The organism is Mucilaginibacter flavidus (genome assembly GCF_024055575.1).
Lineage (GTDB): Bacteria > Bacteroidota > Bacteroidia > Sphingobacteriales > Sphingobacteriaceae > Mucilaginibacter > Mucilaginibacter flavidus.
Genome location: NZ_JAMXOE010000002.1, coordinates 230,687 through 288,357, shown reverse-complemented (window position 1 = coordinate 288,357; position 57,671 = coordinate 230,687). Strand labels below are relative to the sequence as shown.

Annotated in this window: 52 protein-coding genes (1 of these 52 cut by a window edge); 29 read left to right on the top strand and 23 right to left on the bottom strand. The window is 43.4% G+C overall.

Annotated elements, in window-relative coordinates:
- The 3 genes in view from NAF19_RS05620 to NAF19_RS05610 are tightly spaced (at most 14 nt apart) and all read right to left on the bottom strand, a layout consistent with a single transcriptional unit that may run on beyond the window.
- Positions 1 to 1,491: the beginning of an efflux RND transporter permease subunit gene (locus NAF19_RS05620; RefSeq protein ID WP_252788837.1), read on the bottom strand. The gene continues 1,641 nt to the left of window position 1, outside the view; 1,491 of the gene's 3,132 nt are visible here — the first part of the coding sequence; its start codon is at positions 1,489 to 1,491; the stop codon falls past the left edge of the window.
- Between the two features lie 9 nt (positions 1,492 to 1,500).
- On the bottom strand, positions 1,501 to 2,577 hold the full coding sequence (locus tag NAF19_RS05615) for an efflux RND transporter periplasmic adaptor subunit (RefSeq protein ID WP_252788836.1): 1,077 nt from the start codon (positions 2,575 to 2,577) through the stop codon (positions 1,501 to 1,503).
- A gap of 14 nt (positions 2,578 to 2,591) precedes the next feature.
- Positions 2,592 to 3,044 carry a MarR family winged helix-turn-helix transcriptional regulator gene (locus NAF19_RS05610; RefSeq protein ID WP_252788835.1) on the bottom strand — a complete coding sequence of 151 codons (453 nt, stop codon included), beginning with the start codon at positions 3,042 to 3,044 and terminating at the stop codon, positions 2,592 to 2,594.
- A 184-nt stretch (positions 3,045 to 3,228) separates the two neighbouring features.
- Between NAF19_RS05610 and NAF19_RS05605 the strand changes: the two genes are divergently transcribed.
- Together NAF19_RS05605 and NAF19_RS05600 are read left to right on the top strand one after the other, a co-directional pair.
- Positions 3,229 to 5,037 (top strand): M61 family metallopeptidase, encoded by a 1,809-nt coding sequence (locus tag NAF19_RS05605; RefSeq protein WP_252788834.1) that lies wholly within the window; start codon positions 3,229 to 3,231, stop codon positions 5,035 to 5,037.
- 181 nt (positions 5,038 to 5,218) lie between these two features.
- The gene (locus NAF19_RS05600; RefSeq protein WP_252788833.1) at positions 5,219 to 5,374 is read left to right on the top strand and encodes a lmo0937 family membrane protein; all 156 of its coding nucleotides are present in this window, start codon (positions 5,219 to 5,221) and stop codon (positions 5,372 to 5,374) included.
- Positions 5,375 to 5,618: 244 nt separating this feature from the next.
- On the opposite strand, the gene ku is transcribed toward NAF19_RS05600, so the two are convergent.
- Positions 5,619 to 6,389, bottom strand: a complete 771-nt coding sequence (gene ku / locus NAF19_RS05595) for a non-homologous end joining protein Ku (RefSeq protein ID WP_252788832.1) — start codon at positions 6,387 to 6,389, stop codon at positions 5,619 to 5,621.
- Between the two features lie 166 nt (positions 6,390 to 6,555).
- Between ku and NAF19_RS05590 the strand changes: the two genes are divergently transcribed.
- A complete protein-coding gene (locus tag NAF19_RS05590; protein WP_252788831.1) occupies positions 6,556 to 8,325 on the top strand; it encodes a glycoside hydrolase family 9 protein in 1,770 nt (589 codons plus the stop codon).
- 155 nt (positions 8,326 to 8,480) lie between these two features.
- Here NAF19_RS05590 and NAF19_RS05585 read toward each other — a convergent pair whose 3' ends face one another.
- The 6 genes from NAF19_RS05585 to NAF19_RS05560 form a co-directional block, all read right to left on the bottom strand.
- The gene (locus NAF19_RS05585) at positions 8,481 to 9,812 is read right to left on the bottom strand and encodes a Gfo/Idh/MocA family oxidoreductase (RefSeq protein ID WP_252788830.1); all 1,332 of its coding nucleotides are present in this window, start codon (positions 9,810 to 9,812) and stop codon (positions 8,481 to 8,483) included.
- 188 nt (positions 9,813 to 10,000) lie between these two features.
- The gene (locus tag NAF19_RS05580; protein ID WP_252788829.1) at positions 10,001 to 10,363 is read right to left on the bottom strand and encodes a DHCW motif cupin fold protein; all 363 of its coding nucleotides are present in this window, start codon (positions 10,361 to 10,363) and stop codon (positions 10,001 to 10,003) included.
- A gap of 142 nt (positions 10,364 to 10,505) precedes the next feature.
- Positions 10,506 to 11,807, bottom strand: a complete 1,302-nt coding sequence (locus NAF19_RS05575; RefSeq protein ID WP_252788828.1) for a sensor histidine kinase — start codon at positions 11,805 to 11,807, stop codon at positions 10,506 to 10,508.
- A 115-nt stretch (positions 11,808 to 11,922) separates the two neighbouring features.
- Positions 11,923 to 12,123, bottom strand: coding sequence for a YqaE/Pmp3 family membrane protein (locus NAF19_RS05570; RefSeq protein WP_252788827.1), 201 nt, complete (start codon positions 12,121 to 12,123; stop codon positions 11,923 to 11,925).
- Positions 12,124 to 12,216: 93 nt separating this feature from the next.
- The gene (locus tag NAF19_RS05565) at positions 12,217 to 14,154 is read right to left on the bottom strand and encodes a tetratricopeptide repeat-containing sensor histidine kinase (protein ID WP_252788826.1); all 1,938 of its coding nucleotides are present in this window, start codon (positions 14,152 to 14,154) and stop codon (positions 12,217 to 12,219) included.
- Between the two features lie 155 nt (positions 14,155 to 14,309).
- Positions 14,310 to 16,268 (bottom strand): tetratricopeptide repeat-containing sensor histidine kinase, encoded by a 1,959-nt coding sequence (locus NAF19_RS05560; RefSeq protein WP_252788825.1) that lies wholly within the window; start codon positions 16,266 to 16,268, stop codon positions 14,310 to 14,312.
- Positions 16,269 to 16,634: 366 nt separating this feature from the next.
- Here NAF19_RS05560 and NAF19_RS05555 point away from each other — a divergent pair, with 366 nt between their 5' ends.
- The 3 genes from NAF19_RS05555 to purU all read left to right on the top strand — a co-directional run bounded on the left by NAF19_RS05555 (position 16,635) and on the right by purU (position 19,035).
- On the top strand, positions 16,635 to 17,159 hold the full coding sequence (locus tag NAF19_RS05555) for a hypothetical protein (protein ID WP_252788824.1): 525 nt from the start codon (positions 16,635 to 16,637) through the stop codon (positions 17,157 to 17,159).
- Between the two features lie 260 nt (positions 17,160 to 17,419).
- Entirely contained in the window at positions 17,420 to 18,094 is a 675-nt protein-coding gene (locus NAF19_RS05550; RefSeq protein WP_252788823.1) for a response regulator transcription factor, read from the top strand.
- Between the two features lie 113 nt (positions 18,095 to 18,207).
- Complete coding sequence (gene purU, locus NAF19_RS05545) at positions 18,208 to 19,035, top strand: formyltetrahydrofolate deformylase (protein WP_252788822.1); 828 nt, start codon at positions 18,208 to 18,210, stop codon at positions 19,033 to 19,035.
- Positions 19,036 to 19,051: 16 nt separating this feature from the next.
- Here purU and NAF19_RS05540 read toward each other — a convergent pair whose 3' ends face one another.
- Positions 19,052 to 19,603, bottom strand: coding sequence for a pyridoxamine 5'-phosphate oxidase family protein (locus tag NAF19_RS05540; RefSeq protein WP_252788821.1), 552 nt, complete (start codon positions 19,601 to 19,603; stop codon positions 19,052 to 19,054).
- A 145-nt stretch (positions 19,604 to 19,748) separates the two neighbouring features.
- Here NAF19_RS05540 and NAF19_RS05535 point away from each other — a divergent pair, with 145 nt between their 5' ends.
- From NAF19_RS05535 to NAF19_RS05520, 4 genes are all read left to right on the top strand, one after another.
- Complete coding sequence (locus tag NAF19_RS05535; protein WP_252788820.1) at positions 19,749 to 20,510, top strand: PIG-L deacetylase family protein; 762 nt, start codon at positions 19,749 to 19,751, stop codon at positions 20,508 to 20,510.
- 276 nt (positions 20,511 to 20,786) lie between these two features.
- On the top strand, positions 20,787 to 22,052 hold the full coding sequence (locus tag NAF19_RS05530; protein WP_252788819.1) for a carboxypeptidase-like regulatory domain-containing protein: 1,266 nt from the start codon (positions 20,787 to 20,789) through the stop codon (positions 22,050 to 22,052).
- Positions 22,053 to 22,058: 6 nt separating this feature from the next.
- Positions 22,059 to 23,456: an outer membrane beta-barrel protein gene (locus NAF19_RS05525; RefSeq protein ID WP_370362852.1), complete on the top strand. Its 1,398-nt coding sequence runs from the start codon at positions 22,059 to 22,061 to the stop codon at positions 23,454 to 23,456.
- A gap of 112 nt (positions 23,457 to 23,568) precedes the next feature.
- Complete coding sequence (locus NAF19_RS05520; protein WP_252788818.1) at positions 23,569 to 24,999, top strand: glycosyl hydrolase 53 family protein; 1,431 nt, start codon at positions 23,569 to 23,571, stop codon at positions 24,997 to 24,999.
- 62 nt (positions 25,000 to 25,061) lie between these two features.
- Here the strand turns inward: NAF19_RS05520 and NAF19_RS05515 are convergent, their stop codons facing one another.
- Positions 25,062 to 25,652 carry a cupin domain-containing protein gene (locus tag NAF19_RS05515; RefSeq protein WP_252788817.1) on the bottom strand — a complete coding sequence of 197 codons (591 nt, stop codon included), beginning with the start codon at positions 25,650 to 25,652 and terminating at the stop codon, positions 25,062 to 25,064.
- Positions 25,652 to 26,125 (bottom strand): RNA polymerase sigma factor, encoded by a 474-nt coding sequence (locus NAF19_RS05510; RefSeq protein WP_252788816.1) that lies wholly within the window; start codon positions 26,123 to 26,125, stop codon positions 25,652 to 25,654. Before NAF19_RS05510 ends, NAF19_RS05515 begins: the two co-directional genes overlap by 1 nt.
- A 324-nt stretch (positions 26,126 to 26,449) precedes the next feature.
- Between NAF19_RS05510 and NAF19_RS05505 the strand changes: the two genes are divergently transcribed.
- From NAF19_RS05505 to NAF19_RS05485, 5 genes are all read left to right on the top strand, one after another.
- Positions 26,450 to 26,854, top strand: coding sequence for a VOC family protein (locus NAF19_RS05505; RefSeq protein ID WP_252788815.1), 405 nt, complete (start codon positions 26,450 to 26,452; stop codon positions 26,852 to 26,854).
- Between the two features lie 79 nt (positions 26,855 to 26,933).
- Positions 26,934 to 27,149 carry a hypothetical protein gene (locus NAF19_RS05500; RefSeq protein ID WP_252788814.1) on the top strand — a complete coding sequence of 72 codons (216 nt, stop codon included), beginning with the start codon at positions 26,934 to 26,936 and terminating at the stop codon, positions 27,147 to 27,149.
- A 95-nt stretch (positions 27,150 to 27,244) separates the two neighbouring features.
- Positions 27,245 to 28,147 (top strand): LysR substrate-binding domain-containing protein, encoded by a 903-nt coding sequence (locus NAF19_RS05495; RefSeq protein WP_252788813.1) that lies wholly within the window; start codon positions 27,245 to 27,247, stop codon positions 28,145 to 28,147.
- 260 nt (positions 28,148 to 28,407) lie between these two features.
- Positions 28,408 to 29,418 carry an NAD(P)/FAD-dependent oxidoreductase gene (locus NAF19_RS05490; protein WP_252789284.1) on the top strand — a complete coding sequence of 337 codons (1,011 nt, stop codon included), beginning with the start codon at positions 28,408 to 28,410 and terminating at the stop codon, positions 29,416 to 29,418.
- A gap of 110 nt (positions 29,419 to 29,528) precedes the next feature.
- Entirely contained in the window at positions 29,529 to 29,846 is a 318-nt protein-coding gene (locus NAF19_RS05485) for a 2Fe-2S iron-sulfur cluster-binding protein (protein ID WP_252788812.1), read from the top strand.
- Positions 29,847 to 29,897: 51 nt separating this feature from the next.
- Here the strand turns inward: NAF19_RS05485 and NAF19_RS05480 are convergent, their stop codons facing one another.
- Positions 29,898 to 30,491, bottom strand: coding sequence for a hypothetical protein (locus NAF19_RS05480; RefSeq protein WP_252788811.1), 594 nt, complete (start codon positions 30,489 to 30,491; stop codon positions 29,898 to 29,900).
- 144 nt (positions 30,492 to 30,635) lie between these two features.
- Between NAF19_RS05480 and NAF19_RS05475 the strand changes: the two genes are divergently transcribed.
- The 8 genes from NAF19_RS05475 (at position 30,636) to ftcD (ending at position 38,869) form a co-directional block, all read left to right on the top strand.
- A complete protein-coding gene (locus NAF19_RS05475; RefSeq protein WP_252788810.1) occupies positions 30,636 to 30,971 on the top strand; it encodes a winged helix-turn-helix transcriptional regulator in 336 nt (111 codons plus the stop codon).
- Positions 30,972 to 30,999: 28 nt separating this feature from the next.
- Positions 31,000 to 31,554 carry a DinB family protein gene (locus tag NAF19_RS05470; RefSeq protein WP_252788809.1) on the top strand — a complete coding sequence of 185 codons (555 nt, stop codon included), beginning with the start codon at positions 31,000 to 31,002 and terminating at the stop codon, positions 31,552 to 31,554.
- Between the two features lie 120 nt (positions 31,555 to 31,674).
- Entirely contained in the window at positions 31,675 to 32,178 is a 504-nt protein-coding gene (locus tag NAF19_RS05465) for a MarR family winged helix-turn-helix transcriptional regulator (protein WP_252788808.1), read from the top strand.
- Entirely contained in the window at positions 32,171 to 33,730 is a 1,560-nt protein-coding gene (hutH, locus tag NAF19_RS05460; RefSeq protein ID WP_252788807.1) for a histidine ammonia-lyase, read from the top strand. Before NAF19_RS05465 ends, hutH begins: the two co-directional genes overlap by 8 nt.
- On the top strand, positions 33,708 to 35,381 hold the full coding sequence (gene hutU, locus NAF19_RS05455) for a urocanate hydratase (RefSeq protein ID WP_252788806.1): 1,674 nt from the start codon (positions 33,708 to 33,710) through the stop codon (positions 35,379 to 35,381). Before hutH ends, hutU begins: the two co-directional genes overlap by 23 nt.
- Before the next feature lie 211 nt (positions 35,382 to 35,592).
- Complete coding sequence (gene hutI / locus NAF19_RS05450) at positions 35,593 to 36,807, top strand: imidazolonepropionase (protein WP_252788805.1); 1,215 nt, start codon at positions 35,593 to 35,595, stop codon at positions 36,805 to 36,807.
- A gap of 109 nt (positions 36,808 to 36,916) precedes the next feature.
- Positions 36,917 to 37,144 carry a hypothetical protein gene (locus NAF19_RS05445; RefSeq protein WP_252788804.1) on the top strand — a complete coding sequence of 76 codons (228 nt, stop codon included), beginning with the start codon at positions 36,917 to 36,919 and terminating at the stop codon, positions 37,142 to 37,144.
- 39 nt (positions 37,145 to 37,183) lie between these two features.
- On the top strand, positions 37,184 to 38,869 hold the full coding sequence (ftcD, locus tag NAF19_RS05440; protein WP_252788803.1) for a glutamate formimidoyltransferase: 1,686 nt from the start codon (positions 37,184 to 37,186) through the stop codon (positions 38,867 to 38,869).
- A 58-nt stretch (positions 38,870 to 38,927) separates the two neighbouring features.
- On the opposite strand, the gene lnt is transcribed toward ftcD, so the two are convergent.
- Entirely contained in the window at positions 38,928 to 40,553 is a 1,626-nt protein-coding gene (gene lnt / locus NAF19_RS05435) for an apolipoprotein N-acyltransferase (protein ID WP_252788802.1), read from the bottom strand.
- 195 nt (positions 40,554 to 40,748) lie between these two features.
- On the bottom strand, positions 40,749 to 41,444 hold the full coding sequence (gene rsmI, locus NAF19_RS05430; RefSeq protein WP_252788801.1) for a 16S rRNA (cytidine(1402)-2'-O)-methyltransferase: 696 nt from the start codon (positions 41,442 to 41,444) through the stop codon (positions 40,749 to 40,751).
- 125 nt (positions 41,445 to 41,569) lie between these two features.
- Between rsmI and serS the strand changes: the two genes are divergently transcribed.
- Entirely contained in the window at positions 41,570 to 42,841 is a 1,272-nt protein-coding gene (gene serS / locus NAF19_RS05425) for a serine--tRNA ligase (protein WP_252788800.1), read from the top strand.
- Between the two features lie 151 nt (positions 42,842 to 42,992).
- Here serS and NAF19_RS05420 read toward each other — a convergent pair whose 3' ends face one another.
- The 3 genes from NAF19_RS05420 to NAF19_RS05410 form a co-directional block, all read right to left on the bottom strand.
- Entirely contained in the window at positions 42,993 to 43,406 is a 414-nt protein-coding gene (locus tag NAF19_RS05420) for a hypothetical protein (RefSeq protein ID WP_252788799.1), read from the bottom strand.
- A 363-nt stretch (positions 43,407 to 43,769) separates the two neighbouring features.
- Positions 43,770 to 44,465: an SIMPL domain-containing protein gene (locus NAF19_RS05415; protein WP_252788798.1), complete on the bottom strand. Its 696-nt coding sequence runs from the start codon at positions 44,463 to 44,465 to the stop codon at positions 43,770 to 43,772.
- 143 nt (positions 44,466 to 44,608) lie between these two features.
- On the bottom strand, positions 44,609 to 44,932 hold the full coding sequence (locus tag NAF19_RS05410; protein WP_252788797.1) for a hypothetical protein: 324 nt from the start codon (positions 44,930 to 44,932) through the stop codon (positions 44,609 to 44,611).
- Positions 44,933 to 45,247: 315 nt separating this feature from the next.
- Between NAF19_RS05410 and NAF19_RS05405 the strand changes: the two genes are divergently transcribed.
- On the top strand, positions 45,248 to 46,894 hold the full coding sequence (locus NAF19_RS05405; protein WP_252788796.1) for a M28 family metallopeptidase: 1,647 nt from the start codon (positions 45,248 to 45,250) through the stop codon (positions 46,892 to 46,894).
- A 228-nt stretch (positions 46,895 to 47,122) separates the two neighbouring features.
- Here NAF19_RS05405 and NAF19_RS05400 read toward each other — a convergent pair whose 3' ends face one another.
- Positions 47,123 to 47,509 carry a TM2 domain-containing protein gene (locus tag NAF19_RS05400; RefSeq protein WP_252788795.1) on the bottom strand — a complete coding sequence of 129 codons (387 nt, stop codon included), beginning with the start codon at positions 47,507 to 47,509 and terminating at the stop codon, positions 47,123 to 47,125.
- A 603-nt stretch (positions 47,510 to 48,112) separates the two neighbouring features.
- On the opposite strand from NAF19_RS05400, the gene NAF19_RS05395 reads away from it, so the two are divergent.
- Positions 48,113 to 48,256: a hypothetical protein gene (locus NAF19_RS05395; RefSeq protein ID WP_252788794.1), complete on the top strand. Its 144-nt coding sequence runs from the start codon at positions 48,113 to 48,115 to the stop codon at positions 48,254 to 48,256.
- 28 nt (positions 48,257 to 48,284) lie between these two features.
- Here NAF19_RS05395 and NAF19_RS05390 read toward each other — a convergent pair whose 3' ends face one another.
- Entirely contained in the window at positions 48,285 to 48,584 is a 300-nt protein-coding gene (locus NAF19_RS05390; protein WP_252788793.1) for a hypothetical protein, read from the bottom strand.
- A 188-nt stretch (positions 48,585 to 48,772) separates the two neighbouring features.
- On the bottom strand, positions 48,773 to 51,682 hold the full coding sequence (gcvP, locus tag NAF19_RS05385) for an aminomethyl-transferring glycine dehydrogenase (RefSeq protein WP_252788792.1): 2,910 nt from the start codon (positions 51,680 to 51,682) through the stop codon (positions 48,773 to 48,775).
- Between the two features lie 220 nt (positions 51,683 to 51,902).
- Between gcvP and NAF19_RS05380 the strand changes: the two genes are divergently transcribed.
- Complete coding sequence (locus tag NAF19_RS05380) at positions 51,903 to 55,214, top strand: T9SS type B sorting domain-containing protein (RefSeq protein WP_252788791.1); 3,312 nt, start codon at positions 51,903 to 51,905, stop codon at positions 55,212 to 55,214.
- A gap of 95 nt (positions 55,215 to 55,309) precedes the next feature.
- On the opposite strand, the gene NAF19_RS05375 is transcribed toward NAF19_RS05380, so the two are convergent.
- On the bottom strand, positions 55,310 to 56,023 hold the full coding sequence (locus tag NAF19_RS05375; protein WP_252788790.1) for a pyridoxine 5'-phosphate synthase: 714 nt from the start codon (positions 56,021 to 56,023) through the stop codon (positions 55,310 to 55,312).
- 86 nt (positions 56,024 to 56,109) lie between these two features.
- On the opposite strand from NAF19_RS05375, the gene NAF19_RS05370 reads away from it, so the two are divergent.
- Positions 56,110 to 56,637 carry a hypothetical protein gene (locus tag NAF19_RS05370; RefSeq protein ID WP_252788789.1) on the top strand — a complete coding sequence of 176 codons (528 nt, stop codon included), beginning with the start codon at positions 56,110 to 56,112 and terminating at the stop codon, positions 56,635 to 56,637.
- Positions 56,627 to 57,625: a polysaccharide deacetylase family protein gene (locus tag NAF19_RS05365; RefSeq protein ID WP_252788788.1), complete on the top strand. Its 999-nt coding sequence runs from the start codon at positions 56,627 to 56,629 to the stop codon at positions 57,623 to 57,625. The genes NAF19_RS05370 and NAF19_RS05365 overlap by 11 nt, the downstream gene beginning before the upstream one ends.
- Positions 57,626 to 57,671: the final 46 nt, after the last annotated feature.

Sequence of the window (57,671 nt, the reverse complement as noted above, 5' to 3'; positions counted from 1 at the left end):
TGATTTTTTTGAATTTTTGCGGATCAGTTTAACATTAAGCATCGGGGTTAACGAAAGCGAAACGAAAGCCGATATCAAAACAGAACCGGCAACTACCACCGCAAACTCACGGAATAGCCGCCCGGTAAATCCCTGCATAAATACGATAGGTAAAAATACAGCAGCTAAGGTTATCGAAGTAGAGACTACGGCGAATAATATTTCGGCAGAACCTGCAAATGCCGCCTTTCGTACCGGCATGCCGCCTTCAACTTTCTTATAGATATTTTCGGTAACTACAATTCCGTCATCAACAACCAGGCCTGTTGCCAGCACAATGCCTAGCAGGGTTAATATGTTGATGGAAAATCCGAAAACGTACATTATAAAAAAAGCACCGATTAATGATACCGGTATGTCAATCAAGGGGCGGAAAGCTATCAGCCAATCCCTAAAGAATAAATAGATAATAATAACCACCAGTATAAACGAAACCAGCAATGTTTCCTCAACTTCACTTATCGATTGTTTGATAAATTTGGTATTGTCGGTAATAACTTTTACCTGTATATCCGGCGGCAGGTCTTTCTTTATCTGTTCAAGGCGTTTATAAAAATCTTCTGCAATTTGCACATAGTTGGCGCCTGGCTGGGGTATAATGGCCAAGCCTACCATCGGTATACCCGATTCCTTTAAAGCAGTCTCCTCGTTTGCCGAACCTAATACCGCATATCCAACATCACTTAAGTGAACAACCCGGTTGCTATCGGCCCGGATAATCAAGTTGTTAAACTCCTTTTCAGTCGACAACTTTCCTATGGCCCGCACCACAACTTCTGTATTGTTACCTTCAATTTTTCCGGCAGGTAACTCAACATTTTCTGCATCGAGTGCACTCTTGATGTCGGTTGCGGTTAATCCTAATGCCGATAGCTTATTAGGGTCAATCCACAAGCGCATAGCATACTGCCTTTGTCCGAAAATATTGATCTGGCTAACGCCCGGTATGGTTTGCAACCCTTCCAGCAGCACGTTTTCGGCGTAATCGTCAACCTGGTTAATGTTACGGGTGTTGCTGCTACAGGTAACCGTGAGTATATTATCAGCGTTGGCGTCAGCTTTTGTTACTACAGGGGGAGCGTCAATATCCTGTGGTAATTGCCGCTGCGCCTGGCCAACTTTGTCGCGGACGTCATTAGCTGCAGTTTCAAGATCGGCGTCAAGGTTAAACTCAACGGTTATGCGGCTTGAACCTACGGAACTGGTTGATGAAATATTGCGGATCCCGGGCACGCCGTTAATGCTCTTCTCAAGCGGCTCTGTTATCTGCGATTCAATTACTTCGGCATTAGCGCCTGAATAACTGGTGGAAACTGTAATAATAGGCGGATCGACTGACGGGAAATCCCGAATGCCGAGGAACTTATAGCCCATGATACCGAACACCACGATAACGATGGACATCACCGTTGCCAACACGGGCCTTTTTATACTTACCGACGCTAAACTCATAAATAGGTGTTACTTAATAACTTTTAAAACTTTTAAAGGAATCTTGTTACGTATTTGTATCAGACCAGAAACAACCAGGCTATCACCTGCTTTTAACCCGCTTGTTATTTCAATCCTGGTGTCGGTGCGTAAATCGGTTTTTACAATCTTTGCTTCAGCAATGCCATTATGATAAATAAATACTTTGTTATCCTTTAGGTCGGGGATAACGCACTGTGTAGGCACCATAATTGTTTTGGCTATCTGGTCAAGCTTTAAATTAATTTTGGCGAATGCACCGGCTTTTAATAAGTTTTCGGCGTTTGGCGCCTTTGCACGCACGGTTATGGTACGTGAGCTTAAATCAATTGCAGGTTCAATGGCATAAACGGTTGCCAAAAAATTATTTCGCGAGCTTTCAATGTTGAAACTAATTTTGGTTCCTGTTTTAATCAAAGCCAGGTAACGTTCCGGTACCGAGAAGGTAACCTTCGCCGGGTCGATATTTACCAATGATGCGATTGAGGTGGAAGGTGAAAGGTACCCGCCGGGGCTTATGTTCCGTAAACCAATAGTGCCGGAAAATGGAGCCCTTATTTCGGTTTTGGCTATCTGCGCCTTCAAAACGTCACTTTGTGCTTTTAATGTATTTAACGAAGTTAAGGAGGTGTCGTATTCCTGCTGGCTGATGGCCTCTTTTTGCAGCAAAATACTGTTACGGTACTCGTTTTGTTTGGCAAGGGCTACCTGGTAGTCGTTTTGTTTTAAAGCCGCTATCAAATCCTGGTTATAAACCTTAACCAACAACTGGCCTTTTTTTACGTAGCTGCCTTCGCTAAAGTATATACCGGTTATGTTACCCGCTGTCTCGCTTACAAGGTTAACCTTTTCATTGGCGTCTATAGTCCCGGTAACATCAATTGTATTGTCAACCGCTGTGTCCTTTACAATCATTAGATTAACAGCAACAGGGCCATTTTTTCGTTTTGCCCCTTTGCTCGCGTTTTGGGCTATGGCTTCTTTGCCTTTCTCGCTAAAAAACTTATTGTAAATCAAAAAGCCTACAAGCAGTGCCAGGGCGATGTATATAATATACCTTGTTCTCATGTTATGGGGTACTGTTAAGGTTTTGTTTTGTTATTAATTTCAGTTGATGGCTTTATGTTGTGTTCCATTTTTTTTAGTACGCTGTTAAATATTCTTAGTTCTTCGTCGCTTATATCTTCCGTTATGTCCTTGTTAAGGGTTTCAAATGCGTCAACCAGTTTCGGTACGGTTTTTTTGCCTTTTGCGGTAACTTTTAACAAGTGTTCCCTGCGGTCGGCCGGGTTAACTTCGCGATACACAAAACCCTGCTCGGTTAACGTGTCAATTACGTTTACTATTAAACTTTTGTCCTTCCCTAACTCACTGGCCAGCGCCTTTTGCGTTAAGCGCCCGTCATTGTAGCATATATAAGTTAATGCATAATAATACCTGCTAATACCCAAGGGTTCAACTTGTTTGGCAAGCTGACTTAGGTATGCCCGCCCCAAATTGTTTAATTTGCGGGATATCGGTTCTATCAATTTCACATCCATAAATCGAACGCCAAAAGTATTGGTTAAAACACATAATAGTTGTATGTATCAACCATTTTACAACTGTATAAGCTATGCGTGCATTGAAAAAAATTATAACTTGCGCCCCAAATTAAAATTAGAAATTCCCCAATAAACCCCGAGCTGATAAATTATCGCTTCAAAAAATTTCCAGGTAATGAAAACTGTTAAGCTAACTGCCCTATTTTTTATATTATTGCTTTTTATGAATGCTACAATTACCCAGGCAGCAAGCGCCGTTAAAATAGCTTATACCGTAACCTTCCCCGAAGCCCAGGCGCACTATGCGGATGTGGAAATGAACATATCGGGACTGGCACAAAATTCCTTAGATCTTAAAATGCCGGTATGGACGCCCGGTTCGTACCTGGTACGCGAGTTTGCAAAAAATGTAGAATCGTTTAGTGCATCGGCCAATGGCAGGAAAATTAAGTCGCCCAAGATCAATAAAAACACCTGGCAGATCAATACTGCCGGCATATCGGAAGTAACTGTTAAATACCGTGTTTACTGCTTCGAAATATCGGTACGTACCAGCTTTATTGATGCATCGCATGGCTTTTTATCAACCACAGGTATATTTATCTACCCTGATAAAATGCTGAACACGCCATCCACTATAAAAATTGTCCCTTATAAAGGATGGACAACAGTGTCAACCAGTTTGGATTCGGTTAATGGCGATACCTTCACTCGTTATTCACCCAATTTTGATATTTTGTTCGATTCGCCTATAGAAGTAGGTACGCAGGATGTATTTGGTTTTGACGCAGCCGGTGTAAAATATGAGGTGTGCATGGTAGGCGGCGGCAACTATGATAAAGAAATGCTTAAGATTGATATGGCCAAAATTGTGGTGCAGGAAACCAAAGTTTTTGGCGAAAACCCCAATAAGCATTATGTATTTATAGTGCACAATTACCAGCGCGGTGGTGGCGGTCTGGAGCATTTGAGTTCAACCACGTTGGGCGCATCACGCGATAACTATACAAACCCCACCGGATATCGTAACTTTTTAGGCTTGGTAGCACATGAGCATTTTCACCTGTGGAACGTAAAACGCCTGCGCCCAATAGTTTTAGGCCCGTTTGATTACGATAACGAAAACTATACCACCGATCTTTGGATTGCTGAAGGCTTTACGGCGTATTATCAAAACCTTATTTTGCGCCACGCCCAAATTACCAACCCCGAAACCTATTTAAGCGCTATAACCGGGGAAATAAATACCATCGAAAATCAACCCGGTGCTAAAGTACAGCCATTGGCCGAGGCCAGTTTCGATGCCTGGATAAAATCGTACCGGCCAAACGAGAATTCGGCAAATACCGGTATATCATATTATGATAAGGGCGCCATGGTGGGGATGTTACTTGACCTGGAGATCATTAACGACAGCAAAGGCAAATATGCGCTTGATGACGTGATGAAGTATATGTACGATACGTATTATAAGCAAAAAAAGCGTGGGTACACCGATGAGGAATTTAAACAGGCTTTCGAAAAATTTGCCGGGAAAAACCTGGATGAATTCTACAAAAACTATGTTTATGGCTTAACTCCGCTCGATTATAACAAATACCTGGCTTATGCTGGTTACAAAGCTACCGATGAAGCTGAGGGCACCAATGACCCCAGCCTGGGTATAATAGCCGCCGAAAATAACGGCAAAAAATATGTCATCGGCGTGCAGCGTGACGGTGCCGGCTGGGTTGACGGGATAAATGTAAACGACGAACTTACTGCAATTGACGGAACCCCGGTAACCGATATGGCCAGTATATTAAACGGTAAAAAAGTAGGAGATAAGGTATCGATAACTGTTATCCGCGATGGCCTCCCGCTAACCCTGCCGGTTACATTGTTGAGGAACAACCGCTTTAAATACAGAATTGATTCGCTGCCTGAAATTACCCCGCAGCAAATGGTGGTTAGGAAAAAGTGGATGGGGTTGGTAGGGGAATAGTTGATTGGGTTAGATTGAGTTATGTTAAGTTGATTAGGTTATTTTTTGTTAATTAACTTAATCAACCACTCTCTTAATCAACTTAATCAACCAAAAAAAAACATGTTCCCCAAAACATTTCATGCGTTTCTGCATTTTATAGTTGTTTACCAATGAAATTATAAATTAAAGCAGAACAACCATGAATTCATTACTATACATTATCGCAGTCATATTGATAATAGGCTGGGCAATAGGTTTCTTTTTTACCGCAATAGGCAGCCTGATACACATATTATTGGTAATAGCAATTATTGCCTTCCTGTTGGGGCTAATCCGCAGGCCGACGGCAGTTTAAAATATTAATTGAAATACAAAGTTTAAATAAGGCTTGGTGGTGTACCGGGCATTTGCTGTTACGCCCGCCCCCCCCTTCGTCATTGCGAGGAACGAAGCAATCTCTACGCTTGCTAATCAAGAAGTAAAAATCTTGTGGTGACCTATCAGCCGCATTTTGGTCAATACAAACATTTCGGTTCATGAATATCCTTCGTAGAGGTTGCTTCGTTCCTCGCAATGACGAGACGGTGATTGTGGTTGTTTTACGCCCCCTTCTTACTGCTCAAACTCTGCATCAATTGGTCGTACAGGTCATCGCCGGTTGTCTTTTTAGGCGTAAGCTTTTTAACGGTGGCGCGTTTGCCTTTTGCCTTAGCGTGGATGATTTTTAAAAGCTCATCGGTATACTCATCCTTAAATTTCGATACATCAAATTTTTCAGCATACTGGTTAATAAGGGCCAAGCCCATATCCAGTTCCTTTTTGCTTACGGTAACGTCATCTGCAACTTTTAAATCTTCGGTGCTGCGTATTTGCTGGCCGAAACGGATACGGGTCACCACCAATGCATTGTCAACAGGGTGCACAATGCAAAGCGACTCAGTACTGCGCAAAACAAACCGCGCCAGCCCGGCTTTCTTTGATTTTTTTAGGGCCTGGATTAAAAGCGCATAAGCTTTATTGTTTTTAGTCTCAGGTTCGGCATAGTACGATGTTTCATAAAACATAGGATTTACGTCGTCAATATCAACAAAGCTTTCAATTTCAATAACCTTGCTTTTTTCGGGAGCAGCATCTTCAAAATCCTGGTCCTCCACTATAACATAGTCGTCATTAATTTTGTAGCCTTTTGCAATTTTATCGTAAGGCACTTCTTTATGCGTATGCTCGTTTACGCGCTGATAGCGTATGCGCGAATGGTCGCGGCTGTCCAGCATGTCCAAGTCCAGCGAGCTGGTTTGCACAGCCGAATATAACTTAACAGGGATGCTTACTAGCCCAAAACCAAGCGAACCTTTCCAGATTGATCTCATAACCAATTGATTTATTGAATAAGTATAACTGTAAAAGGGAGGAAAGGGTTTTATATAAATAAGCAGTTTTATTGATACAGTCGTCCCCTACAATTCCACTACCAGAACCATAACGTTCAGCTTTTTGCTCAATAGCCCTTATCTTTCCTGATAAATTCATAAAACAATGAAACTTCCTGTAGCGTTTTTATTTGCTGTTCTTTCAAATTTATGGTTAACCGCCATGGCCCAGCCAACAATCTACGCCAATCAAATTGGTTTTGATAGTAAAGGACCCAAAATAGCGGTGATTAGTACTGACAAACCGCTCGCGCGCAAGACCATTTTCAACTTGATAAACACAACTACCGGCAAAGCAGTGTTTACCGGCGTGCTTAGTGGCCCTGCAAGTATTGACGAATGGACACCAGGAAAAAGTTATTACCAGGCAGATTTTTCAGCATTTCAAAAAACAGGTAAGTACAGGATAACAGCAACTGTCGAAGGGAAAACTTCTGCGTCTTTCCCTTTTACAATCGAAGAGAATGCTTTGGCCCATCTCACCATCTCATCCATTATCCATTATTACAATAAGCAACGCGCTAATACCCCACAGGAACTGGAAGCCGACAGCCATATGAAACTACAAGGCGGTGGCGACAAAACTGTTGACATGCACGGCGGCTGGTGCGATGCCTCGGGCGATGTAAGCAAGTATTTTTCGCACCTGGCGTATGCAAACTTTATGTCGCCACAGCAAACGCCGCTGGTGGTATGGTCGATGGAAAGTGCTTCGGAGGCGATACCCGGTTTGCTGGAAAAATGGAACATCAAAGATTCACTGGATAACGAAGCTTTGTACGGCGCGGATTATATGATGCGGGCGCTGTCAAAAGACGATTATTTTTACATGATCATCTTCAGTTATTTTAACAAGGATCCTAATGCGCGCCGTATTGTGGGCCTGCGGGCAAACAGCATAACAACCGACGAATACCAGGCGGCATTTCGCGAGGGTGGGGGTATGGCCATAGCGGCTCTTGCGCGTATATCGCAATGGAAAAAACATGGTGAATACACCTCGCAGCAATATCTTGATGCCGCCAAACGCGCCTTTGCACATTTGCTTGTTAACAATATTAAATATGATGACGATGGTAGAGAAAATGTCATTGACGACTACAGCGCCCTAATGGCTGCAACCGAACTGTGGATTGCAACAAATGACAATCTATATCGCGACGAGGCTCGCAAACGCGCACAGAACCTCAGCAAACGCATGAGCCCGGACGGATATTTTATAGCGAATGACGCTAATCGCCCTTACTGGCATGCAAGTGATGCCGGTTTGCCGGTGGTTGCCTTATCGCGCTATCTAACTAAAGAAAAAGACGAGGCAATGCGCACCACTGCTTTAAACACTATCAAAAAAGCGCTTGATTATAACCTGGCAGTAACCAATAAAGTAAGCAACCCATTTGGCTATGCGAGGCAGTCGTTTTTGTATAAAGGTGCGGTTAAAGCTGGCTTCTTTATTCCACATGATAACGAAACCGGTTGGTGGTGGCAAGGCGAGAATGCGCGCCTGGGCTCATTAGCAACAGCGGCACTGGTTGGCGGTAAGCTGGTTTACAATAACAATAAACCTGCAAAGGACTCGCTGGCGGTTTTCGCGTCGCAGCAGGTATCGTGGGTGTTGGGGTGTAATCCTTATTCCATGTGTTTCATGTACGGCTTTGGAAAAAACAATGTGCCGTACATGCATTCCAATTTCGGCCACGGCTCCGAGCGCGGCGGTATATCAAATGGCATAACCGGAAAAAAGGAAAACGGCGACGGTAGTGGTATTGACTATAAAACCGAGGACAATGGCAACGAATGGCGCTGGACGGAACAATGGATACCCCACGCAGCCTGGTTTTTGCAGGCGATAACTGCTATGGCGGAGGGGAAGTGATGCTCGGATTATTTTAATCCAAGCTTATCGGCAAACACAAAAGTTTACACTTTATACAACGCAGGGTCTTCTGCGAGAGACCCTGCGGGGACAGAAGTTCGGCATGACGAGGGGTATAAATCCGAAATCGAACATCCGAATTCCGAAATACCAACTTACACCTTTGGCAACTTATACCCGTTGTGATATTCCTTCATCAAATATTCTTTATTGATGGCTTTGTCTGTAAACTCATGGGTATCATTGTTCCACTCCAGTTTTTTGCCGCTGCGATAGGCTATGTTACCCATTTGGGCAACCGTGGCCACATGAGCGCCTGCCTGTATAGGGCAATGCAAATCATCCAGTTTGCGCGATTTTACCACGCTCACAAAGTTTTCCCAATGCTTGTCCAGCCCATCGTCTGATTTTTCAACAAGCGGCTTGCTCACTTTATGCCCGCTCTGGCGCTCTTCAATTACTTCCCAGCCGTTACGGTTTAAAATAAGCGTACCGTTATTACCGATATAAGCGATACCATGGTCGCGATTGTACGAGCCATTGTCAATCCCCATTGCCGAATCCCACACCATATTAAAGCCCTCAAACTCGTAAAGCGTCGTAAGTGTATCTGGCGTTTCTTCTGACAGTTCGGGATAAGCAAACCTGCCACCTAATGCCGAAACTGATTTTGGTATGGGGGATTTCATTCCCAGTAAACCATAATCAAGCAAATGCACACCCCAGTCGGTCATTAAACCGCCGGCATAATCCCAAAACCAGCGGAAGTTAAAGTGAAAACGACTTGCATTAAACGGCACCGTTTTAGCGGGGCCAAGCCAGCCGGCGTAGTTAACACCTGCGGGTGGTGCGCTATCCGGAACTATTGCACCGGGTTTCATCCAGCCCTGGTAGCACCAAACTTTTACTGTTCGTATATTACCGAGTTGCCCTCCCTGCACAAAATCAACCGCATCCTTAAAGTGCTGCTGGCTGCGCTGCCACTGACCGGCCTGCACCACTTTGTTGTATCGTTGTTGTGCGGCCACCATGGCCTGGCACTCGCCTATTGAGTTACCAACCGGTTTTTCTACATAAACATCTTTGCCGGCCTCAACGGCATGCATCATAATCAGTGCATGCCAGTGGTCGGGCGTACCTATAACAACGGCATCAATATCTTTTTGGTCGAGTAGTTGCCGGTAATCATCAAACTTCCTTATTTTCGAAATGTCACGCCCTGTTTTTGCCAAATCTGCCAGGCGTTTATCCATCACATTTTTATCCACATCGCAAACGGCAACGAGGTTCACGCCAGGGATTTTCAAGGCGGCAGTAACGTCGGCCCAGCCCATGCCATTAATGCCAATGGCACCGATATTTAGCTGGTCGCTTGGGGCAAGCCCTGGTTTAAAAATTGCAAAAGCCCGATTGTTTAAGGCGGATGCTAATAGGCTGCCACCGGCTACGATGGCAGATTTTTGTAGGAAATCTCTGCGGGAGGTCATAAGTATTATTAATTGGTTGTATAAATTTAGCATTATTTAAAGATATACAAGTGTTAAAATAACAATTAATGATAATTATACATTCTATACTCAAAACACGATTTAAAAATGCAATGGATTTACAGGATTCTTAATAGTAAACTCCTGAGTTTCTCGAAAAAAACGATCCTTTAAATCGTGCCAAATTCCTAAATCGTGTTTAAATCGTGTTTAAGGAATTCCCCATCAACAATTAATAGCTTCACCCCATTTTCTGTTACAGAGCGGTGCGAGCTTAAATTGTCGGAAACGATATAGCTCATGCCTGCGTTAAGTTTATAAGTTTCGCCGGTTTCAAGTTCAACTGTGGAATCGCCTTCAAGGCAGTATACTATATGTCCTTTTTGGCACCAGTGGTCGGCCAGGTAGCCCGGGCTATATTCAACCACGCGAATCCGTAAACCATCAAACTGCAGCGTTTGCCACCATGCAGTGCCGGTGGTGCCGGGATGGATTGTCTTGTCAATTTCGTCCCATTTTACGGTTTGGAAAAGGATATTTGACTGTTGCATAAATATCAGTGTATTTTATTTATCAGCTATTTTTACATTCCCAATCGGCAATCCGAATTCCGCATTCAAAAAATCCGAAACGGCATTAGCCCTCTTGAGCCAGCTAAAAACAAACAGCGAAAAATCGAACATCCGAAATTTCTCAACCAGCTTTTTCCAGGTAAACAATAAATTCCGACCCTTCACCCGGCTGGCTTTTTACCTCTATCCGTCCATTATTGGCATCAACAAATTGCTTTATCAGCCCAAGGCCTATTCCGGCACCCGCTTCATTGTTAGTACCGTAGCCCGATATGTCTTTACCAGTAACTTTAAAAAGTTTCTCCATTTTTTGAGGCAAAATACCGATACCATTATCTTTTACATGAATGGCCTGGTAGTCGGCGTCATCGGTATACGATATCTCAATAGTGCCACCATGAGGCGTGAATTTTATCGCATTACCGATGAGGTTATTGAAGATAATTTTTAAATGGTTAGAATCGGCTAGGACCGGTTTTTCCGTACTATGGTTATGGTTGAGGCTGATGCGTTTATTTTTGGCTAAAAAGTTTGAGATGGAAATTATTTCATCAATAATATCGGCGGCATCGATGGTTGCAAGCTGGGTTTTATTGCCTGTTTGCTGGCTGCCAGCCCATACCAAAAGGTTATTTACCATCATGGTTACCAGGCTTAATTGCTGGTAAAATGCGTTCATTACTTCTTTTTGTTCTTCGGCGGATAAGGTGCCGGTTTTCATATCATCCATTGCCTGTGCAATGGCGGCAAAAGGGCTGCGCAGGTCGTGGCTAATGATCGAAAAAAGCTGGTCCTTTGTATGGTTTAACTGGTGCAGCGTTTCTTTTTGTTTGGTTATTTCAGCTTTTTGCGCTGCAATGTCGGCATTCTGCTTTTGCAGCACTTTGTTTAACCCGGTTTTTTGCCGGTTACTGCGGATGATTACCACAACAAAAATTACGACAATAGTTGCCAGTACATTCCTAATCCAAAACAGTTTTTTACTAAACGAGATTGACTGCTCCTTGATTTTTATTTCATTTACCAGCCGTGCATTATCTTCCTGCTGCTGTTTTAAACGAAGACTGTTTACCTCGTTGTTTTTAGCATTATTAAAAACGCTGTCGCTGGCGTTTTTAAACTGTACCTGGTAGTAATAAGCCTGCTTAAAATTATTTTTGGCAGCATAGCTCTTTGCAAGAATCGCCAGGGCTTGTATTTTATCGAGCTGTGAGTTGTTTTTCTGCGCCTGGCTTAAGCTTTTTTTGGCATCAATAATTGCTTTGTCGTATGGAGAAGGCTGATCGGCCGGTTTTTCAACGGCCGCAGGTAAACCGTAGTTTTTAATAAAGCTTTTTTTAACCGGCTTGGTAGACCCGGCAAAACATAATACGTTTAGCAACAGGATGCAAATACATCGGGTTAAAAGCTTTTTAAATAGCATATCAAACTATTGGATTAGGCAATGTTTAAATCAGGGGTGAAATTAGGCATTTATAGGTGAATATGCCAACACATCACCTAATTTGTTACCGATAATAAACGTTTTGGAATTTATTTTAATAATATCCTCTACGTACCTGCCGCATTAACTGGCGGTGACGCTTATCATCATAATATTTACTGGTAACCAGTACCGCGTGTATTATCCCCGGCACCCAAAAAAACAAGGTGAGCAAGATATTTAATATGAAAGCGCCTATTTTACCTGTAGTTAGTATAGCTAACGGCGGGCATAAAAAACATAAAAAGTACCGCATAATCATAAGCTAAAAATGTGAATGCAAAAAGCTTAATCTAATATAATCAATCGCTTTTATTATTTGACGTGCGTAATCGAATTTTGTTACAGGTTATAGCACGGGTACTTCTATCAAAACGGTTGTTCCGGCTCCCGGGTCGGATACGTATTTAATAGTGCCTTTCAGGTACTCAATCCGGGTTGCAATGTTTTTTAGCCCAATACCATCGAAGTTTTCCCTTTCATTAACATTAAAGCCGATACCATTGTCGGTGATTTTTGCGGTAATCCCTTTTGCATCCCTGGTTAGTACAAGGTCGAGCCGGGTTGCTTTTGCATGCTTAATTACATTGTTAATGCTTTCCTGTATAATGCGATAAAGCATCGTCTCCACATTGCTTTCCAGTTTGTTTTTAAACCCCGTTGCCTCAAGGGTTACCTTTAAGGTGTCGGAGTCAATTTTTTCGATAAAGCTTTTTAAATCGGATGCAATGCCCGACCGCAACAGCATATTGGGCATCATCTGGTGCGATATGGTGCGCACTTCTTTACAGCTTTCATCAACCAGTGCAAGCGTGTTTTCTGCTAAAAACCTGTCTTCTTCCCTTGCTATGGTGATCCTGTCGAATAAACCGCTCAGGTTCATTTTAACTGCCGAAAATAATTGCCCAACGCCATCGTGCAAATCGCTCGCGATGCGTTTACGTTCGTTTTCTTCAGCGTCAACAATGGCTTTGGTTAACGTATCCTGTTGTTTCAGCATCATGGCTTGTTGCTCGGCTTTTTGTTTTAGTTTATGACGGTTGAAAAACAACGCAGTAACAATTCCCGATAGCAGGAACAGACCTGCTATTATGCCAATAGTTTTATTCCGGCTGCCAATGGACAACTTCTGGATAGTATTTTCCTTATTAAGTATGTTTATCTTCTGTTCTTTTTTTACGGTTTCGTAACGGGTTTGCATTTGGGCAATCTGCTTATCATTACCCTCGTTTATTAATTGCTGTGTTAGCAACAGATACTTTTTATCGGCTGCCAAAGCTTCTTTGTAATTGCCATTTTTTTCGTACACCTGGCTTAACAGCATCCAAGCATTTTTCTCACCCTGTTTATATTTTGTCTCAACAGTAAGCGGAAGCGACTTTTTTAACCAGCTTATGGCTTGGGCATAGTCGCCCTTATCTTTATATAGCTCGCCCAGGTTTGCGTAAGTGTCGCTCACCTGCTTTTTATCACCAAAGAAATTATCAAGCGTTAATACTTCATATTGATATTTTAGCGCCTTATCATATTGTTGCAAGGCCTCGTAACAATGTGCCATGCTTGAATATATTTGCGATAGCCCCCTTTTATTATCCTCTTTTATACAAACGGGCAGTGCCTCCTCATCATACTTCAACGCCTTTTCATATTCCTTTTTGCCGCTGAATAAATTGGCAAGGTTATGCAAGCAGTTAATTACAACCGTAGTATTATTTAATTTTTTGCCAAGCGCTAGCGCGCGCAACGAATAGCTTTCGGCTTCCTTTAACTTTTCGTTATCTAAATAAACCAATCCCAAATTTCCCAGCGATTTGGCAATCCCTTCTTCATCCTTCAGTTTTTCGCGTATTTCAAGGGCTGCTAAATGGTTTTTTATAGCTTCGGCATAATTGCCGGTTTGCCAATAATAAATGCCAAGGCCATTGTAGGCTGATGCAAGGTTTACCGGGAAGTTGTATTTTTTCGATATGGCCAGGCATTTTTCGGCATTATCTTTCATGGCGTCAAAATCACCGATGTATGAGCTTTGTGCCACTTTAAAATAATAGATATCAGCAAGGCCTTTGTAATAGTTTGCCTTTTGCGATATGGCAAGCGCCTGGTCAATCATTTTTTGCGATGCCGACGGGTCCATGCCTTGCAGCTCCATAGCCAGCTGGTAATATATTATAGCTTTTGAAGTATCTGTTTTTGCAACTGCTAATGCTTTTTTAAGGCTGTCGGCTGTGTGGTTTTGACCAAAAGTTAGAAATGGAGTAAAAAATAGAATAAGTAAATATTTCTTCATTTATTAATCGATATAGTATTAAACAATTAGCGGGATAATACAATAGCGGGGTTACTACTGTTTATAATAGGTTATAATTAACATGATAAGTATACTAAAAAAATCATCACGACTAACAAATCTTTTCCCGGGATTAATAATTGTTTAAAGTTTACTTATGATACAGGTACTTCAATTATAACTACAGTTCCTTCGCCGGGTGCGGTAATGTACCTTATTGTGCCTTTTAAATACTCAACACGTGTGGCAATGTTCTTAAGGCCGATTCCCGTAGAACTTCCCGCTTCGCCGGTATCGAACCCTATCCCATTATCGGTAATTTTTGTTGTAATACCTTTGCTGTCCCTGTTTAATACAAGGTCGAGGCGGGTTGCTTTTGCGTGTTTAATTACGTTGTTGATGCTTTCCTGTATAATACGGTACAACATGGTCTCCACATTGCTTTCCAGTTTGTTTTTAAAGCCGGTTGCCTCCAGCGTTACTTTCAGGCTATCCGAATCAATTTTCTCAATAAAGCTTTTCAAATCAGATGCTATGCCCGAGCGCAACAGCATGTTGGGCATCATCTGGTGCGATATGGTACGCACTTCTTTGCAGCTTTCGTCAACCAATGCAAGGGTGTTTTCTGCTAAAAACCGGTCTTCTTCTCGTGCTATGGTAATTCGCTCAAATAAACCACTCAGGTTCATCTTAACAGCGGAAAATAGCTGCCCAACACCATCGTGTAAATCACTTGCTATGCGTTTGCGCTCGTTTTCTTCAGCATCAACTATCGCTTTTGTAAGTATGTCCTGCTGCTTTAGCATTAGGGCCTGCTGGTTGGCCCGTTGCTTAAGTTTTTGACGATTATAAAACAAGGCCGCCACGATACACGAAAGCAGGAAAAGACCTGCTATGATGCCAATTGTTTTATTACGGCTGGTGATAGACAGCTTTTGAATTGTGTTTTCTTTATTTAGCAGTTTTATTTGCTGCTCCTTTTTTTCGGTTTCGTATTTTGCGGTTACCTCCGTTATTTTTTCAAAATTGGCTTTTTGGGTTAAAGTATCTTTTGCATCCATCCACTTTTCGTGGTATTTCAAACTTGCCTTATCGTCGCCAGTTTGCTTGTAATAGTTGTACAAACCTTCGTACGATTCCATGATATGCTGCTGGTATTTCTCGGCCAGCGCGGCATCCAAACCTTTTTCAAGGTATATTTTAGCCTGCCGATATTGTTTTAGCTTCAAGTATGCGTTGCCGATACCTTTGTACAGTGAACCCATTTCGCGCTTTGTATCCAGTTTCTTAAACCAATCTTCGGCCTCTAAAAAATAAACCAGGGCTTGTTTGCTCTCATTTTGCTGTAGGTACGTTATTCCAATCTCTTTATCGATAAAGGCGATATACAGTTTATGGTCGGCTTTGATAAAGGCGGTGCGGGCTTTAAGCATGTATTGAACAGCCTGTTCAAAGTTTTTAGTCCCTGGCTCATAAATTTGTTTGTTACGGTAAGTTAGCCCTATGCCGGCTAATGATTGTGCTGCGGCAAGCTTATCGTTTATTTTGAGCCTGAGCTGGTATGTTTTTTGATACATTGCCAGTGCCTTATTAAACAAATGCAACTGGTTATAATTGTTTGCCAGCAAAACCAGTGTTTCAGCACTTCCGCCAAGATTATCTACTTTTTCATATAAATCGGCCGATTGTTGAAAATAAACTATTGCATCGCTTCCCCTGCCTTGCACGCGTAGCAATATGCCATAATCAGAGTAAATTTCTGCGAGGCCCTCGCGGTCGTTAATCTTTTTATAGATAGCTATAGCTTTTTCATAGTCAACCTTAGCCGAATCGGACTTTAATATGTTTACCAGTATTTGGCCGCGGTTATAGTAGGCATCAGCCTCGCCTTTTAAATATTTTACTTTTTGGCTCAGGTTAAGCGCCTGGTTGGCATAAGTAAGCCCCCTATCCGTATGGCTATTCATAAACCGCTCCGATAGCTTGTTATAGATATTAACCCGTTGGGTATCTGTTTTGGCAGCAGGGAGTAGTTTTAAAAGGCTGTCGGTAATTTTGTTTTGTGCCGGCGCAATTGATGGCAATAGCCATAGCAGCATGATAAGCTTTTTCATCAGTTAATAGTTTAAACCGGGATTCTGAAACAGTACGGCACACCGAGGGGGGAATAGCGCGATAAAACAAAGTATTAATTTGGTTTGAACTCAATTAATACTACTCCACTGCGCTAACAATGCACCCATAATTTATTACTAAAGATATACAAAAGATATTTAAAATGATACGTGCTGCACGGTATTTTAAAATACGTAATAACCACATATTTGGCTATAATACAGTAAGTTATGCTGTGTTTTTTTTACATGATCCCCAATATACTACATATGTATTATTGATAGCCTTTGCTATTAGTTGTTGCTTAGCACTATCAAATAATAACAAATAATAACAATCATTAACAAATCACAAAAACAAAAAAAATGAAAAAAGTATTTACATTGGTTATCGTAATGCTGGTGGCATTAACCTCCTCAAAAGTTTTCGCTCAATCAAGCGACTACAAAAAATTCAGCTTAGGTATCGGCCTTGAAGGTGCATTGCCTGTTAGCGGTTTCAGCAGTGTTTATTCGGTAGGTGGTGGCGCAACCTTACGTGCAGCTATCGGCCTTGATAAATCAAGCGCGGTAACTTTAACTTCGGGCGTTATTGTATTTGCGCCAAAAAGTGGCATTGGCGCCGGTTTAAAGGCCCAAGTTAACATCCCGGTTAAAGCAGGTTACCGTTATATGTTCAGCGACAATTTCTACGGTATAGGTGAGGCCGGTATCACTTTTGCGAAAATCTACGCGTCAAACGGACAGGGTGGTTCAATTTCGGCAACCGGCTCCGAATTTACCTATGCTCCGGGTGTTGGTTTATTGCTGGGTGGCTTCGACGTAAGCTTACGGTACGAAGGTTACAGCAGCTCGGGCTTTTTAGGAGCACGTGTAGGTTTCAACTTTTAATCAATCAGGCGGAATAGAAACGCAAAATATTGCTGCTCTGCATTTAAAGCCCGCCAAAAAGAGCTTATTGCGATGAATACCATTGTTTTATTAATAATAACATTTTTCGTGATGGGCCTAGGGTCTTTCAAAAAAGATCCGGGCCGTTAAAAGTTCAAATAGTAAATAAGCTGCTTCGTAATTACGGGGCGGCTTATTTATACTATTAAATAAGTAAGTTTATATCATTAATGCCGTCAGGCCATTAAAACAACCTGGTTATGAGCGTAAGAATAGCCCTTGTAGATGATAAGCGTATAATTCGGAACACGTTGGCCGAACAAATCAGCTATTATAAAGAAATTACTGTTGTCTTCCAGGCGAATGATGGCAGCGAATTTTTAGAAAACATGAAGGCACTTGCTGCGGATATGCGCCCGCAGGTAGTTTTAATGGATATTGAAATGCCGGTAATGGATGGCATTGAAGCGGTAACAATAGCTAAGGAAGTTTACCCCGATACCCATTTTTTGATGCTTACTGTTTTTGATGACGACGAGAAGCTATTCGAAGCCATTAAGGCCGGGGCCACAGGTTATTTATTGAAGGACGAAAAGGTGTCGAGCATTGTGAAAGCCATTACCGAAATAGTTTTTGAAGGCGGTGTGCCCATGTCGCCACGTATTGCTCGCAAAGTGCTTGGCTTACTGCGTAATTCGCCAGATGATGCTGCCCCCGCAGCTGAAAATGAAGAAGAAGCCCATACGCTATCCACCCGCGAACTTGAAATTTTAAACCGCATAGTAGATGGGCTAAACTATCAGCAAATTGGCGAGCGGCTGTTTATAAGCCCACATACTGTGCGTAAGCATATTGCCAATATTTACGAAAAGCTTCACGTGTCAAACAAAGCTTCTGCTATTAAGATTGCGATAAGAAAGAAATGGTTTAGTTAGAGGTTGTAAAAGTTGTAGTGGTTGTATAGGTCGAAGAAGTGCAACTATTTTAACATCAGGCTATTTTTTAACATTTACAACACTTACAACCTTTACAACTATATTTACCTATCATGATTATCGTAATTCAATGTACCGACCGAGCCGGGCTGGTAGCATCTGTATCGGCTATTTTGGCCAAAAACCTTTTTAACATTGTTTCGCTGCGCGAATATGTGGACCAGGCCGAAAACCTGTTTTTTATGCGGCTGGAAGTTTCTGTCGGTGGCGACGAATCGACGCTGGAAAAGCAGTTGCGGAAGGTATTGCCCGATGATGCCAATATTTTAATTAACCCGCTGCCCGAGAAAAAAGTAGTGGTAATGGTAACCAAAGAATACCATTGCCTGGCAGATATTTTGATCCGGAATTATTTTGGGACGCTCGGTGCTACTGTACAATGCGTTATCGGCAACCACAATGTGCTGCAGGATATATGCAGGCGCTTTGATATGCCTTTTTACTTTATATCGCACGAACAGGTGAGTAAGGATGAGTTTGAAGGAAAAATAGCTGACACTGTAGAAAAATATAACCCCGATTATATTGTACTTGCCAAGTTTATGCGCATACTATCGCCAAAACTGGTGGCTAAGTTCCCTATGCGGATTATTAATATCCACCACTCGTTTTTACCGGCATTTATTGGCGCCAGCCCATACCGGCAGGCGTTTGAACGCGGCGTGAAGCTGATAGGGGCCACCGCCCATTTTGTATCAAATGAGTTGGACGAAGGGCCGATTATCGCGCAGCAAACAATCCCCGTAAACCACTCATTTACCGCTGCGGATATGGTAAAGGCCGGTAAAGAAATTGAAACATCGGTACTGGCCAGGGCATTAAAGCTGGTATTTGAGGACAGGGTGTTTGTTTATAAAAATAAAACAGTAGTGTTTGAATAATCTTAGCCCAACGCTTTTACCTGTTATATAATGCGGTCGGCAAGCCATCGAGGCTTAGCATATTTTTTTCTTTTTTGTAAGCATCCAAACCTTCCTCACCTTTATTTAGTGCCCATTTCTGCATTTGGTCGCGCTCGCCTTCATAGTTGTAAAACGGAACGCCAAAACCACATGATGTTTGCACCTTATCAATATCGGCTACTATAATTTGCCTTGTGCCCAATACTAGTTTAAAATGGGCCGTTAACAATTCCCATTCTGCATCGCCCGGCAATACAGTATAGCCTTTTCCATATAGGCGTAAAATGTTAGGGGGGCCGTCAAAAGCACAAAACATAAAAGTAATGCGGCCATTCTCCAACAAGTGCGCCGATGTTTCGTTCCCGCTGCCTATCACATCCATATAGGCGACCCTGTTGGGCGAGAAAACATGAAAGCTATCCATTCCCTTTGGCGACAGGTTAACATGTCCATCAGAATCAAGTGGTGCAGTGGCCACGAAAAACATCCTTTGGTTCTCTATAAAAACCTTATGCTGGTTTAAAATATCATCAAAAAATTTGCCCATAAAATAATTTGAATTGGTAAATAATAAATAAAGTTAAGCCAATTCCGGTTTGATGTTGTCCTTCACGCTCGATTTTACAAATATTATACAATGATTAAATTTAAGTTTTGCGTTTTGGAGTTTTATATTTGAGAAACCTCATAGTATGGATCAATCGCCCAACTCCCGTCGCCAATTTGTAAAAAACACCGCCGCCGGTTTAGGACTGCTTACATTACCCTGGTTATTAAACGCTCAGGGTAATATCGCGGCAGCAAAAAAGAAGATTGTTTGTGTTGGCGGCCATCCCGACGATCCTGAAAGCGGCTGTGGCGGCACATTGGCCAGGTTGGCTGCACAAGGGCATGATGTTACTATAATTTATTTGACTACAGGCGAGGCTGGTATCCCCGGCACCGCGAACGATGAGGCTGCCAGGATACGCAAACAGGAAGCTATCAATGCCTGCAAAATTTTGAATACCAAACCCATTTTTGCCGGGCAGATTGATGGTGCAACCATTGCCGATAACGCTGCTTTAAAACACTTGCATACATTAATAGCCGATGAAAAACCCGATGTGGTATTTACTCACTGGCCAGTCGACAGCCACAAAGACCACCAGGTTGCCAGCCTGCTGACCATGCAAACGTGGGTGCGCTCGTCCAATAAATTTACGCTCTATTTTTTCGAGGTATGCACCGGTGAGCAAACTATGATTTTTATGCCTACCGACTATGTTGATATAAGCGATACCCAGGAACAGAAAAAGAAAGCCGTATACTGCCACACCAGCCAGGACCCTCCGGGGATATATGCCTGCGGCCATGCTTCGATGGAGGATTTTCGCGGTCGCGAAGCGGGAGTTCGGGCAGCTGAAGGCTTTGTGCGGATGACTGGCAAGGGGATGGGAATGATAGTCCTTTAGAGGAAGTCGAAAGTCTTGAGTCAAAAGTCTTGAATCGAATGCCCGTTTTTTATATTGGATTTTAGGCACCGACATAGTTCCCTAATTTCTACATTCGATATAAGCCATCATACCCCCGCAGGATTCGGCAACAACTACAATAATCCCAGTAATGAGTACTATGTAACTTTTTTATTGCAATAACTAAAAAAATAGTTATAACTAGAAATATAGTTATATTAGCGTTCGAAATAATTAACTATTTATTGTTTTACGGACGTAACCTTGCCTGCCTAAATGCGAAAATTATCTTTACTGCTCCTGCTTGCTATCATTACTATTGCCACTAAAGCGCAAAACCACGGTGTTGTAAAAGCCATTATTCTTGATTCAGTAACACACGAACCGGTTCAACTTGCCACTGTGTCGATCCTGAAACTACAGGACACCTCGCTTATTTCGTATACAGTTACTGATAAAAACGGTGTATTCGCATTGCACAACCTGCGTCAGCAAACATCGCGACTGCTGATATCGCACGTGGGGTATAAGGGGCTACGCATCAACGTTGATTTTAGCAAAGGCGAAACCGTTGATCTTGGCAAACTGTACCTTTCGGCTAAAATGTTGCAGGAAGTAGTGGTAAAAGGCGAACGTATACCCGTTATCATGAAAAAGGACACGATTGAATTTGATGCTGAAGCATTTAAAACCCGTCCCAACGCGCTGGTTGAAGATTTATTGAAAAAACTGCCCGGCATGCAGGTGAGTGTCGACGGGCATGTAACTGTTAACGGTAAAGAGGTATCAAAAATAAAGGTTAACGGTAAGGACTTTTTTATAAACGACCCAACTATAGCTACCCGTAACCTGGAGGCCGAAATGATATCGAAAGTGCAGGTTTACGACGACCGCGAAAACGACCCCGACCATTTGCAGCCCGATTACCAGGTTAAAAAAATCATCAACCTTAAGTTTAAAAAGGAATTTTTAAAAGCTTTTCTTAGTAATATGGGTGTTGGTGCAGGCACACAGGACAGGTATACGGCATCTGGCTTTTTCGCCAAATATAAAGACGACCTGCAAATTGGCGGCAGCGTTTACAGCAACAACCTTAGCGGAACCGACTTTTCGGGCCTGACTATCCGGATGCCGGGTCTAAGCGGGTTTAACGGTCAGGGCGGCGTTTCAAAAATTACAGTGGGTTCGGTAAGTATTAACAAAAACCTAAGCAAAAAGGTCACCCTGAACATAAACTACGAGTTTAACAACCACATTATTGATAATATTTCAGCCTCGAAGCAGCAGCAGTTTATTGGCGACACTACGTTCCTGACATATTCGAATAGTAAAAAACACGATGATAATAACGACCAGCACATGCATACGCAACTGGAATGGAAACCAGATTCCGTAACCACGTTAAAGTTTGAACCTGATTTAACGTATGGCTACAACAGCAGCAATAGCCTCAGCAGCTACTCAAATTCAAACACATTTATACCTTTAATTACCACAAATGCGAACGGTGAGCATGGCACCGGCAACACATTCCAGTATTAGCATAACATCAACTATTATCACCGGCTTAACAAAAAGGGGGCATCGTTAACACTTAGTAACGCCATAAGCATCCACCCCGAAAACAACCGGGATTATAATATCAATAACCTTATATCGTACGTAGCAGCCTTGCAATCAGACACTACCGACCGCTTTACAAAAAACACCAACAGGGCAATAAGCGAAAACATTAGCGCGGTGTACCATTACCCCATAGGCAAAAAGCTTAGTGCCGACTTTATACTGGCGGGTAACCATAACCGCAACGCCGGCGATTTATTTACTTATGATAAAGATTTGAACACCGGTTTGTACACCATATTTCTGCAAAACCAAAGCAGCAACCTGATACGCAACCAATGGCAGCAAACATTTTTGCCACAGCTAACCTATAATTTTACCGATGAAGTGTCGCTTAAGCTGGGTTTGGGTTCGCAGTTCAACCAAATCAATAATCAGTTCAATACTTACGCGGCAACAACGCTCAATCAAAATTACTTTTACCTGCTACCGGTGCTTGAATTGCGTTTGCAGAAATTCAATATCAGTTATAGCGATGATATCAGGCAACCGTCAATAAGTGATATGCAACCGGTAACCATTGTTTACAGCCCTATCTATAGTTTTATCGGCAACCCCAACCTTAAGCCTTCCCGGTCGCACAACCTGGGGTTTAATTACAACAATTACCATTCTGACAGCCAGGTTGCAATAGGTATAAACTCCCGTATTACTGTTGAAACCAACACCGTTATCCGCGAAAACTTTGTAACTGCCGATGGCGCTAAAACGGTACGCCCTGTAAACCTGAATGGCAGCTTTAACAGTTATTTGAGCGGGTATTTCAGCAAAAACTTTAAAAAGCAAGGTAACTGGCAATTTGGTACAAGTACCAGTTTGTCAGGTGCAATTGGGCACTATTTTTTCCAGGTTAACCAGCAAAACGGCTATCAAAATACTAAAACCGTTACTCTAAGCCAGGATTTTGAAGCCACTTACGTGGACGTATTTGCGTTTAGGCCGCAATACAGTATTAACCCTGCCGTTACAACCTATCAAAATGTTAATTATAAAAGCACATCCTATACTATGCAACACGCTTCGTTTAGCTTGTACATTTTTGTGCCGCAAAAATATACCTGGCTCGTTGATTACGCCTATAGTTATAACCCGCTGGTTGCACCCGGCTTCAGGCGTAATTCAAACCTGTTGAGCCTTGCTTTAACCCGCCGTATCCAGAAAAAAGAACGCGGCGAACTAAAGCTAACCTGCTACGACCTTTTAAACCAGAGCGTAAATTCCGTACACTTTGCATCCGGTAATACCATAAATGATACGCAAAGCTTACTGTTGCGGCGATATTTTATGTTTAGTTACACTTATCATTTTAAGGATTTTAGGTAATGTGAATGTGTAGTCACCGATGTAAAAAATCAACTACTCATCCATCAATCTAAAAAAACACTTGTCGACTTAGCATTTTACCTTCTATCTTTAACCGACCAATTGTACCATCATGTTAAAGCATATCCAAATAAAATTCTTTTTGCTTGCAGCGTTGTCGCTAATGTTGATTTCAAATATAACAGCCGCCCAAAATCGAAGGTTTAAACCAAAACCTCCGGGCGTTCCGTCCGAAATACAGTTGACACCTTACAAAACCACCATGATTGCCGATGGAAAGGACGAAACCATCATCACCATAAAAATTATAGACAGTAAAGGCGATGTGATTAAGGATGTGGCGCTACCGGGAACATATAAAGTAATTGGGGATGCAAAAATTGTACACATAAGCGATGGTACAATACCAAACAGTTTCACCGGCCTTGATAAAACTAACGATACCACCTGGAAATCTACCCTAAAAAGCGGCACCGAAGTAAGGTTACGCACCGGCCGTACCCGTGGACGTGTAAAATTTGTGGCCCAGGCCGACAGCCTTTTCCCGGGCTCGACCGAAATACATACCGTGCAACCGGGAACCCCGCATGTGGTAACTACAGATAAATACCAACCAAAAACAACAAATGATAAAATTATTGGCGCCGATATTTCCTTTTTGCCGGAACTGGAAAGCCGGGGAATGAAATTTAGTGAAAATGGAAAACCCGGCGATGCTATCGAAATTATGAAGCAGCATGGGTTTAACTATATCCGCCTGCGCATATTTAACCAACCGGCAAACCCGAAAGGCTACTCGCCCAAAAAAGGTTTCTGCGATTTGGAACACACCAAAGCTATGGCCAAACGGATAAAAGCTGCGGGTATGAAATTTCTGCTCGATTTTCATTACAGCGATTATTGGGCCGATCCTCAGCAGCAAAACAAACCTGCAGTATGGGCTGGCCAGGATTTTGAAACGCTTAAAAAATCGTTGTTTGATTACACCGCCCACGTGATGCAGCAACTAAAAGACCAGGGCACCGCGCCAGATATGGTGCAGGTGGGCAACGAAATTAATCACGGTATTGTATGGCCGGAAGGAGCAATTAATAACCTCGACAGTCTTTCGCAATTGCTGTACCAGGGTGTAAAGGCGGTAAAAGCAGTTAATCCATCAACCATTATTATGTTGCATATTGCTTTAGGTGGACAAAGCGCCGAGTCGCAGTTCTTTTTAGATAATATGGCCAAACGCAATGTGCCGTTTGATGTTATCGGCCTGTCGTATTACCCAAAATGGCATGGTACACTGGACGATTTGCAAAAAAACATGGCCGACCTTGCCAAGCGGTATAACAAACAGGTAATGGTTGCCGAATACTCACAGCTAAAACAACAGGTTAATGATATTGCGTTCACAGCGCCCGGCAGCAAAGCAGTGGGCAGCTTTATATGGGAGCCGTTGAGCACCTGGGAAGCTATCTTCGACCGCGATGGCAAAGCAAATGCGTACATGAATGTATATCCTGGGATTGCAAAGAAATACGTTGGAGGAAAATAGCTAAAAGCTGATGGCTAAAAACAAATGGCTTTTCGATTTGGTCTTTCAGCTTTCAGCATAATTTACACAAACCTGTATTGCAAAACAGCCGTAACAAAAGGGGTTAGCAGCTTAATATCGTGTTTGATATTTAGGGGAATTTCAATAAAATCGCCGGCGCCTAGCGTGAAAAGTTCATCGCCCACCGTACATTCGCAACGGCCTTTTAGTACAAACAGGCTTTCATGAAATTCGCCGTGTTCTTCTTCGGGCACATCGGTATTGCCGGTCATCAGCATTTGTCGTACAATGGCATCGTCGCGGATAACATTTACTGTAAGGTCCTCTGCGGGCGCATCAGGGATTAAATGTGCAAAGGCGGCTAACCAGGGCCCCGGGTTAGTTGAGTGCCTTAAAACAGGAAGGTCATTTACATTTAACGCAACATTATTAAACCCAATGGCCGCGAGTATATTTTGCTTTAAATTATTGGTGGGTTCTACAGCAGTTATGGCAGAAAGTTCTTCGAAAGCCAGTTCAACGGCAGTTAGTTCGGTTTTAATTTCAGGATAAAGCATAGTCATTTGGATTAAATATGCCTGCTCCCCCTCATCAAGGAGGCCAAGGCAGTATTGTTCCAAAACACCGCTTTCAATATACTTTTGAACATCCATTAATTAAAACTCCTTTTCTGTTTCATCGCATTGCGAATGCTGGTTTTTACTTTATCCACAGGCCTGCCCAACATTTCGGCTACTTCATAAACCTTGTAACCCTGATGTATCATATTTAGTATGGCCATATCGTCTGCTGCAGCCGCACCTTCTGTTGCTGTATTATCCCGGTTATTTGCCGGCGTAGCTTTATTTTTTGTAATGCAAAGGTATTCAACGCTTTCTGATCGTGCAAGTTGCAGCGCCCATGTCAGGAACGTAAGGTTGCTTTGTTTAAACTGATGTATATTTTTACAAATTCGTTTAAAGGTTTTGTCCAGCAGATGTTCAGCTGCTTCAGCGTCGTTCACTATCCGGATGATGTACCCATACAACCTGGCCGAGTAGCTCTCGCATAAATGCTCGCAACCTCTTGGGTCACGTCGTAAAAGCAATTCGACTAAAACGGGCTGTGTACTGTAATTATTATCCAAAATATGGTATGCTGTAAATAACTAACCTGTAATGCAGGCATTAAGAATAATACTGCGATGAAGATATGAAAACTAACTGCATTTTTTAAAACTTAACGTTTTTAAAGCATTCCGCGGGGGAATAGAAAGGTGAAGAATCGAGAGCCAGGAATCAAGGGCCGGCAATCAAGATAAAAATTGTAGGGCGTGAATAGCGTATCAATATTTTAGCCTTCAATTAGACGTTATTATAAAGATATGTTTAGTTTTGATAATTGAGCAATGAAACCTGGGTTACAGTAGCTTTTTTAAACTCTTGGTTCTTGACTCTTGAATCTTTAACCTATGAAGTTTAGAACTGCCAGGCATACTAAAAACTTGAACCGTATTATCGATTTTTACGGCCGGGTTTTGGGCTTAAAAGTTTTAGGCGAGTTCAGAGACCACGAAAATTATGACGGGGTATTTTTAGGCCCGGAAGGAGCCGACTGGCACCTTGAGTTTACCACCTCCAACGTTGCGCCGGCGCACTACCCGGATAATGACGACCTGCTTGTTTTTTATGCCGAATCGGTTGAGGAATTTAACCGGATAAAAGAGCGGTTTATTGCAAACCATGTACGCGCCGTTGCTCCCAAAAACCCATACTGGAAAAATAACGGAATTACTTTTATCGATCCCGATGGCTTCCGGATCGTGATTTCGGTATTGCGGATAGTGCCGAAGAACTTGTTAAATAAGAAGTCTTAAGTCGAAAGTCTTGAGTCAAAAGTTTGGGAGCTAAAACAATTCTGCCAAATTCCTATTGTGCTATTAAACACACCTCACCATGAACAGGACTATCGGAATTGTATTAATTATCATCGGCGCCGCTATGCTGATATGGACGGGCTTTAGCTATACCAAAAAAGAAAAGGTTGTTGACGCCGGCCCGCTGCAAATATCTGTTAATAAACAAAAAACCGTTAACTGGCCGCCATATTTGGGCGGCATATTGTTAATTGGGGGGATTGTGGCTGTGGCAACGGCTAAGAAAACGTCGTAAAAATCCTAGAGACACAATACTTGTGTCTCCCACTGACAGGTAACGAACTTTATTTATCTTCGCAGGAGACACAAAGTATTGTGTCTCTACAAAAAATGGCATTTGATTTTCGCCTAAAGGTATTTTACACAGTTGCAACCAGGCTAAGCTTTACCAAAGCTGCGGCCGAACTGTTTATTACCCAGCCCGCTGTTACCAAACATATTAAGGAGCTTGAACAACAATTGAATGTGCAACTGTTCCTGCGCAATGGAAGCAGCATAGTTTTAACCACCGCCGGTAAAATATTGCTGCAGTACGCTGAGAAAATATTCCAAACCTATACCGAACTGGAAACGGAGCTGGCCCAGTTAAACAAAATGGAAGCCGGTACGCTGCATATTGGCGCCAGCACCACCGTAGCCCAAACGATATTACCTAAAATACTGGCGTTGTTTAAAAAGACCTACCCTGAGGTAAATTTTACATTTATTCAGGGTAATACCGATGTAATAACCCAGCTGGTTTTAGCCGAAAAGATTGACATTGCCATAGTAGAAGGCGCGGCCCACTATCCGCAAATTGCCTATGCCCCTTTTGCCAAAGACGAGATTGTTTTGGTGACACGCGCCAACAACCAGCTATCAAAAAAAGCCGAAATAAGTCCCAAACAATTATTAAACATTCCATTGATACTTCGCGAGGCAGGCTCAGGTACGTTGGATATTATCTTCAATGCCTTAAACGATGCCGGTATCAACCCAAAAGACTTACAGGTTGAGATACGGCTGGAGAGCAGCATCGCCATAAAACAATACCTGTTGTATTCTGAAACGGCTACGTTTTTGTCGATACAATCCGTTATCAGTGAGTTGAAATATAATGAGTTGACAGTTATCGATATTAAAGGCCTCGAAATTTTCCGCACGTTCCAGTTTATACAATTGCATGGCAAAAATTCAAAGCTGATTGATTTGTTTAAACGATTTTGCTTGACGACGTATAACTTGAAGGCATAGCCCCTTGTTATTCTGAACAAAGTGAAGAATCTTATATAGCTGTCAGATATACGCCAGATTGGTCGTTGCCTACCTGGAACACGTGAACATCGCATGTACAAGATTTTTCACTTCGTTCAAGAAATAGTTCTTCGCTCTCGCTCACAATGATAAAACCTGATACTGCGCCACATAACTTAAAGTAATCGCCAATTACTATTAATCATTGGTCTGTGGTTATAATAACCGCGACCTTTAGCCATTATTTCAATGGTACTTTTATGGAACTTATAACTACTGATATTTGCATTATAGGCGCAGGCCCGGTTGGTTTATTCGCTGTTTTTGAAACCGGTTTGTTAAAAATGCGCTGCCATTTAATTGATGTGCTACCACAGGTGGGAGGCCAGCTTTCTGAAATATATCCGCAAAAACCTATTTACGATATACCCGGCTTCCCAACCATTAACGCCCAGCAACTGGTTGATGGCCTGATGGAACAAATTGAACCGTTTAAACCCACCTTCTCATTAGGCGAACGCGTTAACGAATTACAACAACTGGAAGACGGCACTTTCGTAACCACCACCAGCGACGGCACTATAGTGTACAGTAAAGTAGTGGTAATAGCCGGCGGCCTTGGTTGTTTTGAGCCCCGCAAGCCAGCTATCGACCATTTGGAAGAATTTGAAGGCAGGGGCGTTGCCTATATGGTAAAAAATCCTGAGGCCTACCGTGGCCGCAAAGTGGTGCTGGCCGGTGGCGGTGATTCCGCTTTAGACTGGACAATCTTTTTGGCTGATATTGCCGAAGAAGTTACGCTTATCCACCGCGGCGATACATTCCGTGGCGCGCCTGACAGTGCCGAAAAGGTTTTTGAATTGGCCAAACAGGGTCGTATTAACCTGGTATTGCAAGCCCATATAAAAGCAATTAACGGCAATGGGCATTTGCAGGAGGTGGAGATAGTCGACCGTGAAAACCAAATATCAACAATTGCCGCTGACCATTTGATACCACTCTTTGGTCTTACTCCAAAACTTGGCCCAATTGCAGAATGGGGGCTGAATGTAGATAAATCAGCGATAATGGTTGATACGTTGGATTACAGTACCAATGTAAAAGGCGTTTATGCAATTGGCGATATTAATATTTATCCCGGTAAATTAAAGCTGATTCTATGTGGTTTCCATGAAGCCGCACTGATGGCCCAAAGCGCCTTCAAACTGGTTTATCCCGACCAAAAATTGAGCTTTAAATATACAACAGTATACGGGGTAACTGCCTTTTAAATGTAGAGACGCAATATTTTGCGTCTAGGACCAAAAATTTTTAACGGTGCGGTCTAAACTATATAATTTCCTTCAGAGACGCAAATATTGCGCCTCTACAAAAATTGAACATGATTAATTTAACAATTGAAGACAGGGACGGCACGCGTCGCCCCGTCGAAATACCCGAAGATATAAGCCTGAGCCTGATGGAGGTGCTAAAAGCAACCGACCACCAGATATTAGCAACCTGCGGCGGTATGGCCCTTTGCGCCACCTGCCACGTGCAGGTTGTGGAAGGTCCGGAAAAATATTTTCATCCATCCGACCAGGAACTTGATCTGCTGGATACACTACCCGATGCATCATTTGACAGCCGCCTGGCCTGCCAGTTGCGCATTAATGAAGATATGGATGGGATGGTATTCAGGATTAGGGGGGAGGAATAAAGGAATGGAGACTTACGAAGTTTTTAAAACGTAATAAGTCTGAAGATACCGCTATCTTATATAGGTAATAATATCCTGCAGCCCCTCAGGATTATTCTTATTTGCTTCTATCCGCCCCAGTCTTCCATAAACAAACGATTTAAACAGGTCGTTTGCTTCCGGCAAATCGTTTTGGGCTTTTTGCCTGGCATTAAACATTAAAGCCGCCGGAGTGCGGATCAATCCGAATGGTATACCCCACCAGCCCAATAAGGCTGTTTTCATTATCGCATTATTGTTCTGTTTGTTAAGGCAACGCGGACAGGCAATTTTTACTTCCTTGCTTTGATGCGTAAAAACGATAAAGCTCATCACATTCGAAACAATGGTGGCATTCAGCTTTTCACCGGTGCCCCCGCAAATCGGGCAAGGCAGGTTACGCATAGTTTCTACATAGTCGGCAAGCTCTTCTGCGCTTACTTCTTTGGTCAATACATCGGCGGCTTTTACTACATCTGTTGTGAGGCCGCGCCGGATTATTTCCTGTTTCAGCAATTCTAAAGCCTCTGGCCGTAATCTTGCGGCTTCTTCGCTGGCTATGCGCAATAATTTTTTATCGTCGAACTGCTCGTAGTTTTTGCGTAGTTGCTCAAGATTGGGTATCATTTGGCTGTATATATTGATTTGTTTCGTGGCCAAAAGTAGATAAATACTTATAAACTAAAGGGTGCCAAAAACTTATCCTCCTAATAATTTGCAATTCCGATAAATTGATATACTTTTAATATCAATTAAATAAAGTATATCATTATGGCAAAGGAAGTAAGCAAAATTGCCGACAAAATAAGACAGGTGCAAACCACGCTTGCCGTAATCAACGGCAAATGGAAGCTACCTATTTTATTGTCGATGTATTCCGGCGTTTCCCGTTTTCGGGATTTGCAGCGTAATATTCCCAATATTACCACCCGCGTACTTTCAAAAGAGCTAAAAGATTTGGAGGCAAGTAAGCTTGTCCTACGCATTGTATATGACACCCATCCAGTATCTATCGAATATAAACTCACCACCTACAGTTTTACGCTTACCCCCGTGGTAGACGAAATGATAAAATGGGGCAAACAGCATAGTAAAGGAAATTTGTAATTTTGGTTTACATTTTTCTATTCTGATTATGTTTCAAAAATTACGCCAGATACCCAAGCCGCTGGATGGCGAATTTCCGCCGTACGCCATAATGTATATGAAGCTAATCCCGAATGACGGACTGGTTTTACAACATTTATGGGATAATTTCGTCGCGGCAAAAGAGTTAATATACAGCCTGCCGGAGAAAATGCTTTACCATCGTTATGCTGAGGGCAAATGGAGTATTAAGGAAACGCTGGTACATATTGTTGACGATGAGCGGATATTTGCTTACCGCGCCCTGCGCTTTGCCCGTAACGAGCAAAATAACCTTATCGGTTTCGACCAGGACAGCTACGCCATTTACTCAAAAGCCGATGAGCGCGATCTGGATAATATTTTTGAAGAATATGAATTGGTGCGCAAATCAACCATTGTACTTTTCAACGGCTTGCCCGAAGATTCGTTTATGCGGATTGGCAAAGGCACAGGCACTGCCAATAATGCCAGCGTACGAGCCCTTGCCTATCACATAGCCGGGCACGAACAGCACCACATTAACCTGATAAAGGAGCGATACATTCCAACGTTCGCCGGATAAATCCATCAATCCTATTTTTCTTTCCACCATTCAAAATCCTAAAATCCAATCAATCCAAAAAATCTTAGTTAAAATTTCAGTTTTTCTTGCATTTATATAAGCACTTATATAAATTGCACCATGAATTTATATCAAAGTCTTGGTTACCTGGTTTTGGGCAGCAGGTTACGCCGCTTAAGCGAAGGTTTCCTGGCCGAAATCAACCGGGCTTACAAAAATGAGGGGATTGATTTTGATGCCAGCTGGTTCCCGGTTTTCTATTTATTGTCGAAGAACGAATCGCTTTCGATAAAAGAATTGAGTGAACAAACTGAAGTGTCGCACCCGGCCGCAAGCCAGCTGATAACAAATTTAAAAAACAGGAAACTGGTTACCAGCGTCACCAGTGCCGACGACGGCAGGCGGCAAATGGTGCAGCTAACCGATAGTGGCCGAACTTTACTTGCGCAGATACTGCCAGTTTGGGATGCCATACTATTAACTATGGAAGATGTGATTAACAACGACCCTGCGTGTAAGCATTTATTACCAAGCATCGGCGCGCTGGAAAACGCATTTAAAAACGTAAACCTGTCCGACAGGATAAGCGATAAACTGAATATAAAAGCCAGAGCCAATGAATAATACTTTTAACTATGGCAGCAGCCATTTAACCATAGGCACTTGCCTTGATATTGCAGCCGGAAAAGTAAAAGGCGTAATTGACAGCGATACAGCTGCAAAAATACAGGCATCATGGCGCGAGGTTGAAAAGATTGTGCACGCACAGCTCCCGGTTTATGGTATCAATACCGGCTTCGGTCCCTTGTGTGATACCCGTATCTCGGAAGCGGATACCTCACTATTGCAAAGCAATTTGCTAAAAAGCCATAGCGTGGGGGTGGGTAACCCCATTCCGCAGGAAATTGCCAAACTGATGCTGATTACCAAAGTACAGGCTCTGGCGCAGGGATTTTCCGGTATCGCGTTAGCGACATTGGAGCGTATTATTTGGCATATTGATAACAATATTATACCGGTAGTGCCTGAGAAAGGCTCCGTTGGTGCGTCAGGTGATTTAGCCCCGCTTGCCCACTTGTTTTTATCCTTACTTGGCTTTGGCGAGGTTTACGAAAACGGCGAACGCATGCCGGCCGCAAAAGCACTGGCAAAACATAGTTTGCAATCACTAATTTTAGGGCCAAAAGAAGGTTTGGCATTAATAAACGGCACCCAGTTTATCCTGGCATTTGCCATAAAAGCGGTTCAGCGTTTGGACGATGCTTTAAACCGTGCCGATGTGATAGGCGCCATGTCGCTTGAAGGGATGATGGGCTCTGCAAGGCCGTTTGACGAGCGGTTGCACCAGCTTAGGCCTTATAAAGGCACGAAACTTGTTGCCAAACGACTGGAGACATTGTTGAAGGATTCCGAAATCTGTAACTCACATGCAAACTGTGATCGTGTGCAGGATCCTTACTCGTTACGCTGCATGCCGCAGGTTCATGGGGCATCGCGCAATGCCTGGCTGCATTTAAAGGAATTGACCGAAATAGAGCTAAACTCCGTAACTGATAATCCTATAGTTTTTAATGCTGACGATACCATCAGCGGGGGGAACTTTCACGGGCAGCCTTTAGCCATGGTGCTTGATTACACCACAGTTGCGGCAGCAGAGCTTGGCAACATTGCCGACCGCCGCTGTTATTTAATGAGCGAAGGTCGCTACGGATTGCCAAAATTATTAACCAATAATGCCGGCTTAAACTCCGGCCTGATGATACCGCAGTACACCACAGCGGCATTGGTTACCGAAAATAAAACGCTTTGTTTCCCGGCCAGTGCCGACAGCGTGCCGACCTCGCTTGGGCAGGAAGATCATGTTTCCATGGGATCTATCAGCAGCAGGAAGCTGCACCAGGTAATTGATAACCTGGAATACATACAGGCCATCGAGTTGCTGTATGCTGCTCAGGCTATGGATTTCAGACGATCGCTAAAATCAACGCCGGTTGTGGAAGCATGCCACGCGCTGGTACGTGAAAACGTACCGCATATTGGCGATGACCGTATTTTTGCCGACGATATAAATGTTTTACACCAACTGGTGACCAACGGAGCATTCCTAACCACAATTAACAATACAGCTACGGCTAATAATATAAACTGGAACGATGACGAATTCGGAATTTATTAAAACCTACGCCAGCCATCCGGTGTACAAAGCACCGCGCGGCATGCAGTTGCATGCTAAAAGCTGGCAAACCGAAGCGCCTTTGCGCATGCTGCTCAACAACCTTGACGGACAGGTTGCGGAAAACCCCGATGAATTGGTGGTTTACGGTGGCATAGGCCAGGCAGCCCGCAACCCGGAAGCATTGCGTAAAATTATCGAGCTATTGCTTGAACTGGACGAACATCATTCGTTACTTGTACAATCGGGCAAACCGGTGGGGATAATCCGCAGTCACCCGGAAGCGCCGCGTGTGCTGATTGCCAACAGCAATTTGGTGCCTGCCTGGGCCAACTGGGAGCATTTTAACGAATTACGCTCAAAAGGATTGATGATGTATGGTCAAATGACTGCCGGCAGCTGGATTTATATTGGTACACAAGGTATTTTGCAGGGTACTTACGAAACATTTGTTGAAGCGGGCCGGCAGCATTTTAATAATGATTTAACAGGCAAGCTGATAGTTAGCGCCGGCCTTGGCGGGATGGGTGGCGCTCAGCCATTGGCAGCAACCATGGCAGGTGCTGTATTTTTAGGTGCGGATGTAGACGAAACCCGCATACAAAAACGCCTGGACAGCCAGTACATCGATAGGATGACGCATAGCTACGAGGAAGCTATTACCTGGGTAAAGGATGCGATGAAAAAGGGCGAAACCCTGTCTGTCGGCCTGGTTAGCGATGCCGGCGATATGCTGGAGCATTTGTTGAAGGATAATTTTGTCCCCGATATGCTCACCGACCAAACCTCGGCACATGACCCTTTGAATGGTTATATCCCTAACGGACTTTCACTAACGCTGGCTTCAGTTTTACGCAAAACAGACCCGGTGGAATATAAACGACTATCGTTAGCCAGCATGGCACGCCATGTTGGCCTGATGTTGCAGTTGCAAAAACGCGGCGCTATCACCTTTGATTACGGCAACAACCTGCGCGAGTTTGCACGCCAGGGCGGCGAAGGCGATGCCTTTAATTTCCCCGGCTTTACGCCGGCTTATATTCGTCCGCTTTTTTGTGAAGGTAAAGGACCGTTCAGGTGGGTGGCCCTTTCCGGTGACCCCGAAGATATTTTTACTACCGACCGTGCGCTGATGGAGCTTTTCCCGGATGATAAACCGCTGGCAAAATGGTTGACCAATGCAAAAGAAAAAATCTCCTTCCAGGGCTTACCTGCACGCATTTGCTGGCTGGGCATGGGCGACAGGGAAAAAGCAGGCCTTTTATTTAACCAGCTGGTAAAAACCGGCAAAGTAAAAGGCCCGATAGTAATTGGCCGCGACCATTTGGATTGCGGCTCAGTTTCCTCACCAAACCGCGAAACAGAATCGATGAAGGATGGCTCAGATGCTGTGTCGGACTGGCCTTTGTTAAACCTGATGGCCAATACAGCCGGCGGCGCAACCTGGGTGTCGTTTCATCATGGTGGTGGCGTAGGCATGGGTTACTCGCAGCACGCGGGCATGGTTGTACTGGCCGATGGAACGGACAGGGCAGCAACGTGCTTGAGCCGGGTATTGTATAATGACCCTGCCATTGGTGTTTTTCGTCATGCCGACGCAGGTTACGATAAGGCGAAGGAATGGGCGGAAAGGTTTGATTTGAAGGTGTGGTAGGAGGAAGTCCGAAAAGTCGCTTCCCCACGCGTCATTGCGAGGAACGAATCAACCTCTACGCAGGACATTCACGGAACCTGAATATTATAGTGACCTTGAAGCCGCTTTTTGGTCACCACAAAGTTTTTTGTACTTTGATTAGCATGTGCAGTCCGCCAGTTGGCGGATCGTTCCTCGCAATGACGATATGTAGAAATTTAGTATAAAATAAATGAAAACACTCCACGGTCCATTCACCCAAATACTGCCTTTAACGGGGATGTCGCTAAAAGGCGCGTTAACGGATGACCAACTACAGGTTATAACAGGAGGCGGGATATTGATTGAAGATGGGGTGATATTATCCGTTGGAGATTTTGAAACTTTACGCAAAAACAACCCATCGGCACAAATAAATGAGATCGAAACCCAGGCAGTGCTGTTACCCGGCTTCGTGGATTGCCACACGCATATTTGTTTTGCAGGCAGCAGGGCAAAGGACTACGCCATGCGCATACAGGGCAAAACCTATTTGGAGATTGCCAAAGCAGGCGGCGGCATTTGGGATTCGGTAACACAAACCCGCGCAGCGGATGAGGCAACGTTAACCGAATCATTATTAAAAAGGATTGAGCGCCACCTAGCCGAGGGTGTTACCACCATCGAAGTAAAAAGCGGGTATGGATTATCTGTTGAACAAGAGTTGAAACAACTGCGTGCTATTAAAGCGGCATCAACCCAAACAAAAGCAAGCATTGTGGCCACCTGCCTGGCTGCACATATGGTACCTAAAGATTTTTCCGGCAGCCAAACCGAATATTTGCAGCATGTATTAAACGATTTGCTGCCCATTATCAAAAAAGAAAACCTGGGAAAACGTGTTGATATTTTTATTGAGGAAAGCGCTTTCAATGATGATAATGCAACCATCTACCTAAACAAAGCTAAACGAATGGGCTTTGACATAACCGTACACGCCGACCAGTTTACCATTAGCGGCAGCAAGGTTGCGGTAAATGTTGGCGCAGTATCTGCCGACCACCTGGAAGCCAGCGGGGATAACGAAATAAAACTGCTGGCAGCATCGAATACTGTTGCAGTAACTTTACCCGGTGCATCGCTGGGTTTGGGAATGCAATATGCACCCGCACGTAAATTCTTGGATGCCGGCGCCTGCCTTGCCATTGCCAGCGACTGGAACCCCGGCTCGGCCCCAATGGGCGATTTGCTGATGCAAGCGGCCGTGATGAGCGCTGCCGAAAAACTGAACACTGCCGAAGTATTTGCAGGTTTGACTTATCGCGCGGCAAAAGCTTTAAATTTAACCAACCGCGGAACGTTAGCCACCGGCATGCGGGCTGATATACAGGCTTACCCGGTTAATGATTACCGGGAAATATTGTATCAACAAGGCAAACTTAAACCGCTGATGAATTTGATTAAATGATTATGTTATGAACAATTTTGCGGTGTGGATTCAAAATGTCGGAGGAGTAATATCAATTATTCTTCTGTTTACAGTTGGCTATTTTGCAACGTTTCGGACAAATGCATTTATGAGGTCTTATTTAAAATACGCCCAAAAGGACTATTTAAAGTCCCTGAAGAAAACATTCATCCTCGATAAATATTACCAGGCGTACACCAAGTATAATTATGAGCGGATTAAAAGACTATATCAAAGTAAAAGGCAATATTATGTGACAAAAGTGGTTGGTGTTTCTGCCATATTAATGGCTTTACTTATCTCGCTCGCCATTATTATGAATGCCCTACAACAATAAATTGATTTAACCATTTCAATGACTAATGACAATTGACCAATGACAAAATTAATCGAATGCGTTCCAAATTTCTCCGAAGGTGTAAACCTTGATATTATCAAACAGATTACTGACGAAGTTGAATCTGTCGAGGGTGTACGGCTGTTGAATGTCGACCCGGGTAAAGCTACCAATCGTACCGTAGTTACTTTTGTTGGTGAGCCCGGTCGGGTTATCGACGCTGCTTTTTTGGCGATAAAAAAAGCCGGTGAGTTGATTGATATGAGCAAACACAAAGGCGAACACCCCCGTATGGGCGCTACTGATGTTTGTCCGCTGATACCAATTGCCAATATCAGCATGGAAGAAACTGCGGAATATGCAAAGCAATTGGCTAAACGTGTTGGTGAGGAGTTAGGAATCCCCGCCTACTTGTATGAATATGCGCAGGCTGATAAAAAGCGGAATAACCTTTCGGTGATCCGGGCAGGCGAGTATGAGGGATTTTTTAAAAAGATAAAGCTGCCCGAATGGAAACCGGATTTCGGTCCGCAGGAATTGGATGCCAAACGCGGGGCAACGGTTATCGGCGCACGCGATTTTTTGATTGCCTACAATGTAAATTTGAATACTACAAGCACCCGCAGGGCAAACTCCATCGCCTTTGACGTGCGCGAGGCTGGCCGTGTAATGCGTGAAGGCGACCCGATAAATGGCAAAATAATCAACGACGAAAACGGCAAGCCGAAATCAATTCCCGGTTCATTAAAGTCGGTCAAGGCTATTGGCTGGTACATCGAGGAGTATGGCATCGCCCAAATTTCCATGAACCTTACCAACATCGAGGTTACCCCGTTGCACAAAGCATTCGACGAAGTGTGTACCAAAGCTGCTGAACGCGGTATGCGGGTAACCGGCAGTGAATTAGTAGGACTGGTTCCATTAAAGGCAATGCTCGATGCCGGGAAATATTTCCTGCTTAAGCAGCAGCGTTCGGTTGGGGTGAGTGAGAAAGAGCTGGTGAAAATTGCAATTAAGTCGATGGGGCTGTCGGAACTGTCACCTTTCATCCCGGAGGAAAGAATTATTGAATATTTACTTAAAGATAAGACATCATCCAAACTGGCATCGATGACATTGATCGATTTTGCCGACGAAACGGCGAGCGAAAGTCCGGCTCCGGGTGGTGGGTCAATATCTGCTTACATGGGTGCATTGGGAGCAGCCCTCGCGACCATGGTGGCTAACCTGTCATCGCATAAAAAAGGCTGGGACGACCGTTGGGAAGAATTCAGCAACTGGGCCGAAAAAGGGCAGCAATACAAAGATGAGCTGGTGCGCCTGGTTGATGAAGATACAGCCGCTTTCAATAAAATAATGGAGGCCTTCGGTTTACCAAAAGGGAACGACGAAGAAAAAGCTGCACGCGATAAAGCCATACAGGATGCCACCCGTTACGCCATTGAGATACCGTTTAAAGTAATGCAGGCGGCATACGGTAGCTTATCAGTAATCAAAGCCATGGCCGAAACAGGCAATCCAAATTCGGTTACCGATGCAGGGGTAGCCGCCCTTTGCGCCCGTAGCGCAGTTATCGGTGCATTTATGAATGTGAAGATAAATGCCTCGGGATATAAGGACAAAGCGTTTGTAAACGAGGTTATCACTAATGGTAACGAGGTTGAACAGAAAGCGATGAAACTGGAGGGAGAGATTATTGCAATAGTTAATAGTAAAATAGTTTAATAAATACGCTGTCCCTATTTTATCGTAATAAAGCAGGGACAGCCTAATTAACCCGTCGTTAGGCGTTGGTTGGATGTTTCCGGGTAAACCTTTTTACCACAATAAATACAATTCCCAATCCAGCCAAAATACTTCCCAGTTCCGCTAAATAATCGCCGTACAGTACATAGAAAGTAAGATCGGAATTTAGGTTGATGTTTTGTTTGATGGCGGTCCTGGTCCACCATTGGGTGTGTTGCACCAGATCGCCGCGCTGGTTAATGAAAGCGGAGATACCTGTATTGGCCGAGCGGCATACCCAACGGCGCGTTTCAATGGCCCGAAGCTTGGCGTAATCAAGGTGTTGATCCTTACCGGTGGTGTTTTCCCACCAGCCGTCGTTGGTGATGATGGCAATAAACTGGGCGCCTTTGTGTACTGAGGTGCCAATCCATTCTCCCCAAATTGAATCAAAACAAACAGCGGGAGCCACGCCTATGCCGCTTTGCGAATAAAATACAGAGGGTTCATCCTGCCGTCCGTAGCTACCTGTTGCACCGCCCAGTTGCGCAAATACTGGCTTCATGAAGGATAATGCATCGCCAAATGGCATCGCCTCGACTCCGGGAACCAGCTTTGATTTGTGATAAAACTGCACCTTTGCCGAGTTTTCGATATTTACTGCCGAGTTAAAGTTTTGATAATACTGGTGCGATTGCTCGTCATAATTTTCATTCCCGGTAATTGGTTTATTATACAGTTTAAAGGTTTCGGCGCCGGTAATAAGGTTGCCGTTTTTGAATTTATTTAAAAAACGCTGTGCACTTAAAAAGTAACCATTGCTGCGTATGGCGTCCTCATTAAACGGGTCGACTATGGCGGTTTCGGGCCATATGAAAAACTCGGTGTTGGGCTGGCCTATGGAATCGGACAGGTGAGTTAATATGCCTAATTGTTGCATAGCCGGCATAGTGCTTTCTTTAGCATACGGATCGATATTCGGCTGCACCACCACAACGTTCGAAGGATTTACCTGTTCATGGTAGCTGTAATAGCGGTAAAGCGAGACGCTTACCGGAACAACAAGCAATACAACAAAAGCCGAAATCAATCGCAGCTTTAACTTTTTATCCGCCGCCTCTTTCAATCCTATGTAAATTAAAAACAGCAGTACGTTTAATGCCAATATCCAAATGGTGCCACCATATACCCCTGTGTATTCATACCATTGCACCATTTGATGCGATACTGCAAAGCCATTTCCCAGTGTCATCCACGGGAAGGCCAGGGCCCAGGTTTGGTTGAGATATTCGTAAGCAACCCAAAAGCAAACCAACGCTGTAAGCGCAATGCCCCGGCTGCTCACCACCCGTAACCGGTAATAAAGCCATACGGCAAATGCCATTAACAACGGCCCCAAAGAGTAGGGGATAAACGACACCGGCAACGCAGCAAACCCGGCATCCTTTTTAATTGCATTGTAAACCCAGTATACCGATGCCGTGTTCCAAACAAAAAAACCCAGGAATGCAGTGCCGAAGATCTTCTTGCCTTTCTTTTTATAGTCGGAATTAATGATGTTTTCAATGGCAATAAGCATCGGCACAAAACCAACAAACAGCAGGAAAGTGGTGTAAGGCATTGGCGGCCACGCCAGCCAAAGCAATAAACCTGATGAAATTGTGAGAAGGATGTTTTTTTTCATTTAGTGTTACAAATATTAATTATCAACCCGTCATTGCGAGGAACGAAGCAATCTTTACGTAGGACAATCATGAACCTTATGCATGGCGGAACCGGTAAGCCGGCTAACAGGTTTCCACAAAGCTTATTACTCCCTGGTTAGCATGTGCAGAGATTGCTTCGTTCCTCGCAATGACGTACTCTGTTATTTTTATTTTTAAGCCTTCCCTGCCACACATATCACAAACTCCCCTTTAACCGGGTGCGTTTCAAAATAAGTTTTTACTTCGGCAACGGTACCCCTAACTGTTTCTTCGAACATTTTCGTGAGTTCGCGCGATACGGAGAGTTGCCTGTCGGCACCAAAATAAGTGGCCATCTCGTCGAGCGTTTTTAACAAACGGTGCGGCGATTCGTATAGTATAATGGTACGGTCTTCAGTGGCTAAGGTTTTATACCTGGTTTGTCGCCCCTTTTTCAACGGTAAAAAGCCTTCGAAACAAAAGCGGTCGGTAGGGAAGCCGGAATTTACCAGCGCGGGCACAAACGCCGTTGCACCGGGCAGGCATTCAACAGCAATATCGTTTTTTAAAGCCTCGCGTACCAGGTAAAAACCCGGGTCGGATATGGCGGGAGTGCCTGCATCAGATATCAGTGCAATGTTTTTCCCCTCCTTTAAAAATTTTACGATCTCGTTGGATGACTGGTGCTCGTTATGCTGATGGTGCGAAAATACCTTTTGGTGAATATCAAAATGCTTTAGCAGCGGCGCCGATGTGCGCGTGTCTTCCGCCAAAATCAAATCAACTTCCTTCAAAATACGGATAGCCCTGAAGGTAATATCCTCGAGGTTGCCGATAGGGGTAGGGACTAAGTATAGTTTTCCAGTGGAGTTCATGTTTTTTTGGTCCATAGACCATGGACAATAGACTATAGCCATTAGTTTTCTCAGAGGTTGCTGTCCGCAATCTCAAATTACTATGGACTATCGACTATTGACTATGGACTTATTTATATCTTTGCCTAAAAAATAAAATAATGCTGCAAGTTAGTTATATCCGCGATAACAGGGAACAGGTTTTGGAACGTTTGGCTGTAAAAAATTTTAAACAGCCAGAATTGGTTGACGAGGTGATTGCATTAGACAATGAAAGACGGTCGACTCAAACTACCCTGGATAATACTTCCGCCGAAGCCAATACTGCAGCAAAGCAAATTGGCGAGTTGATGCGCACAGGTAAAAAGGATGAAGCAGAAGGACTGAAAGCAAAAACAGGCGCCTGGAAAGAAGACATAAAAAAGCTTGGGGAACAACTATCAGCTATAGAAGAAGACCTTTACCAAAAGCTGGTACTGCTGCCCAACCTGCCGCACAGTTCGGTACCTAAGGGCCTAACGCCGGAGGAAAACGAAGTTGTATTGCAAAACGGAGCAAAGCCTGAATTACCCGAAAATGCCCTGCCGCATTGGGAGCTGGCTGCAAAATATAACCTGATTGACTTTGAACTGGGTGTTAAAATAACCGGTGCCGGTTTCCCGGTATACAAAAACAAGGGTGCCAAATTGCAGCGTGCTTTAATTAATTACTTTATTGACGAGGCTGAAAAAGCAGGTTACAGCGAAGTAAGCGTACCGTTAATGGTGAACGAAGCATCAGGGTTTGGTACCGGGCAGTTGCCGGATAAGGAAGGGCAAATGTATTATGTAACCGAGGATAAGCTATTCCTGATACCTACTGCGGAGGTGCCTATCACCAATATGTACCGGGATGTGATTTTAAAGGGAGAGGATTTGCCGATGAAAAACTGCGGACATACTCCATGTTTCCGCCGCGAGGCCGGTTCTTATGGTGCCCATGTGCGGGGCTTAAACCGTTTGCACCAATTTGATAAAATAGAAATTGTGCAGGTAGCACATCCTGATAAATCATATGAAACACTGGAACAGATGAGCCTGCATGTTCAGAGTTTGTTGCAAAATCTGGGTCTGCCTTATCGCGTGCTGCGGTTATGTGGTGGCGATATGGGTTTTGCTTCGGCTTTAACTTATGATATGGAGACCTGGAGCGCGGCGCAACAACGCTGGTTGGAGGTATCGTCTGTTTCGAACTTTGAAAGTTTCCAGAGTAACCGTTTGAAACTTCGTTTCCGTAATGCTGAAGGAAAAACGCAATTGGCACATACACTTAACGGCAGCGCATTGGCTTTACCACGTATTGTGGCAACGTTGCTAGAAAATAACCAAACTGAAAGAGGTATTAAAATACCAGAAGTGTTGGTGCCTTATACAAAATTTGAGTGGATAGATTAGGTTTAGAGAATAAAGGTTTGTGATTAGAGATTAGGAGGAACGGCCGCTTGAATGGGGGGAGATAGCAATATTTTGTAGAGACGCAATTTTTGCGTCTCTCGCTGAAAGGGAACAATGTCGTACGTAAATTGTGCCGAACCGGCTTGCGCTATTAGTGCGTAGCGCTAATTACCCATTTTACAATGGAAGCATCGATTACCGAGTTAAAGGTGCTTAACAATGATTTACTTTTTGCGTTTTCCGTAAGCTGTTCGCGATAAATCAAGTGGTCGACCCCCAACACTTTCAAAAAGCTGTCGGTTTTTTCGTTAGCCGAGTTTTTGAAACAGCAGATTTTTATCTTATTGTAAAACTTATTCGTTTTTAACCGGCGTAAGATTTTTTCAAGATCCTTACCTATAAAGTCATAATCAAATACAATTACGTCAGGACTTTGCTCATAAATTGATGGAAACACGCTGCTGGTTGCAGTAACGTGCCTTACATTGGTATAATCAGCCAGCAGCTGATTAGGGAAAATTTCAGGTGCAACCAATAGTACCTTTTTGAAGCGTGTACGGATCATGCTCGGAATAAATTAGGGTCTATAAATATAAATTGTAAAATTCACATTGTCAAGTGATTAATGGCAGCTGTCAGGCACTTGAAGTGGGGTGTATTTTCTACAATTGCACCTTAAAAACTCTAAAAATACGAGGATATTGATCGATTTTAATTAAAAGTTAACTAACTACACTATTAATGGAGTTTTCGCAAACAAAAAGATGTTGATAAAGTGCATTGTAACATGAATATTACAACTTTTAGGAATACTTTATTTCGCTGGTTTTTGATTTTTTTATCAAATGGCTTGCAATTTTATAAAAATTGCAATATGGCTTGGGTAACATTCAGGAGAATATTAATTTAATATTCTCCTGACGTTAAATTACTTATTAACAATTTCGAAGACAGCGTTGATCTGAAAACTCAGTTTTATTGTTTTAAAGTCAATATCTGATTCAGCGGGAGCCGCGTTTGCCATCAGCGCCTTGTTTGCGTACATCATTGGCCGGGGCGCCTGGTAATTGCCATTATCAACTTCAGTAATGCTGATGGCGTCGCCAACCTTGTCATTAATGCTTGCTAATAAATAACCTGCTTTTTCCTTTGCAGCTAGTAGCGCCTGTATTTTTAATTCCTTTTTCAGGTCAGTCATTTTTGAATAGTCGAAACTCTCGATATTGGTAGATTGAATGCCCTTAGGGTCAACCTTGTTTAATATCTGGTTATACTTGTTCAAATCATGAAACTTGATCAGGTATTGTTTGCTTGCCAAAAAGTCGGGTGTTTTTTTCTTGTTCCAGGTATTGTTCCATGCCGAAACACTGTTGATGGTGAAATCTTCCTTTGGCATACCTGCTTCCTTTACCGCGCTTTCCAATTGGCTCTCCAGCTGATCAATAGTAATTTTTTTCTTGCCGTCGAGGTATTCCTGTAGCGAGATGGAAACATTAATAATGTCAGGAGTAACCTCTTTTTCGGCGATGCCGCTTACTTCAATTTTCCGGCGTAAATCAACCGCCTGTGCAAATGTGCTGCCGGTAATTGCTACCAGCGCTATTAAAATGAATAATTTTTTCATGGTTGTTATTTTATAAGTAGACAATAATTGCAAAGGTAGGTTTAAAGTCGGAAGTCGGAAAGTTAGTAAAGACCGAAAAGTCCGGAAAGACGGAAAGTGGAAAAGGCTGTACCAAGATTTAGGGGGTCTGAAAGCGATGTCTGTTATACGATCAGTGCTTTGGTGTGCGCTACGGGTAAGATAAATAGCCGACCCAAAAAATCTTTTAGTCTATCAAAAAAACTGGTTTGTAGGGCTGGTTTTATTATTTCCTTTACGGGGTTAGCCTGGCCGCTATTGTCATCGTTATCTGGCATAAAGTAATTTTCAATCAGTACTATTTCGCGGATTGTAGGGTCGCGGTTTACGATGTCGTCAAGTTCAGTAAGCTCGTTAAAAGTAGCTTTGCCATCCCTTTGTCTTTTTATTAAAATTTCATAGCGTTCCTGTAAAAAGGTGCGGCGTATCAGGGGTTTACGATGGCTCATTTTAAATATTATTTCTTAAATAATATTGCTCAAACCGCGTGCCGTAGTTGTATATTATTGATTTGTAGTTAATTATAAATATATTAACTGTTCGCCTGCACTATTCTGATACAATATACTGTTCGTTTCCGGGCGGAACAAGCGGAGGAATTAATGATGATTTTCGCATACTTAGCGTAAAATATTGAAATTCATTGTGTTGAAGTGAAAATATTTATCCAGAACTGCGTATGCTGCCTTTAAACGTAACATGTATGCCGGCAAAATGTAAACGATTATGCTTTTTCATTACATTTGATTTTACTTGACCCCATTATGAAGATAAATTATTACCACTTTGCGTGCCTCGCGTTGGTTATTTTTGCTGTTGGTTGTAAGCAGGAAACAAAAGAAACAAGTGTAATCAACGGCGATGAAATAAAAAGTCACATCGCTGTGCTTGCCAACGATTCGCTGATGGGCCGCAAGCCTTTTACCGCTGGCGAAACAAAGGCTATTGCCTACATCTCATCACAATTTAAAAAGGAAGGGCTGGAGCCGGGTAACAACGGAAGTTATTTCCAGGACGTGCCAATGGTTGAGGTCACCAGCACACCATCCGCAACCATGAGCGTTAGCGGTACAAAGGGGGATTTCAGCCTTAATTATATGTCTGATTTTGTGGCCTCCACACGGCAGGAGGTTCAGGAAGTACAGCTTACCAAATCGCCATTGGTTTTTGCAGGCTATGGAGTGGTGGCGCCGGAATATAAATGGAACGATTACGCTGGTCTTGATGTAAAAGGCAAAACTGTAGTGGTACTAGTAAACGACCCGGGATTTAAATCGGGAAGCAGTACCCTGTTTAAAGGGGACACTATGACCTATTACGGACGGTGGACTTATAAATATGAAGAAGCAGCACGCCAGGGGGCGGCGGGTATTATCATTGTGCACCAAACAGAACCGGCAAGCTATGGCTGGAGCGTGGTCGCTAACAGCTTTACCGGTGCCAAGCTTTATTTGCAGGAAAAGGATAAACACATGTCGCGCTGCAAAGTAGAGGGTTGGATCACCGAGGATGCTGCCAAAAAAATGTTCGCCGCAGCAGGTATCACCGGCGATTTCAGGGCGATAGCACGTAAAAAAGATTTTAAGGCTATACCGTTAAATATGACGGCGACGGTAACTGTTAAAACTAAATTGAAATATTCTACATCGCATAACGTAATTGCTGTTTTAAAAGGTACCACAACTCCCGGAGAATGTATACTTTATACAGCTCACTGGGACCACCTGGGCATTGGTAAACCGGATGCCAAAGGCGACAGTATTTATAATGGCGCTGTTGACAATGCCAGTGGCGTAGCAGCAGTTTTAAACGTTGCCAAAGCATTTGCACAACAAAAAGAAAGGCCGAAGCGCTCCATTGTATTTTTAGCGGTAACAGCCGAGGAGCAAGGGTTACTGGGCTCGGAGTACTATGCATCGCACCCGATATTTGCGCTTAACAAAACCGTGGCTGATTTAAACATGGATGCTTTAGGCAGCTACGGCAAGACGAATGATTTTGCAATTACCGGCAAGGGTCAAAACGATCTGGATGATTATGTCGCTGAATTTGCAAAAACAGATGGAAAAAAGTTAACCGGGGATAAAAACCCCGGCGCGGGCGGTTATTACAGGTCGGACCATTTTAACTTTGCCAAGGTTGGCGTGCCTGCGCTTGATATGAATAATGGCGCCGAAAGCACCGCGCTGGGTGAAGCCTACGGCAAGCAAAAGCAAAAAGAATATGGCGATTTACATTATCACCAGCCATCAGATAGCTACACGCCGGATATGGATGCCAATGGCATGGCCCAGGTAGCAAACCTGCTATTTAAAGTAGGTAATAAGCTTGCCAATGAAACCACCTTCCCGGGTTGGAAAGCCGGTTCGGAGTTTAAGGCCGTAAGGGAAAAATCAATGGGGGGGAAGTAGACAATGAAGATTTTGTCATTGCGAGCGAGGTACGAGCGCGGCAATCGCGAACTTTACAGAGTGAACTTGCATAGTTCGCGATTGCTTCGTTCCCCGCAATGACAATGGAGTACGCCAAAATAACAAAAGCTCCATCCGCCAATCGCGGATGGAGCTTTTGCTTTTGATATATGATGGAGTCGGGGAGTTTTTCAGGTATTATGTATTGCGCTCCCCTGGTTGTGAATTTTAGTTGTTCATTTTGCCTATGTGATAGCAATCATAAGCTAACAGCCTGTTATAATCGTTAGCGATGCTTTTGTAGCTAAAGGCATCGATCAACGTACCGATACCGAGGAAACCGCCGGTTACTAAAAATAGCAAACCTAAAAGTATCTGGTTGGTCATGAAACGCTGTATGCCGGCTAAGCCCATGAAACCGAATAACGTGCCTACTAAAATGTCTGTCGGGTTTTTACGCCGGCTGGTATAAACGGCCATAAAAGTTGTCATTTGGTTTTGGGTCAACCCGGCAGATGCGTGATGAATAAAGCTGTATTCATCCATTGTGATGCCTGGAAATGCTGCGTATGAGTTTTGATAAGTATTCATTTCATTACCAGATTTAGTTTTCATTTTATTTATGATGTAAAACTATAGCCTGGCGGGCCAAATGGCAATGCGAATTAGGTTAGTGACTGTAACTTGTCGGTAAATGGTGGTTTTTTGGCGGTGAAAGTTTTGATGTGCGGATGTGTGGATGTGCGGATGGAAAGCTTAAAGGTCTTATCCTGAAATAGGTTTACCCTTTCATTGCACTACAGCGTTCCGTTTTCCCACACCGAACACCCCGAACATGTATAATATGCTGATTGTCAAACATTTTAAATTTTCGATTTTGCAACAGCCTGATCGTCAGCGATTTAATTTAGGGTTTACAGACAGGGTTTACAGTATAGCCCGGAACATTGGTAATTCGCTAATATCCAATATATTATAAAAATAAAGGGCTTTACACCTGTAAACCCGCTGGGATTTACAGAACAACTTGTATAACGATTTTGTCTGTTTTAACTGAACGATATGGTGCCAGGTGTTCCATTTTTACAACATCCGGAACTCTGTGAAACATGCTGATTATCAACAGTTCTACTTTTTATCCCATTTGCACAGCGTTCCATTGACTTTTGGAAAGTGAATCAATTTGGATATATCTTCTCATATCGTAGATTTGTTATTATGGAAAATTCATCCAGTAAAGCCAATAATCAAGAACCTTCATCAGAAGAGGTTAAACAGTCGGTTATCGACGGTCAATTAGCTTATAAAAATGGCGAAACCGACCAATTTACAGAGATTGACCGTAAAGACTTATGGAAGTAGCTTCTAAACTCATTTTACGCCAAACATTTTAAATAAAATAACCCTCAACCTCTCTGCAAAAAATTATATCCCTATCTTCTTCTAACGTAGTTTCAGCTTCATCATAAGGGTCAGTACTGAGATAAAACCCTTTTTCCGACTTGAAAAATTTATACCTCTCCACAGTATAAAATGTAAAAGTGTTATTCCAATAGAATTCATACTCAGTCACCCCGATAAAGTGCAGTTTTAAAACCTTATCGTCTTTAAACCGGTGATAGGGCAATGAGAAATATACGTCGATAAACACGACATAATCTTCGATGTAAACGTCGAATCGCGTTATCATAGAATCAAGTATGTAAAACTTTTCAGAGTAAGACCGCCGAATTAATTCTTCGTTTTTGTCAATATATTCCAAAAAAAAAGGCTCCCTTAAGGAGCCTTTAAATTACAAATACTTTTTAAACTTGTGATGCTAAAGATACGTGCTTTAGTAATTTGCACATCCGCACATCAAAAATCCGCACATCAATCTCACGTTCCGTATTCCGGCGTGGTTACTTCGCTTTCTTCAAACTCGTAATCGGTTAGCGGCGGGCAGCTGCAAATAAGCGTCCTGTCGCCATATGTATCGTTAACACGACCCACCGATGGCCAGAATTTGTAGGCCGAAACGTAAGGTAGCGGGAATGCAGCTTTTTGACGGCTGTATGGATGCTCCCATTCGTTGGCAGTTATTACTGCAGCGGTATGCGGTGCATTTTTTAGCGGGTTATCAGTTTTATCCAGCAGGCCTTTCTCTACATTGTCAATTTCGTGACGGATAGCTATCATCGCATCGCAGAAACGGTCTAACTCGTGCTTCGGCTCCGATTCGGTTGGTTCAACCATTACGGTACCGGCAACAGGGAAGGATACGGTAGGGGCGTGGAAGCCGTAATCCATCAAACGTTTGGCAATATCAGTAACCTCGATGCCGAAGTTTTTGAATGCGCGGCAATCCAATATCATTTCGTGCGCGCAGCGGCCGTTGGTGCCTGTGTATAATACTGGGTAGTGATGCTCTAAACGCGTTTTAATGTAATTGGCGTTTAATATGGCATAACGGGTAGCATTGGTTAACCCATCACCGCCCATCATAGCAATGTATGCGTGCGATATAATCAATATAGATGCCGAGCCCCAGGGAGCAGATGACACGGCGTGGATTGATTTTCCTTTATCGATATCAACCACGGCATGCCCCGGTAAGTAAGGAACCAAATGCTTGGCTACGCCGATTGGGCCCATACCAGGACCGCCACCACCATGCGGAATACAAAATGTCTTATGTAAATTCAAGTGGCAAACGTCAGCTCCGATATTGGCCGGACTTGTTAAGCCTACCTGTGCGTTCATGTTAGCGCCGTCCATATAAACCTGGCCGCCGTTTGCATGTATAATTTCGCAGATCTCGATGATAGATTCTTCGAATACACCATGGGTAGATGGGTAAGTTACCATCAGACATGAAAGCTCGTTTTTATATTGTTCAGCTTTTGCCTTTAAATCGGCAACGTCAATGTTTCCGTTGTCATCGCACCTAACTACCACAATCTTCATCCCGGCCATTGCTGCAGATGCAGGGTTGGTACCGTGTGCAGATGATGGGATAAGAGCAATGTTTCGGTGACTGTCGCCGCGGTCGTTATGGTAAGCGCGGATAACCATCAGGCCGGCATATTCGCCTTGTGCACCGGCGTTTGGCTGCAGGCTCATAGCCGCAAAGCCGGTAATTTCGCTCAGCCAGTTGTTCAGCTCATCAAATATTTCCATGTAACCACCCACCTGGTCGGTCGGTGCAAACGGGTGCATCTTACTGAATTCGGCCCAGGTAACCGGTATCATTTCGGTGGTAGCATTCAGTTTCATGGTGCACGAGCCTAACGCTATCATCGAATGACAAAGCGAAAGGTCTTTTGCTTCCAGCGATTTTATATAACGCAACATTTCGTGTTCTGAATGGTGCGAGTTAAATAAAGCATGGGTAAGATAAGCCGAAGTCCGCTGCAAATCAGCCGGGATAACTGTAGTCAAGTTTCCTTTCAGCTCATCAAAGCTTACATCGTTTAACGTTTTGCCTTTAACGCGTGCAAAAAAGCGAACGATAGTTTTGATATCTTCCGGCGATGTAGTTTCATCAATAGAAATAGTAACAACCGAACCTTTAAAGTTAAAGTTCATCTCGTTGTTAATTGCCTCTGCATGAACCGGGCCGGCAAGGCTGCCTAAATCAAACTTCAGCGTATCAAAATAGGCTTCGTTTAGTTGCCCGTAACCTAATTGTTTTAATGATTCGGCCAATAAAATAGTTAAGCCGTGTATCCTTTCGGCAATCAGCTTAACGCCTTTTGGGCCATGGTAAACGGCATACATGCCGGCCATAATTGCCAACAAAGCCTGAGCTGTACAAATATTCGAGGTTGCTTTATCCCTGCGGATATGCTGTTCGCGGGTTTGCAAAGCCATGCGCAACGCATAATTGCCTGCGCTATCGATAGTAACACCTATGATACGACCGGGGATTGAACGTTTATATTCTTCTTTTGTAGCAAAAAATGCAGCATGTGGCCCGCCAAAACCCATTGGTACGCCAAAGCGTTGGGTACAACCAACCACAATGTCGGCGCCCCACTCGCCCGGAGGGGTAAGCAGCACCAGGCTCATAATGTCGGCAACAACGGTTAGTTTAATGCCTTTTTCATGACCCTTTGTAGCAAAGTCTTTATAATTATAAACAGCGCCATTACCTGCAGGGTATTGAACAATAGCACCAAACATATTGTCGGTTAATTCAACGGTTTGGTGGTTGCCGATCAACAGCTCGATGCCGTAAGGCTGGGCACGGGTTTTTAAAATGTCAATAGTTTGAGGGAATACCTCTTCTGAAACAAAAAATATGTTTGCTGCAGCGTTTTTACGCGTGCTGTATTGCATAAACATGGCTTCGGCGGCAGCCGTGCCCTCGTCGAGCAATGAGGCGTTTGCAATTTCCATCCCAGTAAGGTCTACAACCATGGTTTGGAAGTTTAGCAGCGCCTGTAAACGGCCTTGTGCAATTTCGGCCTGGTATGGAGTATATTGGGTGTACCATCCTGGGTTTTCAAGGATGTTGCGTTGTATAACGCCGGGTACAATTACGTCATAATAGCCCTGGCCTATAAACGATTTAAACACCTTGTTTTTTGATGCAGTTTGCCTTAACGCTGCCAGGTAATCAAATTCGCTTTTTGCCGGCGGCAGGTTTAGCGGGGCTTTCAGCCTTATCTTTTCAGGGATGGTTTGGCTTATCAGTTCATCAAGCGAAGTAACGCCTGTAGCCTTTAACATTTGCGCGGTATCAGCTTCGTTAGGAGCTATATGGCGCGCCTGGAATTTCTCCTGGTAGTCAATATTCAACTTCATCAAATGGGTGGTCAGTTATTTTGGTGCAAAGGTACAATTTTATCAATTCAGTATCAATTGGTAACACTAAGTACTGATGATTTTACAGTGGGATGTAGTTCATAGCTGATCCCGCACGTGCGGGATCAGCTATGAACTAACCAACATGAATAAAAAAATAGTATTTTGCTTCATGAATACCTAAGCGATGCGCTCCTGGAGATTTTTATTATTCGTTGTAATGTGTTGCTTTAGCTTTAAGGCTTTCCCTGCTGTATTTGTAGTTACCAGCAATGCAGATTCGGGGCCGGGAACATTGCGGGAGGCTTTGACACTGGCTGCAGCGAATGGCAGCGCAACCACTGATTATATAAATTTTAATTTGCCCGGAACCACCGAGGCCGCCCGGACAATAACCCTGCTAAGTGAATTACCTTACCTTTCGTCAAACTTAGTTATCGATGGCTCCACGCAACCGGGGAATAAAATAAGCCCTGGCGATGCAAAAGTCATTATAAATAACGACCCAAACTTCTACTATGTAAATGCGAATACCGCGGGTTTAACCATACAAAATGTGCAGGACGTGGCTATTTACGGTTTGTCGATGAACCAATTTGATGGGAGGATAATTCAGACAGCAGTGTGGGTTGCATCAGCAATTAGTATAATCGAATCAAAAAATATTGTGATTGGTACGCCGGGTAAAGGAAACATGTTTGACGAGGATGAGTTTGCCATATTTGATGGCACAGTTTCCGGCACTAACTATTCACCATGTTTAAACATCAAAATTCAATCTAACGTCTTCGGCGTGGTTTACCCAACTGTTATCAATTTGTATTGCGATGGTTTACTATTTGGCGGAGATGGACCGCTTGAAGGAAATCATGTGTCGCGTGTACTAAATGTGGGCGGAAGTAACGTCCGGATTATTCACAATTACTTAGGCGTTGATGTTGCCGGAAATGTAATACCGAATGACGCGCCTGAAGTAACCTGCTCAAATGGCAGTAATATCGAAGTAAGGGACAATGTTTCGAATAACATAACAATGCGGCTTAACGTAATTACCGGTTTTATGATTATCGGCAACAACGATATCGGAATTAATAATTACATACAAGCCGGTGTACATATTTTTAACTGCAGCGATGGTACTATCGGGTCAGAAGATATTACAAGACAAAATGTGTTTCATGGCGAAGGCCAGGTTGAAATTAATGCTTCATTTTCAAAAAATATAAAATTGCTTAAAAACAGCATCAGGTGTAGTTCTGAGGCATATACTGTCGGCGAATCAATCGATGGGGTGGTGATCCCGGACATAAAAGTTTTAGTAAACAGCGATACCGAATATTCGGGTACCGCCAGCCCGGGATCAACAGTTTATATATATGAGGATAATAGCGATTGCCCAATTTGTAACCCGGTTTTATTTTATACAGAAGTAATTGCAGATGCAGGCGGTAAATGGAAGGTAACCGGTAATTTTAAGGATAAAAAAATGATATCGAATACTTTGCTGAATCAAAATTCATCGCAATTTACTACAGTACGGGTACCAATAAGCGCCAACAATGGGGTAATAACACAGCCCACTTGTGGAAAGAACAATGGCTCAATAGCGCTGAACGAGGTTTATAATGCGCTGATAATTGACTGGTATAACCTAAATAACGAAAAGGTAGGCGGAGGGCCAAAACTTGATAAAGTTGGGGAGGGAAATTACTATGCCGTAGCACGCAATGGAAATTGCTCAGTAAGGACCGATGTTTTTGCGCTATATAATTCCAATCCTAAAATTTACGATAATTCAATAAAGGTTACCCAGCCATCGTGTGGACAGGGTGGATCAATTACCGGGCTAACTACATTAGTTCCTTCGCAAAATCCAATTACCTATACCTGGACTGATGATCAAAATAAAGTCGTTGGTTATCAAACAGACATTACAGGGCTTGGTGCGGGAAAATATACCTTTACACTGCGCGACGAAATTGCCGGCTGCGAAGTGTCTTATGGCCCGGTTATACTAAAAAACGCGAACGGCCCCAACATTGATCAGACCAGCGCTCAAATTCAACCCACCAATTGCGGCCAAACTACCGGTTCGATTACCAATATTGGCGTTACCGGCACGGGTACACTGCAGTACATCTGGTGGAACAGCCAGCAGCAACAAGTAGGCACCAGCAAAGATTTGACAGGCCAGCCGGCCGGCACCTACAAACTGCAGGTTTTGGATGACACCCAATGCGGGCCGATTTATACCACGGATATTACCATCCCCGAAATCAACGGTATAACGCTTGATGAATCAAAAGTGACAACAAGCATAGCCAGCTGTAGTCAAAATAACGGCTCGATAAAAGGTATCAGTTTTACGGGGGCCACCAAATTTCAATGGCTGGATGCAAATAATAACGTAGTCTCCAGTACCGCAGATTTTACGGGCGCAGCCCCCGGTGTTTATACATTCACGGCATCGAATAACTTTGGTTGCAGCAAAACCAGCCAGCCATACACTGTTGGTCAACAGCCACCAGTCCAGCTGCCGCAATATGTGGTCACCAATGTCGCCTCATGTTTCGGCGGCAAAACTGGTTCGGTTACCATAGCCACCGATGCGCTGGTTAAGACCCTGCGCTGGGTTGACGGGCAGGGTGCGCCGGCTGGAAACCTACCAACGCTTACAAATGTAGCAGCAGGAACCTACAAGCTCTACATAACCGACCAAACAGGTTGCGAAAACCTTTACAATACCTACACTGTTGACGAAGTGCCGGAATTTAAAGTTGCAAGCACAGGTCAAACTACAAGCGACCAATGCGGGCTGAATATTGGCAGCGTAAACAACGTAAGCATTACAGGCGGCGTACCGCCGTACACCTACAAATGGACCGATGCCACAGGTAAACAAGTAGGCTTTGAAAACTCAGTTGGTAGCCTTGCAGCAGGGAATTACATTTTGAAGGTAACGGACACGCGTTGCGGTAACGTTGATATCCCATACACCATTACCGAAGAATCGGTGGAGATGCCTGCTCCATCAGTTTCCAATTTACAGTTGTGCAGCAGCGGTGGCGCTTTGCTTTCAGTAGATAATGCGTCGCCTGCTACTAATTATCGTTTATATGAAACTGAAAATAGCACCCATCAAATTGATGAACAAAAAGGAGGTAAGTTTAATATTAATGTGACCGCTAACCGCAGCTATTTTATAACCCAGCTAACAGGAACCTGCGAAAGCCAGCGTGCCGAAGTGAAAATAACCGTAGGCCTTTCAACAGTAAACATCGCCAATGCCTTTACGCCTAACGGAGCCGGCATCAACGACTATTGGAAAATAAGTAATATTGAAAGCTATCCCGGTGCCCTGGTACAGGTGTTTAGCCGTTACGGGCAAAAAGTATTTGAATCAAAAGGTTACACCAAACCGTTTGATGGTACAATGAATGGAAAAAAAATGCCACCGGGAGTTTATTATTACATCATCAACCTGAATACCAATTGCAATGTGTTGTCGGGAAGTCTGACGATAATAAGATAGTTAATGACAAGGAGATAAATCATAAAATCTCTTGATCAAGTAAATCAAGGTTCAGACATACTCAGCGAAATCAACGCAATCACAACAATCAACGGTTAAAGTTGCCTTAAATACATTTGTATTGTATTCTCTAATCCATAATATAAAGCATCGGTAATAAGCGCGTGGCCAATACTTACCTCGTCTAAAGCCAGAATATTTTCGGCGAAATATTTCAGGTTTTCCAGGTCAAGATCGTGCCCTGCATTTATGCCCAGGCCCAGCTTATGCGCTGCTTCCGCTGCTTTTACATAGGGCGCAATGGCTCGCTCTTTGTTTTGACGATATTGATGTGCATAGGCTTCAGTATACAGCTCAATGCGGTCGGTACCAGTTTTGGCGGCGCCTTCAACCATTTCAACTACGGGGTCAACAAATATGGATACACGAATGCCGGCATCTTTAAAAACCTTGATAATGCCGGTTAAATAATCTTTATTGGCAATGGTATCCCAGCCGTGGTTCGAGGTTATTTGCCCCAATACATCGGGCACCAGGGTTACCTGTTCGGGTTTGTTAGCGAGTACCAGATCAACAAACTTTTGCTCCTGGCAGTTACCTTCGATATTGAACTCGGTGGTTACTATTTTCTTCAGCTCAAAAACATCGTTGTAGCGGATATGCCTTTCGTCGGGCCGTGGGTGCACGGTTATGCCCTGGGCGCCAAAGCGCTCGCAGTCTTTTGCAACCTGTATTAAATCGGGATTATTGCCGCCGCGCGAATTGCGCAGGGTCGCTATTTTATTGATGTTGACGGAGAGACGAACCATATTGATTTCGGATTTAGTACTTATTGCCGAATCCTTAATGCAAACTTGGGCAAAAATTATTAAACGATAAATTTTATCTTCACACAATGAAAGCGAAGCCCTTAATTATTGAACTCGTTATACTAATTGTTGTTTCTTCATTAACGACTGCAATGTTGTTTTGGGTTACCGGTTTTCATAAGGTTTATGGTCCTGCAATTGATATTCCACTACACGATGCATATTTTACTTTTGCCACAAAAACAATATTGCTTCCTGCTTTAAGTATTTTGATATTTATAGTTTACGCAGTTAAGGAGGCGTTTTATCGCTACTGCCGCAGGTTGCAGAATTTAATATTATTATCAAGCATCATTTTGATAAATATCTGCTTTCCTTTCGGCTTTAACCTGGTGAGAGGGCTAGCAGCTGAAATGAGACCTTCCCCCAATGGCTGGACCATATACCCGCCGCTCTCGGCATTACCTAAAGTACAACCTAACATTCCGAAGGAAATGCCATTTGAACATTTTTTCAACGTATTTGCATATACGCAAATCTTTTTCATTCTATTATTGGTTATTGTTGCGGTAATAACCGGCAAAAACTGGAACCCAAACAAAAATGTATCCTGAATATATAAAGCGCTCCCTTTTACTTTTCGTTGTAATAACTTGTTTTCAGCAATTTGTGAACGCCCAGGCCAACTATAAAAAAATAACCAACTACCGGGTTTACTACGGCTGGGCCAAACATTACCCCCAGGATTGGATGATAACCCGCCAGTTTGTAAACGATGGCAAAAGCTATTTTTTATTGGTGAACCCCCAAACGCTGGAAACTAAAATTGATGAACCCGATTTTTACCAGGTAAAGCCGATGACGATTGAGGAAGCACGCACGTTTTTTAAGGCAACTCCATATGTTAAAGCTTTACAAAAGGCAGAAAGCCAGTCGGTAAGCACACAAGATGCCGGTATTGAGAGCGGCATGCCTAAACAAACGGGCATAACCCTCACTGCCGATTTATGCCCCTCGCACAAGCCCCTTGACAAAATTATATTTACTGATATTATTGCCGAGTTTAAAAAGGTTGAACACCCTGTGCCGGTAGCCCTTTCTATAACCGGTATATGGATGCGCCAACACCCGCAGGATTTGGACTGGCTGAAAAAGATGCAGGATGAACACGAGATCTACATCACCTGGATAAACCATTCTTTTAATCATCGCGTGAGTGCTACTTTGCCTTTAAAAGAGAATTTTTTACTGGAGGCAGGTACAAATATCAATTTCGAGGTGTTGGAAACTGAAATGGCCATGCTGAAGAACGGCTTGCTGCCATCGGTGTTTTTCAGGTTCCCGGGCCTTGTGTCGGATAAGAAACTGGTTTATGAAATAACGGATTTTGGATTGATACCTGTAGGAACGGATGCCTGGCTGGCCAAAGGGCAGCAACCGCAAGCAGGCAGTATTGTTTTGATACACGGTAACGGCAACGAGCCGTTAGGGGTGAAGGATTTTATAAAACTACTGAAATCAAAAACAAAATCTATAGCCAAAAAACAATGGCTGCTATACGATTTAAGGGAAAGTGTTGATGAGGAATTCCAGGGGGAATAAAATATTGAACTTTCTCGTCATTGCGAGGAACGAAGCAACCTCTACT

Bases quoted from the DNA above. Each gene is read 5' to 3' on its own strand.
- NAF19_RS05615 (WP_252788836.1), bottom strand. From the start codon at position 2,577: ATGAGAACAAGGTATATTATATACATCGCCCTGGCACTGCTTGTAGGC.
- NAF19_RS05605 (WP_252788834.1), top strand. From the start codon at position 3,229: ATGAAAACTGTTAAGCTAACTGCCCTATTTTTTATATTATTGCTTTTT.
- NAF19_RS05600 (WP_252788833.1), top strand. From the start codon at position 5,219: ATGAATTCATTACTATACATTATCGCAGTCATATTGATAATAGGCTGG.
- ku (WP_252788832.1), bottom strand. From the start codon at position 6,389: ATGAGATCAATCTGGAAAGGTTCGCTTGGTTTTGGGCTAGTAAGCATC.
- NAF19_RS05590 (WP_252788831.1), top strand. From the start codon at position 6,556: ATGAAACTTCCTGTAGCGTTTTTATTTGCTGTTCTTTCAAATTTATGG.
- NAF19_RS05585 (WP_252788830.1), bottom strand. From the start codon at position 9,812: ATGACCTCCCGCAGAGATTTCCTACAAAAATCTGCCATCGTAGCCGGT.
- NAF19_RS05580 (WP_252788829.1), bottom strand. From the start codon at position 10,363: ATGCAACAGTCAAATATCCTTTTCCAAACCGTAAAATGGGACGAAATT.
- NAF19_RS05575 (WP_252788828.1), bottom strand. From the start codon at position 11,807: ATGCTATTTAAAAAGCTTTTAACCCGATGTATTTGCATCCTGTTGCTA.
- NAF19_RS05570 (WP_252788827.1), bottom strand. From the start codon at position 12,123: ATGCGGTACTTTTTATGTTTTTTATGCCCGCCGTTAGCTATACTAACT.
- NAF19_RS05565 (WP_252788826.1), bottom strand. From the start codon at position 14,154: ATGAAGAAATATTTACTTATTCTATTTTTTACTCCATTTCTAACTTTT.
- NAF19_RS05560 (WP_252788825.1), bottom strand. From the start codon at position 16,268: ATGAAAAAGCTTATCATGCTGCTATGGCTATTGCCATCAATTGCGCCG.
- NAF19_RS05555 (WP_252788824.1), top strand. From the start codon at position 16,635: ATGAAAAAAGTATTTACATTGGTTATCGTAATGCTGGTGGCATTAACC.
- NAF19_RS05550 (WP_252788823.1), top strand. From the start codon at position 17,420: ATGAGCGTAAGAATAGCCCTTGTAGATGATAAGCGTATAATTCGGAAC.
- purU (WP_252788822.1), top strand. From the start codon at position 18,208: ATGATTATCGTAATTCAATGTACCGACCGAGCCGGGCTGGTAGCATCT.
- NAF19_RS05540 (WP_252788821.1), bottom strand. From the start codon at position 19,603: ATGGGCAAATTTTTTGATGATATTTTAAACCAGCATAAGGTTTTTATA.
- NAF19_RS05535 (WP_252788820.1), top strand. From the start codon at position 19,749: ATGGATCAATCGCCCAACTCCCGTCGCCAATTTGTAAAAAACACCGCC.
- NAF19_RS05530 (WP_252788819.1), top strand. From the start codon at position 20,787: ATGCGAAAATTATCTTTACTGCTCCTGCTTGCTATCATTACTATTGCC.
- NAF19_RS05520 (WP_252788818.1), top strand. From the start codon at position 23,569: ATGTTAAAGCATATCCAAATAAAATTCTTTTTGCTTGCAGCGTTGTCG.
- NAF19_RS05515 (WP_252788817.1), bottom strand. From the start codon at position 25,652: ATGGATGTTCAAAAGTATATTGAAAGCGGTGTTTTGGAACAATACTGC.
- NAF19_RS05505 (WP_252788815.1), top strand. From the start codon at position 26,450: ATGAAGTTTAGAACTGCCAGGCATACTAAAAACTTGAACCGTATTATC.
- NAF19_RS05500 (WP_252788814.1), top strand. From the start codon at position 26,934: ATGAACAGGACTATCGGAATTGTATTAATTATCATCGGCGCCGCTATG.
- NAF19_RS05495 (WP_252788813.1), top strand. From the start codon at position 27,245: ATGGCATTTGATTTTCGCCTAAAGGTATTTTACACAGTTGCAACCAGG.
- NAF19_RS05490 (WP_252789284.1), top strand. From the start codon at position 28,408: ATGGAACTTATAACTACTGATATTTGCATTATAGGCGCAGGCCCGGTT.
- NAF19_RS05485 (WP_252788812.1), top strand. From the start codon at position 29,529: ATGATTAATTTAACAATTGAAGACAGGGACGGCACGCGTCGCCCCGTC.
- NAF19_RS05480 (WP_252788811.1), bottom strand. From the start codon at position 30,491: ATGATACCCAATCTTGAGCAACTACGCAAAAACTACGAGCAGTTCGAC.
- NAF19_RS05475 (WP_252788810.1), top strand. From the start codon at position 30,636: ATGGCAAAGGAAGTAAGCAAAATTGCCGACAAAATAAGACAGGTGCAA.
- NAF19_RS05470 (WP_252788809.1), top strand. From the start codon at position 31,000: ATGTTTCAAAAATTACGCCAGATACCCAAGCCGCTGGATGGCGAATTT.
- NAF19_RS05465 (WP_252788808.1), top strand. From the start codon at position 31,675: ATGAATTTATATCAAAGTCTTGGTTACCTGGTTTTGGGCAGCAGGTTA.
- hutH (WP_252788807.1), top strand. From the start codon at position 32,171: ATGAATAATACTTTTAACTATGGCAGCAGCCATTTAACCATAGGCACT.
- hutU (WP_252788806.1), top strand. From the start codon at position 33,708: ATGACGAATTCGGAATTTATTAAAACCTACGCCAGCCATCCGGTGTAC.
- hutI (WP_252788805.1), top strand. From the start codon at position 35,593: ATGAAAACACTCCACGGTCCATTCACCCAAATACTGCCTTTAACGGGG.
- NAF19_RS05445 (WP_252788804.1), top strand. From the start codon at position 36,917: ATGAGGTCTTATTTAAAATACGCCCAAAAGGACTATTTAAAGTCCCTG.
- ftcD (WP_252788803.1), top strand. From the start codon at position 37,184: ATGACAAAATTAATCGAATGCGTTCCAAATTTCTCCGAAGGTGTAAAC.
- lnt (WP_252788802.1), bottom strand. From the start codon at position 40,553: ATGAAAAAAAACATCCTTCTCACAATTTCATCAGGTTTATTGCTTTGG.
- rsmI (WP_252788801.1), bottom strand. From the start codon at position 41,444: ATGGACCAAAAAAACATGAACTCCACTGGAAAACTATACTTAGTCCCT.
- serS (WP_252788800.1), top strand. From the start codon at position 41,570: ATGCTGCAAGTTAGTTATATCCGCGATAACAGGGAACAGGTTTTGGAA.
- NAF19_RS05420 (WP_252788799.1), bottom strand. From the start codon at position 43,406: ATGATCCGTACACGCTTCAAAAAGGTACTATTGGTTGCACCTGAAATT.
- NAF19_RS05415 (WP_252788798.1), bottom strand. From the start codon at position 44,465: ATGAAAAAATTATTCATTTTAATAGCGCTGGTAGCAATTACCGGCAGC.
- NAF19_RS05410 (WP_252788797.1), bottom strand. From the start codon at position 44,932: ATGAGCCATCGTAAACCCCTGATACGCCGCACCTTTTTACAGGAACGC.
- NAF19_RS05405 (WP_252788796.1), top strand. From the start codon at position 45,248: ATGAAGATAAATTATTACCACTTTGCGTGCCTCGCGTTGGTTATTTTT.
- NAF19_RS05400 (WP_252788795.1), bottom strand. From the start codon at position 47,509: ATGAAAACTAAATCTGGTAATGAAATGAATACTTATCAAAACTCATAC.
- NAF19_RS05395 (WP_252788794.1), top strand. From the start codon at position 48,113: ATGGAAAATTCATCCAGTAAAGCCAATAATCAAGAACCTTCATCAGAA.
- NAF19_RS05390 (WP_252788793.1), bottom strand. From the start codon at position 48,584: ATGATAACGCGATTCGACGTTTACATCGAAGATTATGTCGTGTTTATC.
- gcvP (WP_252788792.1), bottom strand. From the start codon at position 51,682: ATGAAGTTGAATATTGACTACCAGGAGAAATTCCAGGCGCGCCATATA.
- NAF19_RS05380 (WP_252788791.1), top strand. From the start codon at position 51,903: ATGTGTTGCTTTAGCTTTAAGGCTTTCCCTGCTGTATTTGTAGTTACC.
- NAF19_RS05375 (WP_252788790.1), bottom strand. From the start codon at position 56,023: ATGGTTCGTCTCTCCGTCAACATCAATAAAATAGCGACCCTGCGCAAT.
- NAF19_RS05370 (WP_252788789.1), top strand. From the start codon at position 56,110: ATGAAAGCGAAGCCCTTAATTATTGAACTCGTTATACTAATTGTTGTT.
- NAF19_RS05365 (WP_252788788.1), top strand. From the start codon at position 56,627: ATGTATCCTGAATATATAAAGCGCTCCCTTTTACTTTTCGTTGTAATA.